Below are 55,905 nucleotides of genomic sequence, written 5' to 3'. Positions count from 1 at the left end.
TCGCTCGCCTTGAACGACAGGCCCTGCCGGCGGAACGACCGGATCGCGGACTCGACCGGATCGAGCAGCCCGACCTCGGCCAGCCAGGCGTCGTCGTAGACCGTGTCCTCGTACTTGCTGGCGTCGTCGGGCATCAGCAGCAGGGGGAACGCCGGAGCCGCCGGCCCGAACAGGTCGGTCACACACGCGGTCAACACGCATCCCGCCGAACCGCCGATGCCGATCATGGTGTCCTCCCGGAGCATCCGGCACATCGCGATCGCGTCGCTGTCGCGGATCTGGTGCCGGCCGTCGACGGAACCCGCCTCGAGGAACGACGACCGGCGGCTGGCACCGATCCCCGGGAGGAGACGGGCGGTCGCCGGCATCTCCGTGGGCGGACCCGGGGAGACCTCGCTCGCCAGCGAGTGGAACACGTCCACGGCGATCACCCGGATTCGTCTGCCCGACCCGCGGACGTGCCGGGCGATCCCGGCGGCGGTGCCACCGGTGGAGACCGCGACGTAGACGGCGTCCAGGTGCTGGCCGCCCTGCTCGATGATCTCCGGCGCGGTGCTCTCCTCGTGGACATCCGGATTCGCCGGGTTCTCGTACTGGTTCGGCCAGCGGTAGTCCGGCCGTGACCGGAGGATCCGCCGTACCGCGTCGAGCCGGGTGAGCAGGTATCCACCCCGACCGTCGTGCTCCTCGACGAGGTGCAGTTCGGCGCCGGCCTCGGTGAGCGCCCGCAGGGAGACGGCCGGGGTCTTCGGGTCGACGACCGCGATGAAGTGACAGCCGATGTCGGCCAACAGACGCGCCATCGCGATGCCCAGGTTGCCCGACGTGGACTCCACCACCACTGTGCCCGCCACCAGTGGTCGCTCCCGGTCGAGGGCACGCAGCAGACCGAGGGCGGTCCGTTCCTTCACTGAGCCGGACGGATGTCGACACTCGTGCTTGAGGAGTACCGTGTGATGGTCGCCGCCACGCGTCACGAGGAGCTCTGAGACCGGGGTCGGTGCGATCCTCCGATTCCTGTCCAGCATTGCCAAAGGATGCAAGGGCCGCTCGGTGGCCGGGAAGAACCTGGCGAGTTGTCGCCAGGAACTCGCCGCGACCTTGATGCGTGGACCCACGAGAAACAAGCATGTGCCCCATGGCGCATCAGGCTGGTCTTGATCCCGTCGCCCGGACGGTTGGACAACCCATCGCGATTATCGGCATGGCGGGTCGATTCCCCGGTGCCCGCTCCGTTGAGGAGTTCCGCGACAACCTTCTCGACGGCGTCGAGTCGATCTCCTTCTTCGACGACGAGGAGTTGCGGGCCGCCGGCGTGACCGACGCCGAGCTGGCCGACCCGGCGTACGTGCGGGCAGCTCCGGTCATCGGCGACGTCGACATGTTCGACGCCGCCCTGTTCGGGCTCAGCAGCCGCGAGGCTCAGCTGGTGGATCCCCAGTTCCGGGTGTTCCTCGAGACGTGCCACTCGGCGCTGGAGAACGGCGGCGTGGTCCCCGGTCAGGGCAGCGACCGGATCGGTGTCTACGCCGGATCGCGGCCCAACAACTACCTCGAGGACAACATCTACCGCAGCACGCAGGCGATGCGGAGCGCGGGAAACCTGCTGGCCTCGATCAGCAACCACACGGACTACCTGGCCACCAGCGTGGCCTACCGACTCGGCCTGACCGGCCCGGCGATCAGCATGGTGACCGCGTGCTCGACCTCACTGGTGGCCGTCCACGTCGCCGTGCGGGCGCTGCGCGCCGGTGAGTGCGAGGTCGCCCTCGCCGGTGGCGTCGAGATCTGCCTGCCGGAGATCGGCGGGTACGTCTACAAGGACGGCGGGATCTTCTCGCCGGACGGTCGGATCCGGCCGTTCGACTCCCAGGCCCAGGGCACCGTCTTCGGCAACGGATGTGGTGCCGTCCTGCTCAAGCCGCTGGCCGCCGCGCTGGCCGACGGCAACCCCGTGCACGCCGTCATCCGCGGCACGGCGATCAACAACGACGGCAGCGACAAGGGTGCCTTCTCGTCACCCAGCGCCTCCGGCCAGGTCGCGGTGGTCCGCGCCGGGTTGCGGGACGCCGACGTGCATCCCGCCACCATCGGCTACGTCGAGGCGCACGGCACGGGCACCCTCGTCGGCGATCCGATCGAGGTCGGCGCGCTCAGCACCGCGTGGCGTGAGCAGACCGACGAGGCCGGCTACTGCGCGATCGCGTCGGTCAAGGCCAACGTGGGTCATCTCGGGGCGGCGGCCGGCGTGGCCGGTCTCGTCAACGCGGTCTGCACCGTCCGGGACGGAGTGCTGGCCCCGGTCATCAACTTCGACGAGCCCAACCCGCGCATCGACTTCGTCAACGGCCCGTTCTACGTCAGCACCGAACTGCGCTCCTGGCCGGCGTCGGACCGTCCCCGGCGGGCCGCCGTGAGCTCGTTCGGCATCGGTGGGACCAACGCCAACGTCATCATCGAGCAGCCGCCGGCCCGCGCGGCGTCCCGCCCCGGGCGGCGGTCCTTCCAGCTCATCCCCGTCTCCGCCCACACGCCGGAGGCGCTCGACGCGCTCACCGGCAGGCTGGCCGACTGGCTGTCCGGCACGGACGAGGAGCTCGCCGACCTCGCGTACACCCTGAGCACGGGCCGTCGGGCGCTGCCGCTGCGCCGCTTCGTGGTGGCCGGCGCCCCGGCGGACGCCGCCGCCCGGCTGACCGTCGACCTGCCCGCCTTCAGGGCCACCGCGGCACGCGGCGCCACCTTCCTCTTCCCCGGTCAGGGGGCGCAGTACCCGGGAATGGCCCTCGAGCTGTACCACTCGGAGCCGGTGTTCCGGGCGGAGTACAACGCCTGCGCGGCGGCGCTGCGCGCCACCCACGACGTGGACCTGCTGCACCTGCTGCTCAAGGCGGACAGCGAGACGCAGAACCAGACGCGCAACACGCAGCCGCTGCTGTTCGCGATCGAGTACGCGCTGGCCAGGACGATGCAGAGCCTCGGCATCCAGCCGACCGCGATGCTCGGGCACAGCATCGGCGAGTACGTGGCCGCGGCCCTGGCCGGCGTGTTCAGCCGGGACGACGCGGTGCGGCTGGTGGCTGAGCGGGGTGCGCTCATGCAGACGGCCGAGAGCGGGTCGATGCTCGTGGTGACCCTGCCCGAGGAGCTGCTCGTCCCGATGCTGGACGACACGCTGGACATCGCGGCCATCAACGCACCCGGGGTGTGCGTGGTCGCCGGCCGGACCGAGGACGTGGAACGGTTCGAGGACGAACTGATGCTGCACGGCGTCTCCAGCCGCCGGGTGCACACCTCGCACGCGTTCCACTCCCGGACGATGGACGGCATCCTCGACCGCTTCGAGGAGGCGGTACGAAAGACCACCCTGCACCCGCCGGCGATTCCCTTCGTGTCGAACCTGACCGGAACCTGGATCGCCGACGACGAGGCGACCGACCCGAGCTACTGGGCCCGGCACCTGCGCGGCTGCGTCCGGTTCGCCGCCGGTGTGGAGCTGCTGACCACCGACGGCGACCGGGCCTTCGTCGAGGTGGGGCCCGGCCGGACCCTCACCGGCTACGTCACCGCCCAGGACCGCTCGGCGGTGGCGGTGGCGACGCTGCGCCACCCGAAGCAGCAGCAGTCCGACGCGGAGACCCTGCTCGGCGCGGTCGGCCGGCTCTGGGCCGAGGGCGTGCCGGTGGACTGGGCCGGGTTCTGGTCGGACGAGCGGCGCAACCTGCTGGCCCTGCCCGAGTACCCCTACCAGCGTCAGCGCTACTGGATCGAACCTGACGAGGAAGAGCCGGCCGCTGTCGGCGGGGCGGCTGTCACGGCCGGACCGGTTGGTGCGTACACGGCACCGGTGTGGCTGGAGACCCCGGCACCGGATCCGGTCGCCGCGGAGGGGACCTGGCTCGTCCTCTCCCCGCCGGACGACACCGTCCTGCCCCGGGTGGCGGAGCGGGCCAGGGCCGCCGGCGCCAGCGTGCTGCTGGCGACGACGGACGAGCAGGCCATGGCGCTCCTGGCCGACCTGCCGGCGGACCTGCCGGCGCCGGTGACGCTGGTGCACGGGCTCTGCGTCGGGACCCGGCCCGAGGGCCTGACCGAGGCCGCCGCCGCCGGGTACTGGCTGGAGAACGGCTTCCACAGCGTGCTGCGGATGCTCCAGGAGGCCGTTCGCCGGCTGCCGGGTACGCCCGTCGAGCTGGTCGTCGTGACGAGCCAGATGCAGGACGTCACCGGCGACGGCCTGGTCGAGCCGGCCAAGGCAGCGGTACTGGGCGTGGTCAAGCTCGCGCCGAAGGAGCTTGAATCGGTCACCAGCCGCAGCATCGACCTCGGCGGGACGTACCGCGAGGACCTGGCGGTGGCGCAGCTCTTCGCGGAGATCGCCGGGAAGGGCACGGAGCAGCAGGTCGCCTACCGTGGTCGCAAGCGCTGGGCCTGGTCGTACGCCGGGATCTCGGTGACGGCGCCGGCGGGTGCGCCGCCGGCGCTCCGTCAGGGTGGTGTCTACCTCCTCACCGGCGGCCTGGGCGGGCTCGGCCTGGTCCTCGCCCGTCAGCTCGTCGACCTGGTGTCGGCGAAGGTGGTGCTGCTCGGTCGCAGCGGGTTGCCCGACCGGGAGGAGTGGCCGGCCGTGCTGGCCGCCACCCCGCAGGCGCCGGTCGCGCACCGGATCCGCGCGGTCCAGGAGATCGAGGAGTCCGGCGGGCAGGTTCTGACGCTGGCGGCGGACGTCACCGATGCCGACAGCATGCGGGCGGTACGCGACCGGGTGCTCGACCACTTCGGACCGGTCGACGGGGTGTTCCACCTGGCGGCCGTGGCGGGTGGCGGCATGCTCGAGACCCGGTCCCACGAGGACGCGCAGGCGGTGCTCGCGCCGAAGGTGCGCGGCACGTACCTGCTCGACGAGATCTTCCAGCCGGACCTGATGGTGCTGTACTCGTCGATCGCGGTGCTCTCCTCCGACTTCGGCCTCGGTGACTACGTCGGCGCCAACGCCGTGCTCGACGCCTTCGCGCAGGCACGGTGGGCGGAGGGCCGGCACACGGTCTCCATCAACTGGCCGCCGTTCGCCGAGGTGGGCATGGCGCAGGAGGTCGAGGCCCCGTCGGTCTTCGCCCAGATCGCCTGGGGGGAGCAGCCCGCCGACGCGGAGGTCCGTCCGGTGGCGCACCCGATGCTCTCCGCACGGACCGACGTCGACGACTCGCTCAGCACCTTCGACGTCGACCTGTCCGCGACGAACTGGGTTCTCGACGAGCACCGGATGACCGGCATCCCGACGATGCCGGGCACGGGAATCATCGAGCTGGTGCGCGCCGCGTTCGCCGATCTGACCGGCGAGCAGCACGGTGAGATCACCGACCTCATGCTCGTCCAGCCACTGGTCGCCCACCCCGGCCTGCGGTGTCAGCTCGATCTGCGCCGGCAGCCCGACGGGTTCGAGGTGGTGCTGCGCAGTCCCGACGGCAACCAGTACGCACAGGGCCGGGTCGGCCCGGGAGGCGCCGTCGACCCGACCAAGCACGACCTGGCGCAACTCCGGGCCGAGGCGACGGAGATCTCCGTCCCCGATCTCGCCAACTTCGAGGGCGTGCTCAAGTTCGGCCCCCGCTGGTCCGGAATCCGGGGCCGCTGGTCCGCGCCGGGCATGGAGCTGGTGACCGTCGAGCTCGATGAGCGGTTCCGCTCCGACCTCGACGAGTACCACCTGCATCCGGCGATCCTGGACTGCAGCATCGGGATCGGCCAGGTCATCCGGGGCGAGGGCTTCTACCTGCCGTTCAGCTACGGTCGCATCCGCGTCCACAGCGCGCTGCCCGGCCGGGTGCACGCCATCATCCGGCACCTCGACGACACCCTCGGTGAGACCGCCAGCACCGACGTGACGCTCGTCGACGATGACGGCAACGAGGTTCTGACGGTGGAGCGGTTCACCATCTTCCGGATGCCGGAGGACCTGCCCGAGCGGACCCAGGGGACGTCGGTCGCCGCACCGGCCGTCGCCGAGCCGCTGGACGAGGTCACCCCCGAGGCCGGGGCGGAGGCACTGCGCCTGATTCTCGGTGGCGCCGTGGGCCCGCAGGTCATCTGGTGCCCGGAGGGCCTCGACGTCCGGTTGCGGCGTACCTCCAAGGTCAACCGGGCGGCGGTCACCGAGCAGTTGACCGCCGGCGGTACCTCCACGGGCACGGCACGGACCCTGTCCACGCCGTATGTGGAACCGAGCAGCGACCTCGAGCGGGCCCTGGCGCAACTCTGGTCGGACACGGTCGGCGTCGAGCAGATCGGGGCCGAGGATGACTTCTTCGACCTCGGCGGCAACTCGTTGTTCGCGGTCCAGCTGGTGTCCCGGATCCGGCAGCGCTTCTCGGTCGACGTCTCGGCCGCGCAGCTGTTCGACTCCCGCCACGTGCGGGGCCTGGGCCAGGTCATCGAGGCCGCCCTGGTGGCGAAGATCTCGGCGATGTCGGAAGAGCAGGTCGCGCAGACGATGGGGCTGACCACCGATGCCGGCTGACAGGCTCGCTGTCGGGGCCGTGGTGGGCGGCCAGGGCATGTCGGCGCAGCACATGTTCAGGCTCACCAGCGACGTGGAACAGCTGGGCATGGACTCGGTGTGGCTGCCGCAGATGCCCAATCAGCTCGAGGTCGGCACGCTGCTCGCCGGGCTGGCCGTCACGACGGACCGGCTGCGACTGGGCACGGCGATCCTGCCGATGTACTCGCGCCCTCCGGTGGTCATGGCGCAGACCGCGGTGACCATCGACGAGATGTCCGGCGGGCGGGTGAACCTCGGGCTGGGACTGGGCCACCGGGGAATCGGCGACTGGATGGTCGGTGGCCGTTCGGTGCCGGCGATCGCGGGGACCCGCGAGTATCTCGGCGTCGTCACGCAGCTGTGCCGTGAGGGCGAGGTGAACGTCGACGGTGAATGGTACGGCGGGCACGCCTCGCTCCCGGCGGGGCAGCGTGACGACCTTCCCGTCCTGCTCGGCGCCTTCGGCCCGCGGATGCTCGAACTGGCCGGGGAGGTCGCTGACGGGGCGATCCTCTGGATGTGCACGCCGCAGTACGTCACCGATGTCGTGCTGCCCGCGCTGCGTCGCGGCTGGGCGAAGCGGGGTGGTCGCCCGGACGGCTTCCGCGTGGTCGCGATGATGCACGTGGCGATCAGCGACGAACCCGACCGCGACCGCGAGCTGTTCGGCCGGCTCCTCGCGTCGTACCTGCGGGTGGCGACCTACCGCACGCTGTTCGGCAACAGCGGGTTCGCCAACTGCGTCGAGACGGGCCGGGCCGACGACCGGATGGTGTCGGCCCTGGTCGCGATCGACCCGGAGGAGGTGTCCCGCGGTCTGGCCGCCTACCGACAGGCCGGCGTCGACGAGGTCGTGATCGCCCCGGCGGGCACCGCCCAGCGCGGCTACGAGACCTGCCTTCAGACGCTTCGCGCCACGTACGGGATCAGCGCTGGCGCATGATCCCCGATCATCTGCTGCCGTTGGGCGACGAGGAGTTCTCGGTCTGGCGTCGGTTCTGCCTGCGTAGCGCCGGCATGCCGTTCGACTGGGTCGCTGATCCGCAGATCGTCCGGCAACCGCTGTTCCTGGAGGCGCTGACCTGGCAACACCTCGAGGTCGCCGAGCTCGCCCAACGCCGGGTCGCCGACGGCAGGCCGATGAAGCGGGATCTGTCGAGGACGCTGGCGAGCTACCGGTCGCGGTACTGCGTGAAGAACGACTCGATCGGGTTCTTCGGACCGACGGCCTGGGGCCGCTGGACCGACGGTGACACGGTCGTTCCCGAGCAGGGGTCGGTAACCAGGGGCCAGGTGTTCTTCGAGATGTGGGCCGTCCAGGCGGTGGGCAGGGCGCTCGCGGAGCGCCACGACCTGCATGACTGGACGGTCCCGCAGGTGGCGTCGGCCGTGGCGCCGGGGCCGGGCGGCGTCCACCTGGGCGACGGCTCGTTCCTGTCCCTGTCGGAGTCGGGCCAACGGGTCCTCGGGGCGGTCGACGGCTTCCGGACCGTCTCGGATGTGGCGGCTGTGCTGGACGACGGGACCGCCGACGCCGCGCGGGTCGTCACCGAGATCCGTAAGTTGCAGGCGATGGGGGTGCTGACCCGGGGGTTCTTCATTCCGCAGGCCCAGCACCCCGAGCGCCGGCTGGCCATGCAGTTGGCCCGGGTGGCCGATCCCGTGCGCCGGCAGGCGGCACAGGACGAACTGACGTCGCTGGTGCGGGCCCGGGACCGGGTCGCGGCCGCGGTGGGCGACCCGGCCGCGGTGGCCTCGGCGCTGGAGGCGCTGCACGAACGGTTCACCGCCATCGCCCTCGAGTCGTCGCGGCGACACGACGGCAGGTACTACGCCGGCCGTACGGTCGTCTACGAGGAATGTCGCGCCGACACCGTCCCGGAGCTTGGGGCGGAGCTGCGGGCTGACGTGGCACCGGCCCTGGGCCTCCTGCTGCAGAGCGCGCGGTGGTTCTCGGTCGAGATCGCCCGGGGATACCGGTCGTTGGTCGGCGAGTTGCTCGCGCGGGAGCCGGACCGGTCCGCCGCCGGCTACCCCCTGCCCAGGCTGCTCGCCCAGCTCGCCCCGACCTTCCAGGACAGTACGACCGGACCGACCGGCGCCGCGACGCGTGAACTGCGTCGACGCTGGACGGAGATTCTGGCCCCGCAGCCGATGACCGGTCCGGTGACGTACTCGTCGCAGGAGCTGCGGGACAAGGTCCTCACGGCCTTCCCCGCCACGGCGCCGGGTTGGCCGACGGCACGGTGGCACAGTCCGGATCTCATGCTCGCGGCGGCCAGCCCGGAGGACCTGCGCGACGGCCGGTGGTTGGCCGTCCTCGGCGAGGTCCACCCCACGATCAACTCGCTCGACCAGTTGTGCTTCTCGTGGTCGCACCCCGACCAGGCGGGGCTGCGGCGGGACATCGACAGCGACATGCCGAAGCGGATCGTCCCGCTCTACTCGATGACCGACGGCCTGGTGAACTCCCGTACCGGCCCGCCCGAGGCGTACCACTCGCCCGGCTACACCTACCTGGGGGTCTCCTCCGAGCAGTCGTACGCGCCACCGCGGGCCGACGTCGTGGCGGCGGGCGCGCTGCGGGTGCACCGGGAGGCTGGACGGCTGATCGTCCGCTCCGTGGTGGACGACTTCGAGGCCGACCTCATCGAGGTGCTGGACGACTACCTCGCCCTGGCCGCGTTCAACCGGTTCGGGCTGCTGGCTCCGTCCCCGTACCAGCCACGGATCCAGATCGACCGGGTCGTCGTGTCGCGTGAGCGATGGCAGCTCCCGTTCACCGAGTTCGCCGAGTTCGCGCAGGCCCGGCTGGCGACGGTGGTGTCGCACGTACGGCAGGTCGCGGCGGGCCGAGGGCTGCCCGACGTCGCGTTCTGGGTCGTCGCGGGCGAGGCCAAGCCGATCTACGTCGACCTGCGCGACGACACCCTGATCGACACGCTCTGGGCGAAGCTGCGCCGTGGCCGGCAACGTGACCCCGGTGGCAGCGTCTCGATCACCGAGATGCTGCCGGGACCCGACCAGCTGTGGCTGCGCGATTCGCAGGGCCGGGGCTACACGGCGGAGTTCAGGCTGACCTGCGTCGACAGTCAGCAGTACCGAGGCGAGAACGGAGAGTGAGCAAGGTGTTCGACGACGACGGGCGCACCTACCAGGTGGTCATGAACGACGAGGAACAGTATTCGATCTGGCCCGACGACCGCCCGATCCCGGCTGGGTGGACGGCGTCCGGCCCCTCCGGCCCCCGGCAGGAGTGCCTCGACCACATCACCACGGTCTGGACCGACATGCGGCCCCGCAGCCTGCGGCTGCTGATGGAGGCGGACTCGGCATGACCGTCCGAGCCCAATCCACCATCGTCCGGATCGGGGCGGTGAACGACCCGCGGGTCCGGCTGCTGTGCTTTCCACAGGCCGGCGGCGGTACGGCGACCTTCCGGCCGCTCAGCACGGTCCTCCCGCCGAGCGTCGACCTCTGCGCCCTGCGACTGCCGGGCCGGGAGTCCCGCCGACGGGAGACCCCGCTCACGGACATGCACGAAACCGTCGCGGAGGTGATCAAGACTCTGGGCGAGTGGGACGGCGTGCCGCTGGCGTTGCTGGGCTACTGCTCGGGGTCGTTCGTCGCCTACCAGGTGGCGCGCGAGCTGGCCCAGGCGGGTCGTCCGCCGGTCCGGCTCATCGTGCTGGCCTCGCCGGGGCCGAGGGCCGTCGCCCCCGAGCGTCGGATCCACACGCTGGCCGAGCCGGACCTGATCACCTACCTGCGGGACTCCCGCATCACCCCCGAGTCGGTGCTGTCGGACCGGAACCTCTTCGGCATGTTCGAACCGGCCATCCGCGCCGACTTCGCCGTCTACGAGAACTGGGACTACCAGCCCGGTGCGCCACTCGGGATGCCGGTCACGGTCGTCGGCGCCCGGGAGGACGCGTCGGTGGACTTCGCGGACCTCGCGATGTGGCAGGACCACACAAGCAAGGACTTCACCCTGCGGATCATGCCGGGCGGGCACGACTTCCTCGGGTCGGCCTCGGCGCGGCTAGGCGAACTGTTGCTGGCCGAGCTCGACCTCTGACATCCACCAAGGACGAGAGGAACGCACATGGCCGAGATGGCCATCCAGGTACGTGACCTGGTCAAGAGCTACCCGCGGGGCGTCCGGGCCCTCGACGGGCTGAGCTTCGTTGTGCCTGAGGGCACCCTGTTCGGGTTGCTGGGACCCAACGGGGCTGGCAAGTCCACGGCGGTGCGGATCCTCTCGACGCTGGCCCGGGCGGACTCGGGGCAGGCACTCGTCGCCGGGTACGACGTCGTTCGGCAGGCGACCGAGGTGCGTAGGCGGATCGGTCTCGTCGGACAGCGCCTCAGTGCCGTACCCACCGCCACCGTGCGCGAGAACGTGCTCCTCCAGGGCCGGATGTTCGGCCTCAAGGGCCGGGCGCTGGCGACCCGGACCGACGAGGTGCTCTCGATGCTGGCGCTCTCGGACGTCGCCGGCCGGCAGGCGGGCTTCTGCTCCGGCGGCATGAAGCGTCGGGTCGACATCGCCATGGGGATCGTGCACCGCCCCCGGGTCCTCTATCTCGACGAGCCGACGACCGGCCTCGACCCGGACATCCGCGTGCAGCTCTGGAGCGACCTCACCGCGTTGGTCCGGCAGGAGGGGATCACGATCCTGCTGACCACCCACTACCTCGAAGAGGCCGACGCCCTGGCGAACGACATCGCCATCATCGACAGCGGCCGGATCGTGACGACGGGCAGCCCGGAGACGCTGAAGCAGAAGCTGCGGGGGGACACCCTGCAGGTCGAGTTCGAGTCGGACCAGTCCGAGGAAGCGATCCGCGGCGCGTTGGCGGGGCTCGACGGTCTGGACGAGATCCGCGTCGACGGACGCCGGCTGCACGCACGGGCGCCGATCGGCGGGGCGGCGGTTCCGGTCGTCCTCGCGCGGCTCGGCCAGGAAGCCATGGCGGTACGGTCGGTCAGCGTGTCCCAGCCGACCCTGGATGACGTGTACCTGGCGTACACGGGACGCAGATTCGCTACCCAGGCGGATGCCGGGGCAAGCGCCGGAGGGCAGTCATCGTGAGTGAGCTCGTCGGACAGTCCGCCTACATCGCGCGTCGGCACATCCTGCACACGTTCCGTCAGCCCTGGCTCATCGCGATCAACCTCGTCCAGCCGTTCCTGTGGTTGCTGCTGTTCAGCGGGACCTTCCGCCGTATCGCCGACATCCCCGGATTTGGCTCCGACAACTACGCCCAGTTCTTCCTGCCGGGGCTCATCGTGATGACGGTCCTGCTCGCGAGTGGCTGGAACGGTCTGTCCCTGCTGGCGGACATGGAGCGGGGGACCCTTGATCGGCTGCTGGCGTCCCCGGTGCGCCCGATCGCCCTGATCATCGGTCCGCTGGTGCAGCAGGTGGTCAACGCGGTGATCCCGACGGCCATCCTGCTCGTGGTGGGCTACGGGCTCGGGGTGCGATTCCACGGGGGCGTGCTCGGAGTTGTCGTCATGATCCTCGCGCTCGCGGGGGTCGCCTGCGCGCTCGCCGCACTGTCGAGCACCGTCGCGCTGATCGTGGGGCGGGAGGAGTCCCTGATCGCGATGGTCAACTTCATCGTGATGCCCCTGACGTTCCTCTCCAGTGCCTTCATGCCCAAGGACCTGGTGCCGGGATGGGTTGCCGCGGCGATCGCCGCGAACCCGGTCAACTGGGCGGTGGAACTGTGTCGCGACTCGTTCAACGACAGTCTGGAGCTGGGGAGGGTCCTGACGGGCCTGGGCCTGCTGGCCGGGTTGGCGGCGGTGTCCATGGCGACGACCGGCGTGGCGTTGGCCCGACATCGTCGGCGTTCCTGAACGGTGCCGGTGCTCTGCCGCTGGGTCTTGGCGGCGGTCACACCGACCGCCGCCCACCTGAAGGAAGGCCTCGGGCGGCAGGGGATGGTTGGGCGAGGCGGGGTGGACCGACCGTGAGGGCGTGTCGCCGAATCGTGCGCGCCGCCGAGTCCGCCCGGGCGCGAACACCACCGAGCTGATGCCGGACAGCAGACCGGGCGAGGCGCGGCGTTGTCGGCGTCTTGCCGCCAGTTCCCGCCGTCGGTGCTCCGGGCCTTGTCCGACTTGATGTTTCGCCTTGGCGGCTGGTCGGTGACCGGGCTGATCATGGTGACAGTTGGTCGATCGATCTTCCTGTCGAGAGAGACGGATGCGGCGAGGGCCAGGCCATCACGGTCCCTGGCTGGCCGTACTCGACGGTCGTGGCGTTGGAGTCGGGCCGTGTCTGGTGGACTGCGCCGCTGATGCGGTGCGGTTGGTGCCTGGTCACGACGCGGCGGCGGTCACCGCCGGGCAGCTGCGGGACATCGTGGGACGGCCGGTCGCGGCCGGCCGGTGGCAGGCCGGCGATCCGAACATCCTGGTGGTGGCTGACGCCCACGACGCGCCCGGTTGGCGTTCCTCCTGCGTGATCTGCCCGTGCAGATCCTCGCGCGGATGCGCTCGGACCGAGTCCGGCACGACGAAAACGACACCGAAGCCGTCCCGCACGCCCCGGCCACGCCGAACGGGTTGAAGATCAAGTTAGGGGATTGGCGATCATCCGCTCGTCGGGGCCGCCCCTGGCCGAACGGGCCGAACGGACCGACGAGTGGACCGCGTAGGTCGGGTGCCTGTCCGAGCCCGCCCCTCCTCGCGCGGCTCGTGGGGTCGCTATCGATCGGCGACAGCCAGGCAAAGACGCCCTAATCAACGCATCGCATCTAGTTGGTAGATAACGACCGCTCCTCTGTCGGATTTGCCCGAGGCTCGACTCCGGTGTCGGCGAGGGTTCCGGAACAAAATGATCATAATCGGACTAGGCCAGTGTTCTGTGTCACGGGCACCCCCGCAAGATGTTCAACATTTCGCTAGTCGTTCGCACTTTGAGTAACCGTGTGGTTGCTTTTTCCGGCAGGTCTTTGCCATTTTGTAACAACGCCTACCTGGTGCCCCTCTGGCAGGATGGGGGTCGCGCGGTCGGCCTCGTTGTTGAAGTCCGCGCCTGCCTCGTGGTGACTGCTGGATAAGGAAGTTGGGATGACAAAGAGTAAGCTTGACGGGGCTATTCGTGATCGCGATGGCGGTGAATCCTTCCCCCTGAAGCCAATCCCTCCGCACCTGAACGTAATTGTCGCGGCCCTGCTCAGCGGGGCAACGGACGTTGCTGCCAGCCATCAGTTGAATTGTTCGCCGAGGACTTTCAGCCGGCGAGTTGGTGAACTGTTGGAATATCTCGGAGTCGAAACCAGGTTCCAGGCAGGCGTCAAGTTGGCTATGCCGGAAAGTGGCCCGCTGGACCGTTGAGTCGCAGTCCGCGGATTCGGCGGTGCGGATCCTGAACTGGAGTCGACCATTACCGGAGTGCTCGGTGCCCGGCGCCGGCGTCAGGCCCACAGCCCGGATCCTGCGTGAAGTCGGGCGACGGCACCACCTTGCCGACACCAGGCCACCTCGCCGCCTACGCCGGCCTCGCAACGGTCACCCCACGATCCGGCGGCGGCATCTGCGACTGGCACCCGCCCCGAGGCGGCAACAAACAGCTCAGCCGCGCGCTCTTCCTCGCCGCATTCGCCGACTCCATCAGGAGGGCCTGCTGCGACCGCAAGAGAGAGCCGAAGGCAAACGGCCACAACGCCGCCCCCGTCCGCCTCGCCCGACGCCGCTGCGACGTCCTCTGCGCCTTGCTCCGGGACAATATTTCCTATTGACCACGCCGAACCATCCTGTCACCGCTTGACGAAATCCATAGGGGCGGCCCGCGCGACGGCGCCGGTCAGACGCGAGCACTACCTGAGGTCGTATGGGCGATTGGCTGGCGGCGGGCGACTGCTGGGAAAGCCCTCTGCGGGGCCCTGCGGGCGTCGGTGGCGACGGTGTCCGAATTGGGTGCGGGACGGGGCCGCGCGGACGTCCCGGCAACAGTATCGGTGCCCCCGAAAAACCCTGTCAAGTTCGACTGCCATTGTCGAGCGTCGATGAATCGAAGATGGGGTCCATGCAATTCAACGGCGGATTTCAGCGACCAATGACAACTCCGGACCGTGACATCCGGTAAGCGTAGGTCGGCGGTTCGGCTCCGTCAGCGGTGAAGAAGCCCAGCTCAACGACCTGGGACTCGCCGTTCCCGAGGTCGATCACCCCGCCGCCGGTGGTGCCAGTCCCCAAGGTGGTCCGCACCCGCGCAGCGACCGCGACGAACCGCGCAGCGCACGGCGCCGATCGCGCCCAGCCCGACGGAGCGTCGAGCCGGGCGCGTCGAGCGGGCTATGCCACGAAGCGGGAACGGCGTCGGCGTCCGATCAGGTAGCCAGCGCCGCCGAGGAGCAGAAGCGCACCGCCGATGCCGGCCACGGTCCCGGTGCCGTCACCGGTGACGGGCAGCCCGCCGCCGTCGCCGCCGCCGGGGGCGCCCAGGCTGGCGGAGGAAGCAGGAGTCGGTGCAATGGTCGTCGCGGGGCTGGGCGTGGTGCTCGGTGCAGGCGTGGGCTGAGACGTTGCCGTCGGCGTGGGCTGAGACGCGCAGTCGAGCGCCCGTGCGGCGTACAGGCCGTTGTTCAGGTAAGCCAGGTACACATCGACGGTCCCCTCATCAAGCGCCTTCTGCGCGGCCGCCTTCACGTTGACACCAGCGCCCGTCAACGTCCGGACCACCGTGACCCTCAGCGCCGTTGACCAGGCCTTCCGCACGTCCGCCTTGAGGAATGCGCGCAGATCATCCGCGGTGCCGTCCAGGCGCTCCTGAATGGCGTCAGGCAGAACGGGCAACGAGTCGGCCTTCGCCGCGGCCAGGATCTGGTTGGCCAACACGCGCACCTCCACATCGGTGGCGGAATCCAGGTCGATGGTGACAAGTTCGCGGATGTCCTTGTACACCTTGCGCTCGACCGTTTGGCAGGCCTCGTTCAGCACGGGCGGTTCGGTTTGAGCCGTCGCCGGCGCCGCCGGAACCAGGAAGGCCAGCGCCATTAGGACGCCGGCCGGTAGCTTCCATCGCATGTGAATCTTCTTCCCCGTTGCAGGTCAAAACGTGGCGATGCTACCCGTCGTCCACGCCAAATCGTTGCCCCGTCCGTGACCGGCCTCGCGTCGAGGCCACGGATCAGGGGTCAGCGGTCCGCATCCGGTCCACAAAAGGCCGGCGGACATTGCGGCTCGCGACCAGGTGGGTCGGGGCGTCGAACCGCTCGGCGGCGGCGAGGGTGTGGCCACGGTCGAGCGACCGCGGGGACAGGACAGCACGGGTGAGTCGGGCGGTGATCCTTGCGAGGGGCCAGGTGCCGTCGATGCCGGGCGACACGAGGCCGCGCATCCCATATTCGCCCTCCACGGGCTTCCCGGCGCGCGCTTCCGGCTGCCGCCGAATTCCTGTCACCATGTCCGGTGAAAGCGATACGACTTCTACGGCGGAATGCGGAGTCCTGATCTTGAGATTGCTGCGATGACCTCGGCCGTCGACGTCCGGCAGGTGACTGTCACCTACGGCTCGACGCTGGTGCTGGACGGTATCGACCTGCGGGTTCCCGAGGGCGCCGCCGTCGCGCTCGTCGGTGAGAACGGCGCCGGCAAGTCCACCCTGCTGCGCTGCATCACCGGCCTTCAGGAGCCGTCCGCCGGCGACATCTCCGTCTTCGAGGCGGTGCCCGGACGCGGCGCGGACTTCTGGCGGCAGGTCGCCACCACGGTGGAGTCGCCCAGTTGGTACCAGGGCCTGACCGTGCGCGAGCATCTCGACCTGGTCCGGGTGGTCAACGGCGGCGACCCTGGCGACGGGCACATCGACGAACTCTGCACCACCCTCGGCCTGACCGGGCTCTGCGACAGCCTGCCCATCACGCTCTCCTCCGGCCAGCGCCAGCGTTTCCTGCTCGCCGCGACCCTCGTACGGCCCAGCCGGCTGCTCGTCCTCGACGAGCCCGAGCAGCGTCTCGACACTCGGATCAAGCGTGCGATCGCGGCGCACCTGCGGTCGTACGTGAGGGCCGGCGGCACGCTGATCATGGCGAGCCACGACGACGGGTTCCGGGTCGGCGTCGGCGCGGACGAGATCGTGCTCACCCGCCCGGAGAGCTGAGGTGACCGCAATCGAGGCCCCGGCCCGGCGGGGCGTCCCCGCCGCCGTCGATGCCCGCCGCTGGATTCGCCGCCGCCGCATCGCCGTCGAGGGCCGCGCCGACATCGGCACGGTCTACGCGGCGACCCTCGCTCTACTGATGGCCGTCGCGCTCCTCGGACAGCCGTTGGTCCGCGTCGTCTGGCCGCCGGACGCGCCCGACGGGGACCCGGCGCTGACTCCGTTCCTCGGGGCCGTGGCCGTCTCCGCCGCGTTCGTCGTCGTACTGCGTCAGCTCGGTCCGCTGTCAGTCAGCCGTAGCGACGCCACCTGGCTGCTGCCGGCTCCGCTTCCCCGGCGCACCCTGCTCGCACCGGCGCTCACTCTGACCACCGTCGCCGCGCTTGTCGTCGGCGCCGTCACCGGTATCGCCGTGACCGGGCACGTCGCCGCCCGCCCGGCCGGGCTCCTGGTGCTGGGGGCCGGCGCCATCACCGGCGCGGCGGCCGCGGTTCTCGCGACGCTGCTCGCGCTTGCCTGCCAGCGACGGCCCTCCCTCGCCCGGCTCGCTGACGGCATCGGCATCGCGATCGGCGCGGGCTGCCTCGTCCTGACCGCCGCGCTGCGCACCACCGGCGACCACCGCCTGCCCTCCCCGCTCATACCGCCCGTGGCAGTGCTCGCCACCGGCGCCGCCGCCCTGGCCGTCGGGCTGATCGCGATCGTGCTGACCTGGCGGGCGCTGGAGAACTGGCCGACCGCGCCGATCGCCGAGGCGTCGATCAACGCGGGCGCGTACGCCGACGTCGTCTACGCGGTCGAACCGTCCTACCTGACCGAGATGAGCGCCCGCCGCTTCTGGCGCAGCCGCACCCGGATACGGACGACGCGCCTCCTGACCGCCCGCCGGGTCCCGCCGCTCATCGCCCAGGATCTGATCATCCTGCGACGCAAGGCCGCGCGGCTCTGGTGGCCGTTGGGTGCGGCCGCCGTCCCGGTCTACCTCGCGAATGGCCCCGCCTGGCTCCTTCTCGGCGTGGTCCTGATCGGCGCGCTCGCCGCCGCCGGCCTCACCGCGGAGTCCACCCACGGCGACGCCTCGAACCCGGCGATGCTGCGGCTGCTCGGCGTCACGGGCCGCCAGATGACCGCTCAGCGGCTCGTGGTCCCCGCTGTCGTCGCCGGCGTGTGGCTCACCGTCACCCTGGCCGCGCTGCAGGCCGCCGGCTCGCTCGCCGGACCGTGGTGGGCGCTCGGTCTGCTGGCCGGCCCGGCCGTCGCGGTGGGCGCCTTCCAACGGGCGAAGGCGAGCGCCGCCTCGATCGGCACCATCCTGGTCGACACGCCGCTCGGGGCGTTCCCAGCCGGCATGCTGCTGTGGCTCCTCAACGGCATCGACGTCCTGGCCGTCCTGACTCTGCCGGTCTCGGCCGGCCTGGTGACGCTGCAGGCGCCAGAGGCGCTCGGCTGGCATTGGCTGCTCGCGCAGGCGGTCGTCTCGGCGCTGGGGTGTGCCCTGCTGGTGCGGACATCCGGCGCCGCCGCTGGTTCACTCTGACCGCTGATATCGGTGCGGGACGTACCGACCGGAGGGCATCCTTGCCCGATACCAGGTCACCGGCTCGATCGCCGGTCATGAGCCGGGCCTTCTGCCTGCCGTCGGCCCACCGGGCGGCAGCCGAAGGCTCGTCGCCGTCTCAGGTGGCGTCGCCTCGGGGCGAACCCACCGCCGTGAGGAGGCACTGCGCCATGCCGATCGCCTGCAGCAGCGACATCACGGGTGCCCTGACGTCCAACGCCAGGTCGGCTGAGCGCATCGACAGCGCGCTGCTCGTGGTCACCAGCGTGGCGACGAGGTTGCCGGAGTCGTCGGCGATGGTGAAGTCCCGGGCGCTCCAGTTGCCTCCGGTCGTGGTGCCCGGCCGTCCGCCAGGGTCACCGCGCCGCGTCTTCGACCCGAGTAGTCGATCATGAAATCCAGGATGAACTCGGACTGCGGCCCGACCAGCCGGTAATGGTCGTTGGCGAAGCTGGTGGCGGCGCCGGTGGCCAGCACGGTGGCGGCGGTGGCGTCGCGGATCTCGAACCGTCGCCGCTTGGAGACGAACCGGCGACGGATGACGGCGACCGGGGTCCCGTCGCGCGAGGTGACGGTGACGGTACGCCTGAGCGGGGACGTCAGGGGCAGCAGGAGCAGGCCGGTGAAGGTGGGGTGCACCGCGCCATTGTCGTCGGCTGTGGAGATTTCGCCTCCCGCCTGCGGAGAAAGTAACCGACCGCGTACGGGCGGCCCTCGGTCGGACCCCGTCACCGCCGGGACGGGCTCGGGCGGCCGCACCAGGCACGGGCCGGCGCCGTACGGACCAGCAGCCCGCTGACCAGCAGCGCCAGCACCGCCAGCACCGCGCCCGCTGTGGCGGCGATGAAGGCCGGGTCGATCGGGGGCGTGACGAGGGAGCCGAGGCGCGGTCCGAAGAGCAGCATGATGCCGAGCCCGACCAGGAACGCGGCGGCGACCGGAGCGGCGAAGCGGTGCACCACCCACCACGCCGTCGGGCTGCCGCGCCAGAGCCCCCGGAGCACGGCTGCTGCCACCACCGTGCAACAGACCATGGTGAGCCAGTTTCCCGTGCCCCCGACGTCGGCGAGCAGCACGGTGTTCACGGCGACCGTGTACGCCAACCAGAACGCGAGCAGCAGGATGCTCGCGACGATGCTGGACGGCCGAGGCGACGGCTCGCGCCCCATGGTCGGCGGGCCGGGGCCCAGCGGCTCGTCGGTCATCGCCGGATCCTACGGGTGCCGTCTCCTTCGCACGGAAGTGCCGCTGGCGGCGTCCGCGAGCCCGGCGCCGGGGCCGTGTCGTACGGTCGGTCCATGTCCGCCCCCGATGACGTCCTGGCCGCCCTCCGCGACTTCGTCGCCCGCGTCGACGCGCTCGATCCGGCCGCCCCGCCGCGGGGTGAGCTGGTCGTCGGCCTGCGCGGCGTCGAGTCGAGACTGGCGCTCAGCGCCCCGGTCGCCCGCGCCCTGGTGGAGGCGCTGCGGGCGTACCACGATCCGCGCGACCGGGGCCGCTGCGACCACTGCGGCGGCGGGCGACTGGACGACAACTTCCTGTGCGGCGACTGCGGCGGGCCCAGCGGGCTGTTCGGGCAGTTGATCTCCGAGCGGGCCGCCCGGCACACGGAGCAGGGTGCGGTCCCGGCGGCACCCGCCGCGGGCGGCCGGCACGCCCGGCACGACGGTCGCTGACGCCTGTCGCACCCGGGCCCGGCAACCTGTTCCGGATCATCCGGGAGCTGACCGCGCAGACCGTGCGTTGACGCGACCCCGCCGCCTGCGGTGCGGAGACCGGAGCCGGGAGCTGCGGGTACGTGGGCGACCCCCGATTTCCTGTCGGTCGTGGTCGCTACCCTCCCGGCGTGACTGATCCGGTGAATGGCACACGGGTGCCGAGCGTGGAGGACGAGGCCAGGTTCTGGGCCCTCGTCGAGGCGGCCTGGGAGCGGCTCGGCGACGAGCCCGCGGCGCTCCGGCGGGCGCTGCTCACGCGGGACCCCGAGGCCGGCGACGAGGGTCTCTACGCCATCGACGCCTGGCTCGACCGGTTCCTCGACAACCTCCGCCAGCTCACGGCCGACCTGTCCAGCCGGGAGCTGACCGACCTGGACCGGGTGGTCGAGCGCAAGCTGCACGACATCGACCGGGCCGACGTGCACGAGGTGACCGACGGCTCCGACGACGGGTTCCTCTACTGCCGGGGGCACGTCGTCGCGCTCGGGCGCGGGTTCTACGAGGCGGTGAGCGCCGATCCCCGGGTCGCCGTGCCCGACGGCGAGTGCGAGGCCATGTGCTACTTCTTCGCCCACCTGCACAGGGAGCGGTTCGGCGGATGGCCGGAGACCGGCTCGGGCATCTCCCGGGAGTCCTGCACCAACGCGGCCGGCTGGCACGCCTGACACCCGCGCCACCCCCGGGCGGGATCCACGACATTCGCCCGGCGGCATACACACTGAACGTACGCAGCCGTCAACTCCGTGGAGGCAGCCTCATGCCGTACGCACCCGTCGTCGTCGCCCTGCCGATCGCCGACCGCCCGACCTCGTTCCGTTTCTACTCCGAGGGGCTCGGCCTGCAGGCCGTCGGCGAGCCGGCCGACGACGGCGTCCCCGAGCCCCTGCAGTACGCGCTCAACGACGGCCTGCGTGTCATGCTGGTGCCCACCGGCGGCTTCGGCTGGGTCATCGGCGACCACGAGGTGGCCCGGCGCGGGCAGAGCGAGTGCGTCGTCAGCCTCCCCGCCGCGACGCCGGCCGAGGTCGACGAGCTGGTCGGGCGGGCGCGGGCGGCCGGCGCGCAGATCGTCGTGGAGCCGGGCCAGCAGCCGTGGGGCTACACGGGCACCTTCGCCGATCCGGACGGTCACCTCTGGACGGTGCTCGCCGAGGCGCACTGACGCCGCCCGCGAGGCGCCGCCCGGCCGGGCCTCGACCCGGACGGCGGCGTGCCTCCGGACGCCACGACCGGACGGCCCGGGTCGTGTGGACCCGGGCCGTCCGGTGACAGGGGGCAGGCTTACGGAGGAGATCAGAGGGGGCGGTGCGGGTAGCCGGCGGTGCCCGGCTCCGGGACGACCTCGACCTCGGTCACCACGTACTCCGTGTCGGTCGTCGTGGTGGTGGCCGGCCGGTCGTCGGTGTCGGCGTCGGAACGGCGCTTCGCCGCCGCGGCGGCTCCGGCCGCTGCCACCCCGGCCACGGCGGCGCCCGCCGCCACGGCCTTGCCGGACACCCCGGCGCTGCCGTTGTCGCCGCGGGTAGCGGCGGCGTGCTCGACGCCCGGGGTGCCGACCCCGACACCGCTGTCGACCGTGCCGCGCCAGGCGCCGGTCTCGACGCCCCGCTCCTCGATGTACGTCTTGAACTTCCGCAGGTCGGATTCGGCCTGTCGTTCGATGACGTTGAGCTTGTCGCCGGCCTTCTCGAGCAGGCCCTCGGGCTCGTACTCCAGGTGCAGCCGCACCATGGTGCGCTCGGCGTCGACGGGCTGGAAGTAGACCGCCCCGGCGTTGGTCACGCCCTCGGTGGCCGCCCAGGCCACCTTCTGGTCGGGCACCTGCTCCAGGACCTTGGCGTCCCACTCGCGCTGGACGCCACCGATCTCGGCGACCCAGTGCATCCGCCGGTCGTCGAGCTGGCGGACCTCACGCACGCCCCCCATGAACCGGGGGAACTCCTCGAACTGCGTCCACTGGTTGTACGCGGTGCTGACCGGAACATCTACTTCGATGGACTTCTCGACCTTCGTGGTCATGGGCAATCCTCCTCGTCAGGTCGAACCGCTCTCGTTCGGTGGGGAGAGCCGTCCTCGTCGAACAAACTCCTACCCCTGCCGAGGACGCTCAACCACCCGACCTGCCGAGACACCACATCGGAAGGTCACGGCGCACCCCCGGCCCGGCCGGTCAGGCGGCCTGTTCGGGGAGCCCGCTCAGTCGGCGGACCGGCGAGAAGGCCACCCACAGCACCCCCGCGAGCGCACCCGTCGTCGCGATCCAGAGGGCCGGCCGTACGCCGAGGGCGGTCCCGAGCGCGCCGCCGAGCAGCGCGCCGATCGGCCGGATGCCGTAGTTGACCGTGCGCCGGGCCCCGGTCACCCGCGCCAGCAGCGCCGGCGGGGTGAGCGCGGTCTGCACCGAGCCGCCCACGATGTCGAGCATCATCACCCCGGCGGCGGAGAGGAACTCAGCGGCGAAGAGCATCCCGAGCACCAGCGGGCCCGGTCCGCTGGCCAGCGGAACGAGCAGCAGGGGAGCGGGGAAGAGGACGAACGAGGCGACCAGCGCCGGGCCGACCCCGAAGCGGCGGGCCAGCCGGCCGGTGGCGGTCGCGCCGACCAGTCCGCCGACCGCGCCCGCGCCGAGCACCGCGCCCAGCAGGCCGGGCGCGAGGTGGAGTTCCTGCGTCGCGTAGAGCACGAAGAGCGCGATGAACATGAAGTTGAACAGGTTGACGGTGGTGGTGCCGAGCAGGATCGCGCGCATCATGGGCGTCCGCGCGATGAACCGCAGCCCGGCGCCGAGGGCCAGGCCGCCGCCGCGCGCGGGCGCCGGCTCCGTCGGCCGGATCCGCCCCAGGAAGTACGCGGACACGACGTACGACAGCGCGTCGGCGACCAGGGCGAACGGGGCGGTGAGCACCTGAACGAGGATGCCGCCGACGCTGGGCCCGGCCACCTGTGACATCGCGCGGCTGCCGTTGACCAGGGTGTTCGCCGCCACGTAGTCGGGTCGGGCCACGATGGACACGAAGAGCGGCCCCCGGGCGACCTCGAAGAACACGGCGAGCGTGCCGACGGCGAAGGCCGCCGCGTAGAGCTGTGCCATCGTGAGTACGCCGAGCAGGTGGGCGACCGGCACCGCGATCAGCAGCAGCGCGCGGCCGAGGTCGGTGAGGATCATGACCCGGCGCTTGTGCGGGAGCCGGTCCACCCAGGCGCCGGCGAGCAGCGGGAAGAGCAGGTTCGGGGCGAGCGCGGCGGCGGTCAGGTAGCCCATCTCGGCCGGGGACGCGCCGAACACCAGCACGGCCAGCAGCGGCAGGGCCAGGGTGGAGATCTCGTCGCCGAAGTACGACACGGTCTGCGCCGACCAGTACCGGCGGAACACCCGCTCGCGCAGCAGCCGGGGCAGCGGGCCGCGCCGCGCGGGACCGCCGGGCGGGGCGGCAACCGGAATGCCGGTTGCCTGACCGCTCACCGGTCGCCCTTCTGCTTGCCGGGGTCGCGGGCAACCGGTCCGCTGACCGGAAGCTCCCCGTCGCAGCCGCTGACGGCGCCGGCGGTGGCCGCGTCGGCGTGGTCGGCGGTCGGACCGGCTCCGGCGCCGGCGGTGGCCGTGTTGGCGTTGGGCGGGCTGGCTCCGGGGGCGGTCGCGTTGGCGCTGGCGGCAGCGGTAGGGGCGGTCGGGCCGGTGGTGTCGGCGAGGGCATCGGTGGGTGGTGGTTCGGTGAGGACGGCCAGCTGCACGAGGGTGACCTTCCGGCTTTCGGCCGGTCGCTTCGTCGGGTCGGTGACCCGGTCGTCGTACTCGGCGAGCAGGGCCTCGATGCGCTGGGTCAGCCGGCCCATCTCGTCGGCGGTCACGTACAGCGGCCGGTCGGTGAACCCGGTGACCGCCCGCCAGGCCACCGGCTCGTCGGCCCGCCGGGCGAGGAACTCCTCGGCGCGGTGGGTGTAGAGGGCGAGCTGCGTCGCGCTCAGGGCGTTGGTGGCGGCAACTACCTGCGGGTCGTCGGAGTCGTCGTCCCAGGAGGTGTTGTGCGCGGTGGCCCGCCAGGGCCGCTCCCGGGCGTCGGCGCCGGGCACCCGCTCGGCGAGCCCGTACTTGGCGAGCTGCCGGAGGTGGAACGAGCAGTTCGGCACGCTTGTGCCGAGCCGCTCGGCGGTCTGGGTGGCGGTCAGCGGGCCGTGCTGGCGCAGCAGCCCGATGATGGCCATCCGCAGCGGATGCGCGTAGCCGCGCAGGGCCTTGGGGTCGGAGAGCTTCACCTCGGGCAGCGACATACGCTAAAGCTATCTTTATAAAGGTAGCTTCAGCAATGCTGCAGGGCGCATCGCGAAGGATGACGCCTGCGCCACCCACCCCGCGCGACGCCGTCCCGAAGGCATCAGCCAGAGGTGATCAGGGCGCCATGGACGTAAAAGGCGTCCGGTAGCGGCAGGCCTCGGGGCGGGGAAGGGGGCGGCGTCAGCTGTAGATGGTGGTGGCGTATCGCGGGCCGTAGTGGCGTTCCAGGTCGGCCAGGCTCTCCGCCGGGTTCTCGACCTCCTTGACCAGCCGGGCCCGGGACGGCAGCGCGTCCGGCTGCCAGCTCTCCGGCTGCCACAGCTCGGAGCGCAGCAACGCCTTCGCGCAGTGGTAGAAGATCTGCTCGATCTCCACCACCAGAGCGAGGACCGGCCGGTGCCCCTCGACCACCATGTCGTCGAACCACGGGGCGTCGCGCACCAACCGGGCCCGGCCGTTGATCCGCAGCGTGTCGGTGCGCCCGGGGATCAGGAAGATCAACCCGACGTGCGGGTTGTCCAGGATGTTGCGGTAACCGTCGGCCCGCCGGTTGCCGGGCCGCTCCGGGACGGCGATGGTCCGCTCGTCCAGCACCAGCGCGAAGCCGGGCGGGTCGCCCTTCGGCGAGACGTCGCAACTGCCGTCCGCGCCCGCCGTCGCCACCAGGCAGAACGGTGACGCGGCCAGCCAGTCCCGGTCCCGTTGGTGCAGGACGGGCCGCTCCTTGGCCAGCGCCCGCGGCGTCGGCGCCCCCAGCAGCTCGCGCAGTTCCTCGTGCGAGGTGATCTCCACCGTCACGTGATCCTCCCCCGTGCGTTGACCCCGGTGGCGGCGTGCCCGCCGTCAGTTCAGCCTAGGAGGGCGCGACGAGCGCCAGGTTTGTCACTCCGAGGTGGGGGTACCGCCTCACCCGACCCGCCCGGAGAGACCGAGCAGTGGAGGCCCGATGGAGAGCCGACTCAAGGTGCTGGGCCACCCCGTCCACCCGATGCTCGTCATGTTCCCCGTCGGCCTGCTGGTCACCGCGGTGCTGTTCGACCTGGTGGACACCGTCGGCGGGCCGGACTTCCTCGGCGAGGTCGCGTACTGGAACATCACCGTCGGCCTGGTCGGCGGCCTGTTGGCCGCGGCGGCCGGGACGTTCGACCTGCTGGCCATCCCGCCGAACACCCGCGCGAAGCGGGTGGCGCTGACCCACGCCGCCGCCAACGTGGCGGTGATCCTGCTCTTCGCCGCGATCTGGGTGGTCCGGCTCAACGCCGACTCCCGGGGCGCCGGCGGCGCGCTGATCGCCATCGAGGTGGTCGCCCTGGCCATCCTCGGCGTCAGCGCCTGGCTCGGCGGCGAACTCGTCGACCGGCTCGGCGTCGGCGTGGACCGGGAGGCCGGCCTGGACGCCCCCAGCTCACTGCGGCCCCCGGCGGCCACCCAGCGGATCGGAGAGGCGCGATGAGCGAGCAGAGCGGAAGGGCTGGCATGAGCGAGCAGAGCGGCGGTTCCGGCCGGGGTTGGCGCGGCCGGCAGCAGGGCTGGGACCCGATGGGCGAACTCCAGTCGCTGCGCTCGGAGCTGCGCCGGCTGGTCGGCGGCCGGACCGGGTCGTCGGACGTCGAGCTGACCGAGACCGCCGACGGCTGGGAGGCCGTGGTGCGGCTGCCCGGGGTGGCGCCGGAGGAGGTGGCGGTCGAGCTGGACGACCGCGAGCTCTGCGTCCGCGCCCGCTCCGAGGCCGAGGTCAACGCCGACCACGGCATCCCCGGCGGCTTCGAGACCCGGGGCTTCGAGTACCGCGTCGACCTGCCGTCCCGGGTGGACCCCGACGCCATCGACGCGGTCATGGACCACGGCCTGCTCCGGGTGCGACTGCCCCGGGCCGCCCGGCCCGCGCCGCGCTCCATCACCGTCGGCCGCACCGGACCCCGCTCCGCCGGCCCCGCCGGGGGTACGCCGAGCGTCGTCGACCCGGCCGCGGACCGGGAGATGCACCGCCCGGACATCGCGCTCGACGAGACCGACCGGCCGTAACGGGCCGCGTGGTCACCCCGGACCTGCTCGGCTCCGCCGCCGGGCGCGTGCCCGACGTCGAGCGGATCGCCGTGCTGCGCGCCAACGCGCTCGGCGACTTCATCTTCGTCCTGCCGGCGCTGGAGGCGTTGCGGGCCGCGTACCCGCGGGCGGAGATCGTGCTGCTCGGCGCGCCGTGGCACGCGAGGCTCTGGCGCGACCGGCCCGGGCCGGTGGACCGCGTGCTGGTGGTGCCGCCCGCGCCGGGGATCCGCGGCCCCGATCCGGGCGAGCCGCGGTGGGCGCCGGAGGACTTCCTCGCCGCGGCCCGTCGGGAACGCTTCGACCTGGCGTTGCAGCTGCACGGCGGCGGCGCCAACTCCAACCCGTTCGTCGGCGCCCTCGGCGCGCGCGTCACCGCCGGGCTGCGCGCCGAGGACGCGCCCCCGCTGGACCGCTGGATCCGGTACGTCTACTACCAGCACGAGGTGATCCGCTACCTGGAGGTGGCCGCGCTGGTCGGCGCCGGCGCCACCACCATGGTCCCCACGCTGGCCGTCACCGACGCCGACCGGGCGGAGGCCGACGAGGTGCTCGGCCCGGCGCGGCGACCGAGGGTGGCGCTGCACCCCGGCGCCACGGACACCCGCCGGCGGTGGCCCGCCGAACGCTTCGCCGAGGTGGCCCGCGAGCTGGTCGGCGACGGGTACGAGGTGCTGGTCACGGGCACCCCCGCCGAGCAGGAGGTGGTGGACCGGGTGGTCGCGGCGGGCGGGGTGCCCCTCCGGCCGCAGGTGGGCACGCTCGGCCTCGGCGGGCTGGCCGGCTGCTACGCCGGCTGCGAGCTGGTGGTCTCCAACGACACCGGGCCGCTGCACCTGGCCGCCGCCGTGGGCACCGCGACGGTCGGCATCTACTGGGTCGGCAACCTGATCACGGTGGCGAACCTGCTGCGCGGGCGGCACCGGCCGATCAGCTCGTGGACGGTGCTCTGCCCGGTCTGCGGCGTCGACTGCACCCCGGGGATCTACCCGCACCGCCCCGGCGACGGCGAGTGCCCGCACCGGGACTCCTTCGTCATCGACGTGCCGGTGGTCGAGGTCCTGGAGGCGGCCCGCGAGCTGCTCCGCCCGGAGCCCGGCGCCCCCTGAACGCCCGCGTCCCCGCCGCCCTCAGGCCCGTTGGGCCGTCTCCTCCTCGGCGAGCACGACCTCCCACGCCTCCACGTCCCGGTCGGTGACCGTCGTCGGCGACTCCAGGTGGTACGCGCCGCTGGGCAGGACGCCGGCGCCGCCGAAGCGCGCCAGCACGGCGAGCTGGGCGGCGACGTCCTCGCCCTGGTGCTTCTCGTGCACCCGCCGCCAGAAGTCGAACCCGCCCGAGTCGACCAGCTTCGCGCGGTCGTAGAGCACGCAGCCGCCGATCCAGGACACCTTGTACGCCCGCCAGGCGCCCGGCGGCAGGTCCAGCCCGCGCGTGACGTGCAGCAGGTTCGCCGCCGAATGGATCGACGCGCGGTCCCACTGCGGGGTGCCCGGCCGGATCCGTTCCGGGGTGGGCGGGCCGGTCCACTCCTCGTAGTGCCGGTGCGTCTGCGGCCGGACGTCATCGGCGTACGACAGCCCGTGCACCGCGTTGCCGACGAAGCCGCAGCCCAGCTCCCCGATGGCGGTGACCAGCCGGCGCAGCGTGCCCGGCTCCAGCCAGACGTCGTCGTCGAGGCAGAGCACGTACCGGGCGGCGGAGGCGGCCAGCAGGTACGCCCGGTGCTCGGCCAGCCCGCGCCGGGGCAGCCGGCGGGTCAGCAGCACGGGGTGCCCCCGGTGGCGCAGCGCCCGCACCATGGTGGCCGCCGCCGGGTGCCGGTACGCGGCGTCGCCGTCGGACTGGTCGCTGACCACCACCCCGAAGCCGGGCGCACCCTCCTGCGCGGCCAGCCCGGAGAGGGTGACCGCCAGTTCGGCGGGGCGGTTGCGGGTCGGGATCAGCACGTCGAGCAGCCGATCCTCGCGGAACGCCCCGGCCGTGCCGAGGTCGAGCGGGCGGTTCACGACGGCTTGCTCGTCAGGGAGGTGTCCTCCTGCGGCTCCTGGCCGTGCGCCCGGATCCGGTCGATGATCGCCGAGGTGGACCGGTCGGGGACGTACCCGAGGGTGCGCACCTGCCCGCCGAGCCGGCGCACCAGCGGCGCCTCCGGCACCATCTCCGGCGGATAGTCGCCGCCCTTGACGTACACGTCGGGGCGGACCGTCTCGATCAGCCCGGCCGGGGAGTCCTCCTCGAAGACCACCACGTGGTCGACGCACGCCAGCGCGGCGAGCAGGGCGATCCGGTCCTCGACCGGGTTCACCGGCCGGTCCGGGCCCTTGAGCCGGCGTACGCTGCCGTCGGAGTTGACCGCCACCACCAGCAGGTCGCCGAGCGCTCGGGCCTGCTCCAGGTAGCGCACGTGACCCCGGTGCAGCACGTCGAAGCAGCCGTTGGTGAAGACGATCGCGCGGCCCGCCCGGCGATGCTCCGCGACGATCGTCGCCAGCTCGTCGGTGCCGACCAGCGCCCGGTGCTCCGCCCGGCCACCCGGTGCGTCGAGGGCGACGAGCAGGTCCTCGCGGCGGCACACGCAGGTGCCGGTGTCCGAGACGGTGATGGTCGCGGCGAGCTGGGCCAGCTGGGCGGCGGTGGGCAGCGGCGCGTCGGCGGCCAGCGCCAGCGTCATCGCCGCCAGGTACGCGTCGCCCGCCCCGACCGCGTGGCTGGCCGGCACCGGGGTGCTGTGGCTGCGCCGGGGCTCGCCGTCCGCCCCGCCCACCACCGCGCCGTCGGTGTCCAGGGTCACCGCCACCACGTCCGCACCGGTGTGCGCGCGCAGCTCGGCGAGGCGGGACTCGGCCAGCACGGCCCGGTCCACGCCCTCGCCGACCGTGGCGTTCACGGTGACGCCGGTGCCGGTCACGGTGAGCCCGTCCCCGGTCATCGCCACCCGCCCCTCGCCGGCCGTCGGCTCGTCGGTCGGGTCCGCCTCCACGGACCGGTGGGCGTCCTGGTGCGGGCCGACGCCGCCCGGGGCGACGCCCACCGTCAGTTCGGAGGGCCCGTCGGTCGGGTCGCCGTCGGGGTGGTCGAGGTGCAGTCCGGCGCCGGGCGCCGGCCGGGCACCGGCGGCCCGGGCGAGCAGTCGGGTCGCCTCGGCGAAGCTGGGGGTCACCACGGTCGGGGCGAGACCGCGCCAGTCGGCCAAATCGTGGGCGTCCAGCGCGACCGTCGCGTACCGCTCCCGGTGGGCCACCAGCCAGGCGCGGACCGCGGCGGGCAGCGCGCCCAGGCCGTAGTCGCAGACCACCAGGGTGGGCGCCTCGCCACCGGCGGCGCGCAGTTCCTCGGTGGCGCAGTCCAGCGCCGTGAGCAGCCGGGCCACCCCGTCGTCGTCGAGCGCGTCGTCGGCGTCGCCGGAGTCCTCCCGGAGCAGGATCTGGTTGCCCGCCAGCATGCGTCGCTTCACCGGCGTCGGCCGGCCGGGCTGGTTGACCGTACGGTCCCAGACGCCGGCCCGGTCCAGACAGTCGTGCAGCTCGTCGCCGGCGACGTCCGCGCCGACCGGGGCCACCAGCACCGCCCGGCCCCCGAGCGTGGCGACGTTGACGGCCGTGTTCGCCGCCCCGCCGGCCGCGGAGATCCGTCGGCGCAGGGTGAGGACCGGGGCGGGGGCCTCCCGGCAGAGCCGGTCGGACTCGGCGAACCGCCAGTCGTCGAGCATCGCGTCGCCGACCACCAGGACGGGACGACCCAGCCAGCCCTGCACCACCGCGGCGAGCCGGCGCTGTTCCGCTGCTCCTCCTGCCATGCCGTCCCGGGTCCCCCGGGGCATCCTGACCAAACCTGCCGCCGCCGGGGAGGGGTTTCGGGCACCGGGCCCCGGGAAGGGACGGACGGTACCCCGGAGAGGAGAGACACCGAGATGGCAGCGACGACACTTCAGGGCAAGCGGATCGCGTTCCTGGCGGCCGACGGCGTCGAGGAGGTCGAGTACGTCCAGCCCCGTGAGGCGGTGGAGCGGGCCGGCGCCACGGTGGAGCTGGTCTCGCTCGAGCCCGGCACGATCCAGTCCTTCAACCACCTGGACCAGTCCAAGACGTACGACGTGGACGTCACCGCGGCCGACGCGGACGCCGGCGGCTACGACGCGCTGGTGCTGCCCGGCGGGGTGGCCAACCCGGACTTCCTGCGGGCCGATCCGGACGCGGTGCGCTTCGTCAGGGCGTTCTTCGACGCCGGCAAGCCGGTCGGGGTGATCTGCCACGGGCCGTGGACGCTCGTCGAGGCGGACGTGGTGCGTGGCCGCCGGATGACCTCCTGGCCCAGTCTGCGCACCGACCTGACCAACGCCGGCGCGACCTGGGTCGACGAGGAGGTCGTCACGGACGGCGGCCTGGTCAGCAGCCGTAAGCCGGACGACCTGCCCGCGTTCTGTGCGAAGATCGTCGAGGAGTTCGCCGGAGGCCCGCACTCGTCCCGTTGACCGGTCGTCGGTCGGGGAGCCGGTGGCCCGCAGCGCCGCCGGCCTCCCGACCGACGAGGTGCACGCCGTTGCGCGTGCATGTCTCGGGTGGGCGGGGAAAGGAGGCGGGATGACCACGCAAGCCCCGGCGCTCGGCGGACGGCAGATCCGGCTGCTGATGTTCGGCCTGATGACCGGCATGTTGCTGGCCGCGCTCGACCAGACCATCGTCGGCACCGCGCTGCCGACCATCGTCGGTGAGCTGGGCGGGATCAACCACTACTCGTGGGTGGTGACCGCGTACCTGCTCGCCTCCACGGCCTCGACGCCGCTCTACGGCAAGATGGCCGACCTGTACGGGCGACGCCCCGTCTTCCTCTTCTCCATCGGCACGTTCCTGCTCGGCTCGTTGCTGGCCGGACTGTCGCAGGACATGACCCAGCTCATCGTCACCCGGGGCATCCAGGGTCTCGGCGCCGGCGGCCTGATGACGCTCGCGTTCACCATCATCTCGGACGTGGTGTCGCCCCGGGAGCGCGGTCGCTACCAGGGGCTCTTCGGGGCGGTCTTCGGTCTCTCCTCGGTCGCCGGCCCGCTGGTCGGCGGCTACTTCGCCGAGACCGACTGGCGGTGGATCTTCTACATCAATTTGCCGTTGGGGATCCTGGCGCTCATCGTGTGCTCCCGGGTGCTGCGGCTGATCCCGTTCACCAAGCGCGACCACTCGATCGACTGGATCGGCGCGGCGCTGCTGGTCGCCGGGGTGAGTTGCCTGCTGCTCGCGCTCAGCTGGGGCGGCAACGAGTACGCCTGGGCCTCCGGGGTGATCGTCGGCCTCTTCGCCGCGGGCGCGGTGCTCGGCGTGCTCTTCGTGCTCCAGGAGGCCCGCGTGGCCGAGCCGATCCTGCCGCTGCGGCTGTTCCGCAGCGCCACGTTCGCGCTGGCCAACTCGGCCGGCTTCGTGCTCGGCCTGGTGATGTTCGGCTCGATCATCTTCATCCCGCTCTATCTCCAGATCGTCCGGGGCGCCTCGCCGACCCGCAGCGGCCTGCTGATGCTGCCGATGATGGCCGGCGTCATCATCACCTCGGTGCTCACCGGCCGGGCGATGAGCCGGATCGGGCGCTACAAGTGGTTCCCGGTGGCTGGCGCGGCGGTGCTGGTGGTCGGCATGCTGCTGTTCACCCGGCTGGAGGTGGCGACCTCCCTCTGGCTGGCCTTCACCTACATGGTCGTGATCGGCGTCGGGCTGGGGCTCTGCATGCAGTCGCTGATCCTGGCCGTGCAGAACGCCGTGTCGATGCGGGACCTGGGCGCCGGCACCTCCTCGGCGACGTTCTTCCGCTCGCTGGGCGGCTCGTTCGGCGTCGCCATCCTCGGCGCGGTGCTGTCGGCGCGGCTCACCTCGGAGCTGGCCGGCCGGCTCCCGGGCGCGATCGCCCAGCTACCGCCGGAGCAGCGGGCCGCGGTGGCGGCGAGCGGCGGAGCGGACATCTCGGTCAACGACCCGGCGACCATCCTGGCGCTCCCCGCCCCGCTGCGCGCGGCCGTCCAGGGGGCGTTCGTCGAGTCGCTGCACCTGGTCTTCCTCACCACCGGCCTGATCGCGATCGTGGCGGTGCTGGTCACCCTGGCGCTGCCGAACGAGAAGCTGCGGGGCGCGGGGCCGGGCGGCGCCACGGGCGGCACGGACGGCCTCGGCGGCGAGGGCCCGGCGCCCGGGGGCAAGCCGCTGGCCAGCGAGTCGAAGCAGGAGGCCGCCGCCGAGATGGAGGCGAAGAGCCAGACGATGCTCTGAGCGGGCCGGCGGGGCACCTGCGTGCGGCTCCGAGCCGGGCGGGGCCCTCGCGGGCGACCGGGCCGGACCCTATTTGAGGATCAGCCGGTTGGTCTGCTCGAAGACGTCCAGGTCGGCGAGGGTCTCGGGGACGCTCGCGGAGAGCGGGGCCGGGAGCTGCGCCCGGTGGAAGAAGCCCGCGTCGGTCGTCTCGTCGGTGATCCGGGCCAGCTCGCCGTCCCACTCGTCGACCCGGAACGCGGTCGTGAAGATCTGGTACGTGTGGCCGTACATGTTGGTGTGGGTGCGGTCCGGGCCGGTGTAGAGGGCGAAGGCGCTGACCCGCAGCGCGCGCAGCCCGGTCTCCTCGCGTACCTCGCGGACGGCGCAGTCGGCGATGGACTCACCCAGCTCCATCGCCCCGGCGGGCAGCGCCCACTGCCCGTTGTCGGAGCGCTGGATCAGCAGCAGGCGCCCCGCCTTGTCGCGCACCACGGCGCGGGCGCCGACGAACATCAGCGTCCGGTCACCGGCGAGCGCGCGGAGCTGTCCCACGTACGAATCGGCCCAGGAGATGCTCACCCGGACAATTTACGGGGTCCATCCGGTCTCGACCGGCTTTCCAGGGTTCCCAACCTGTGACCGCCGACACTACTTTGTTACCCATGCGTAGCACGATGATGGACGCCCCCCTCCAGGTCTCCAGGATCCTTCTCCACGGCGCCACCGTGCACGGCGCTGCGGAGGTGGTCACCTGGACCGGTGGCGAGCCGCGCCGGATGTCGTACGCCGAGGTCGGGCGCACGGCGGCCCGGCTGGCCCACGCGCTGCGCGAGGAGTGCGGGGTCACCGGCGACGAGCGGGTCGCGACCTTCATGTGGAACAACGCCGAGCACCTGGTGGCGTACTTCGCGGTGCCCAGCATGGGCGCGGTGCTGCACACCCTCAACATCCGGCTCTTCCCGGACCAGGTCGCCTACATCGCCAACCACGCCGAGGACCGGGTGGTGCTGGTCGACTCGACGCTCATCCCGCTGCTGGCCCGGGTGATCGGCGAGATGACCACCGTGCGGCACGTGGTGGTGGTCGGCGGCGGCGACCCGGCCCCGCTCTCGGCGGCGGCGGGCGACCGGATCACCGTGCACCACTGGGACGCGCTGCTGGCCGACCGTCCGGACGCCTTCGACTGGCCCGAGGTGGACGAGCGCGACGCCGCCGCCCTCTGCTACACCTCGGGCACCACCGGCAACCCGAAGGGCGTGGCCTACTCGCACCGCTCGATCTACCTGCACTCTCTGCAGGTCTGCATGCCGGAGGGGTTCGGCCTCGGCCCGACCGACCGGGAACTGCCCATCGTGCCGATGTTCCACGCGATGGCCTGGGGGCTGCCGTACGCGGCCTTCCTCTCCGGGGCGTCGCTGATCATGCCGGACCGGTTCCTGCAGGCCGGGCCGATCGCGGAGATGATCGCCGCCGAGCGGCCCACCCTGGCCGGCGCGGTGCCGACGATCTGGAACGACCTGCTGGCGCACCTGGACGCCCACGACGTGGACAGCTCCTCGCTGCGGGAGGTGATCGTGGGAGGTTCGGCCTGCCCGCCGGCGATGATGCACGCGTTCGCCGAGCGGCACGGCATCGACGTCATCCACGCCTGGGGGATGACCGAGATGTCACCGCTGGGCTCGGTCTCCCGGGCGCCGGCTGGCGCGAGCGGCGAGGAGGCCTGGCGCTACCGCTACACGCAGGGCCGGGTGCCGGCCGGGGTCGAGGCCCGCATCGTCGGCCCGCTGGGTGAGCCGTTGCCCGCCGACGGGACGTCGGTCGGTGAGCTGGAAGTCCGCGGGCCCTGGGTGACCGCGCGGTACGTCGGCGACGACGACGGCGACGAGGAGAAGTTCCGCGACGGCTGGCTGCGTACCGGCGACGTCGGCACGCTCTCGCCGGACGGCTACATCACGCTCACGGACCGGGCGAAGGACGTCATCAAGTCCGGTGGCGAGTGGATCTCCTCGGTCGAGCTGGAGAACGCCCTGATGGCGCATCCCGCGGTGCTGGAGGCCTGCGTGGTGGGGGTGCCCGACGAGCGCTGGGGTGAGCGGCCGCTGGCCACCGTGGTGCTCCGCGAGGGGGAGTCGGCGACGGCGGAGGACCTGCGGGAGTTCCTCGCCGGGTCGGTGGCCCGCTGGCAGTTGCCGGAGCGCTGGGCCGTCATCGACGCGGTGCCGAAGACCAGCGTGGGTAAGTTCGACAAGAAGATGGTGCGTTCCCGGTACGCCGGGGGCGAACTGAGTGTCCGGGAGCTGACCGCTCCGTAACGGTTTCAGGCGCACCGTCGCCTGTAGGGGTAGGGACCACTCCTGAAATCCCTCCCCAGGGGCGGCCCCGGCGTTCGCACCGCGCCGGGGCCGCCCGCTCCACGCGGGTTACCCGCCCCGTCATTGTTGCGAAACTTGTTCGCCTCTGTGCCCATGACGGGGAAATCCGCCCAGCTCAGGGGGACTGCCGCTCCTCGGCCCGACCGTCACCCGTCCGCGCTGGTGGTGATGAGCACCTTGCCGACCACCGAGTTCTCCACCGCCTGGTGCGCCGCGACGGCCGCCGAGAGCGGGTGGTGGTGCAGCGGCAGCCCGGCGTCCTCGCCCGCCCGGATGCCGCCCTGCGCCGCCGCGGCGGCCACGTCCACCACCGCCTGGGCCTTGGCCGCCTTCGGTTCCGTGTAGACGAGCACGAACTGGAACCGCGCGTTCGGCGCCATCAGCGGCCGTACCGGCAGGGTCAGCTCGTCCCCGCCGTCGTCGGCGTAGACGCAGACCGCGCCGCCGCGCCGGAGCAGTTGGACGTCGGCGGCGGCGTTGCGGGCCGGGGAGACCTCGACGATCGTGTGCACCCCGTCGGGCGCGATCTTGCGGACCTCCTCGACCACGTCCTGCTCCCGGTAGTCGACCACGAAGGAGGCGCCGGCCGCCGCCGCCAACTGCGCCTTCTCCGGACTGCTGACCGTGGCGACCACGCAGGCGTCCGCCCACCGGGCGAGCTGGATGGCCGCGTTGCCCACCGCGCCCGCCCCGCCCTGCACGAGCACGGTGTGGTCGCTGAGCGCACCGGCGTGCAGCCGGTCCGGCGTGTACTCGCCCGCCGTCAGGCAGCGGTGCGCCGTGAGGAAGGGGATGCCCAGGCAGGCTCCCAGGTCGAAGGAGGCGTCGCCGAGGGGCACCGCCTGCCGGACCGGCACCACCGTGTATTCGGCGGCGGTGCCCCAGGGCCGCTGCCACGCGGCCTCCCACAGCCAGACCCGTTCGCCGATCAGCTCCCGGTCGACGCCCTCGCCGACCGCCTCGATCACCCCCGCGCCGTCCTGCCCGGGCGTCTGCCAGTCGCCCGGCAGCGGCCCCTGCCGGCGCGCCTTCCAGTCCGTCGGGTTCACCCCCGACACGGCCACCCGCACCAGGACCTCGCCGGGGCCGGGCTCCGGCACCGGCCGGTCGACCAGTCGCAGCACCGAGGGATCCCCGGTGCGCTCGTACACGATCGCCTTCATCCCCGTCTCCTCACCCGGCGGCCCCGGCCGGGGCGTCGTCGGGTGCGGTACCCGGCGGATCCGCGCTCATGCCCGCCCCGACCACCGCAAACCGGACAACCCGGGCACCCGCCGTAGGGCGCGGCGCTCGCGCAGGGCCTACCCGAGCCGGTCCACGGCCTCCGGGGTCAGCTCCCCGACCGCGCCCAGCACCAGCGCCGCGAGCCGCTCGGCGTCCGGGTCCAGCGGGTACGCGCCGTGTGGCACCGCCACCACCGTCATCCGGGCGGCGGCGGCCGACCGGATGCCGTTGGACGAGTCCTCCACGGCGACGCAGCGGGCCGGGTCGACGCCCAGCCGCTCGGCGACCGCCAGGTAGACGTCCGGTGCCGGCTTGCCCCGTTCGGTCTCCTCGGTCGACAGCGTGGCGACGAACGCCCCGGTCAGGTCCGTCGCGGTCAGCGCCGCCGCGATCAGGCGGGTCGGCGACGAGCTGGCCAGCCCCAGCGGCCACCGTCCGGCCAGCCGGCGCACGACCTCGTCGGCCCCGTCGATCAGCGGTACGCGGGCCGCGTAGCGCCGGGTCATCTCCTCGACCACCTCGGCGGCGACCTGCTCGGCGCTCCGGTCGACGCCCAGCTCACCGCTCAGGTACCGGGCCCACTCGCCGGTGCTCATGCCCATCAGCCGGCGCTGGGTGTCGGGTTGCCAGGTCCCGCCGTGCGTCGCCACGTACGCCCGCCGGACCTCCTCCCAGACCGGCTCGGAGTCCACGATCACGCCGTCCAGGTCGAAGATCACCGCATCCGCCACGAACCCATCCTGCCCGATCGGCCGACCGTCCGCGCGGCCCCGTCGGGGCGTCCGGCGTGGTCCGGTCGCCCGGCGTCCGGGGCGGTCGGTGTCCGGGGCGGGCGGCCAGGATCCCCGTCGACCGTCGGCCGGCGGGTCAGGTCCGCAGCGCGGGCAGGCCGATCGGGTTGCCCTCCGGGATGACGGTGTGCCCGGCGCGGGCGATCGGTTCGAGCAGCTCGCGCAGCCGTCGCGTGCGTTCGGGGCCCAGCGCCCGCCACGGGTGGGCGGCGGCGGTGTCGGTGGCGTCCTCGATGGCCTGGAAGCGGGACCGACCCTGCTCGGTCGGTTCCCCGTCCGCAGTCAGCCAGCCCCGCTCGGCCAGCCGCGCGCGGGCATCGGCCCACTGCTCCTCCGACCACCCCCGCCCGAGCAGGTTCAGCGGGGAGATGTCGACCGCGACCCGCCAGGCCAGCGTCTCCACCGGGTCGAGGCCGGCCGCGACCAGCGCGGCGATGTGCCCGTCGCCGCGCTGCTCGCGCAGCGTGGTGGCGGCCTGCCAGAGCCGGGCCAGCGGGTACTCGCCGCGCGGCAGGGCCGCGTTGGCGGCGCCCAGCACCCGACCCGCCGGCTCCACCTCGGCGGCGGCGGCCTCCAGCAGGTCGGCGGCCTCGACCAGGTGCGACTCGGGCAGCTCGTAGGTCAGCTCGGCCAGCGCCTGCACCGCGCCCGTGAGCCGCGCCCGCAGCGCCTCCTCGGGGGTGGCCAGCCGCCAGACGGCCGGCAGCGCCCGCGCCACCGTGTGCGGGGCGAAGGTGAAGAACGCGGCGGTCACCGGGGCGGCCTCGACGGCCCCCAGGGGGGCGGCCCGGCCGGCGAAGTAGCCGCGCCAGAAGCCCCGCAGCCCGACCGCCTCGAAGGCGGCCCGGGCGCGGGGATGGAAGTAGGTGACCGCGTGGATCGGCTCGTAGTGCGTCCACAACACCCGGGCAGTACGCCCCGCGTCGTCCTCGTCCAGCGCCGTCAACGTGCACCTCCGCGTCCGGTCCGGTCGTCACCCAGGACGGCCGACCGCCCGGGGTGACGCTGAACCTACTGCGAGTGGGTGAGTGGCCGGAAGCCCCATGTGGGCTACCACATCAACGACGGGCGACATCCCGGGCGAACCGGGCCGCTGTCGCGAGGCAAACGGCCCGTCGTACGGGTCGACCGGCCGCCTCGCGGGTCACTGGGCCGCGAGGACGTCCACCACGAAGCGCAGCGGGCCGGCCGGACGGCCTCCGGCAGGGTTCGTGCCGTACGCCAGCTCGGCCGGGAGGTCGAGCTGCACGCGGCTGCCGACGGTCACCCCGACGAGGCCCTGGTCCCAGCCCGGGATGACCTGGCCGACGCCGATCGCGAACGAGGCCGGCTCGTTGCGGCTCCACGACGAGTCGAACTCCTTGCCGTCCTTGTAGAAGACGCCCACGTAGTTCGTGGTGATCGTCTGGCCCTTCTTCACCGCCGGGCCGGTGCCCTTGATCAGCGGGGTGACGGTGAGCTTCTTCAGCTCGCCCTTGCCGGCCGCGACCGTCGGCTTGCTGCCCAGGGCCGGGTCAGCCCCCTGCGGGAGCTGCGGGGCGGGGGGTGCCTCGGCGGAGGGGGCGCTGGCGGACGGGCCCGCCGACGGGGCACCGGCCGCCTGGTCCTTGTCGCCGTCGCTGTTGCGCCCGATCGTCACGAAGACGGTGATCAGCACCGCGACCACGGCGACGCCGGCGAGCCCGCCGGCCCAGGCCTGCCGGCGGCGCTTCGCCTCGGCCGCCTTCTGGGCGGCCAACTGGGCGGCCAGCCGCCGCTCCGACTTCTGGGACCGGTTCTGCGTACGCTCGCTCACGGCGTCGACTCCCTGCTGCGAAGGTGGTGGCCGGCACCGAGTGCCGGGGGGAAAGCCGACGCACACGGTACCCGCCCGGCCGCCCACCGCGCCGCCTCGACCGTGGCCGCTCCCGCCGCACGGGTCACGCCGGCCCCGGCACCACCATGAAGTCGGTCACGAACGAGGTGACCCGGCCGTCGGCGGTCCGCCCGATCCAGGTGCCGTAGCAGCCGTCGCCCCAGCCGGACCAGACCGTCACCACGTTCGCCCCGGTCGCCTCGTCGAGCACCGCGGCGACGTGCCCCGGCACCGGCCCGCTGGTCGGCTCGTCCGCGACGAAGACGTCCGTCACCGCGTCCTCGTCCCACGCCTCCAGGGCGGCCAGCGCCGTCGGGTCGGCCAGGGTGCCGATGCCGGTGTCCACCCCGTAGCCGAACCAACCGTCGGACTTGAGGGCCGAGACGTCCTGGTCGCCGACCAGCGCCATCTCCCAGAGGACCGTCGGCTCGTCGTGCACCACCAGTTCGAGGGCGGCCACCCGCCGGTCCGCCTCGGTGTCCTCGCCGCGCACGACCGCGACCCAGGCCCGCGCCGGGTAACGGCCGGGGGCCACCCTGACCGTGAACGGTTCGTCCTCGGGGCAGGCCACGGGGTCGCAGCCCACCACCTGCCCCGTCGGCAGCACGACGTCGCCCAGCGGGTGCACCTCCATGACGTACGTGGCGTGCTCGTCGGCGAAGCGGGCGCCGGGCGTCAGCAGCCGGTGCAGGTCGGGGGTGTACGGCATGGGGTTCCTCTCGCGGCGGGGGCCGGCGGAGCGTACCCGCGGCGGCCGGCACCTGCGGCACCGCACCGCACCGGCCGGCGGCTCAGCCCTCGAGATGCCGTGTCAGGGCCTGGCGCAGGTGGTGCTTCGGCCGGGACCCGACGACGGAGCCGACCACCTCCCCACCGCGGAAGACCAGGAGGGTGGGCAGGGACATCACCGAGTAGGCGCGGGTGGTCCCCGGGTTGGCGTCGGTGTCGATCGTGGCGACGAGCATCCGCCCGGCGAACTCCTCGGCGAGCTCGGCGAGGCTGCGGGAGATGGCCCGGCACGGCGGGCACCAGTCCGCCCAGAAGTCGACCACCACGGGCCGGTCGGCGGCGAGCACCACGGTGGCGAAGGTGTCGTCGGTGACGGCGGTCAGCGAGCCGTCCGGCGCAGTCTCGAGCATGTTTCCTCCCGGTGGGTGATGGCGTGGGCGAGCTGGTCGCGCAGCTCCCGGCGGACCGCGTGCAGCCGGTCGATGCCGGCGTCGACCTCGGCCAGCTTCCGCCGCAGCACGGCCACCGAGTCGGGGCAGACGTGACCGGAGGCGTTGCCGGCCCGCAGGCAGGCGACGAACGGGCGGATGTCGTCCAGGCCGAAGCCCACCGCCAGCAGCGCCCGGATCTCGCGTACGACCGGCAGCTCCGCCTCGTCGTAGACCCGGTATCCATTGGCCGAGCGGGCCGCCCGGATGAGGCCGTGCGTCTCGTAGTAGCGCAGGGCCCGGGTGCTCGTGCCGGCGCGTTGCGCCAGTTCACCGATCAGCATCCGACCTCCCTCGTCCGACCCGACCGACGCTAGACCTTGCCACCGGCGTCAAGGCAACCTCGGCACGCGGGAGGGCGTACGGACGCCACGCCGCGATACGCCACGCAGGCGGGCCGTGCGACCGGCCGGAGGGGCTGCGGCCGGCAGGGACGCGCTCCGGCGGGGTCAGGCGGTCTTGCGGGCGGCCTTCTTCGGCGCGGCCTTCTTGGCGGCGGGCTTCTTCTCGCCCTCGGCGGCCTTCTTGGGGGCGGCCTTCCTGGCGGCGGCCTTCTTCGGCGCCGCCTTCTTCTCGGCCGGCTTCTTCTCGGCGGTCTTCCTGGCCGGGGCCTTTGCCGCCTTCTTCTCGGCGGCCTTCTTCTGCGCCGAGCGGGCGGCCGAGATCGGGGTCGGCTCCCCCGCGCCGCCGGCCGGGGCCTCGCCCCGGGCGGAGCGGGCGCGCTCGACGGACGCCTTCAGCGCCGCCATCAGGTCCACCGCCGCGGCCGGGGCCTCCTCGACCTCCTCCGGCTGGACCACCTCGCGGCCCTCGACCTTGGCGTCGATGACCTCCTGCAGGGCGGCCCGGTAGTCGTCGGTGAAGGCGTCCGGCTCGAACTCGCCGGTCATCGAGTCGATCAGGGAGCTGGCCATCGCCAGCTCCGGCGGGCGGACCTTCAGGTCCTCGTCGAGGAAGCCGAAGTCGGGCTTACGGATCTCGTCCGGCCAGAGCATGGTGTTGAGCAGCAGCACTCCCTCGCGGACCCGCAGCGTGGCGAGCTGCTCCCGCTGGCGCAGCGCCACCTTGACGATCGCCACCCGCTCCGAGTCGGTGAGGGCGTCGCGCAGCAGCAGGTACGGCTTGGTGGCGGTGCCCTCCGGTTCCAGGAAGTACGCCTTGTTGTAGAGGATCGGGTCGACCTGGTCGGCGGGGACGAACTCCAGCACGTCGATCGCGCGCGAGCTGGACAGCGGCAGCTCGGCGAAGTCCTCGTCGGTGAGGATGACCATCTCGCCGCCGCCGATGTCGTAGCCCTTGGCGATGTCGTCGTAGGTGACCTCCTCGCCGCAGACCTGGCAGGTGCGCTTGTAGCGGATGCGCCCGCCGTCCTCCCGGTGCACCTGGTGGAAGCGGATGTCCTTCTCCTCGGTGGCCGAGTAGAGCTTGACCCCGATCGAGACGAGGCCGAACGAGACGGCTCCCTTCCAGATGGCCCGCATCCCCGTGCTCCTCTCGCCGGTACTGCCCAGGATCGCAAATGATCGAAGGCCACGCGAGCGCTTCGGTGCGCAAGTACAGTCGGGACGTGCCCGGCGCGCCGCTCAAGCCGATGCTCGCGATGACCGGGCAGCTCCCGGCGGGTGCCGGCTGGGCGTACGAGTTCAAGTGGGACGGCGTCCGCGCGCTGGCCGACGTCTCCGGCGGCCGGCAGCACCTGTACGCCCGCAGCGGCGTGGAGATCACCGCCGCGTACCCCGAGCTGGCCACCCTGCACGAGCAGGCGGGCGACGCGTTGCTCGACGGCGAGGTGGTGCTGCTCGGCGAGACCGGGCAGCCCTCGTTCACCGCCCTGGCGGAGCGGATGCACGTGCGCGACCGGAACAAGGCCGCGCGGCTGGCGGCGGTCGCCCCGGTGACGTACATGATCTTCGACCTGCTCCGGCTCGACGGCGAGGACCTGACCGGCCGGTCGTACGCCCGCCGGCGCGAGGCCCTGGACGGCCTGGCGCTCGGCGGCGCCCGGTGGGCGGTCTCGCCGGTCTTCGGCGACGGCCCGGCCACCTACGAGGCGGCCGGCGAACACGGCCTGGAGGGGGTGATGGCCAAGCGGGTCGACTCGGTCTACCGGCCGGGCGTGCGCTCCCCGGACTGGGTGAAGGTCAAGCTGGAGGTCACCGGCGACTTCGTGGTCGGTGGCTGGCGCCCCGGGGCGCGCCGGATCGGCGGCCTGCTGGTGGGGGTGCCGCGCCCGGACGGGCGGCTCACCTACCGGGGGCGCGTCGGCGGCGGCATCGGGGCGGCCATCGAGCGGGAGCTGCTGCGCGAGCTGGAGCCGCTGCGCGGCGGCGCGTCGCCGTTCGCGGGCGACGTGCCACGCGAGGATGCGCGGGGCGCGATCTGGGTAACACCCCTGGTCGTGGTGGAGGTCAAGTACGGCCAGCGCACCCCGGACGGGCGGCTGCGGTTCCCCCGGGTGCTCCGGCTGCGGCCGGACAAGCCCGCGGAGGAGGTCGACGATGCCGGGTGAGCGGTTACGGGTGGACGTCGAGGGACGCGCGCTGGAGCTGTCCAACCTGGACAAGGTGCTCTATCCCGAGGCCGGGTTCACCAAGGGCGAGGTGATCGACTACTACACCCGCATCGCCCCGGTGCTCCTGCCGCACCTCGCCGAGCGGGCGCTCACCCGGATCCGCTTCCCCAACGGGGTGACGGGCGGCTCCTTCTTCGAGAAGAACGCCCCCGCCGCCACCCCCGGGTGGGTACGCACCGAGACGCTGCCCGCGCCCGGTTCCAGCAAGGGCCGCGAGACCATCGACTACGTGGTCGCCGACGACCTGCCCACCCTGGTCTGGCTGGCCAACCTCGCCGCGCTGGAGCTGCACACGCCGCAGTGGAAGATCGGCGAGCACCCCGACATGATGGTCGTCGACCTCGATCCCGGGCCGCCGGCGGCGCTGCGCCAGTGTTGCCAGGTGGCGCTGCTGATGCGCGACCGGCTCGCCGAGGACGGCATCGACAGCTATCCGAAGACGTCCGGGAAGAAGGGCATGCAGCTCTGCTGCCCGATCGCCGGCACCCAGGACGCCGAGGACGTCTCGGCCTACGCCAAGCGGATCGCGCAGGAGCTGGAGCGGGCGCACCCGAAGCTGGTCGTGTCGAAGATGGCGAAGAACCTGCGGCCGGGCAAGGTCTTCATCGACTGGAGCCAGAACAACGCGGCCAAGACGACGGTGTCGCCGTACTCGCTGCGGGCGCAGTCCGTGCCGTCCGTCTCCACCCCGCTGACCTGGGACGAGGTCGAGGCGGGCGCGGCGGGGAAGCGGCCGTCGACCAAGCCGTACACGGCGGGGGAGGTGCTCAAGCGGGTGGAGAAGCAGGGCGACCTGCTGGCGCCCCTGCTCGACGGCGGCCCCGAACTGCCGGCCGCGTGACCGGCCCGGCCGGCGGGGAGGGCCGGCCGGGCAGTCGGGTCAGCCGGCCGGCCAGGTGGTGTACGAGATCCGCGCGTTCAGGTTGGCCGGCACGCCCAGCCAGGTGTAGCAGTTGACCGAGACGACGGTGTCGGCCCCGGACGCGGACCAGCCGGCCAGTACGCAGTAGCCGCGCGGCGGACGCTGGAGGCTGGTCACGTACGAGTTCACGAAGGCGGTGCCGTAGGCGGTCCCGGTGCCGGTGAAGCGCGCCTGGTAGCGGCCGGTGCCGAGCACGGTGCCCGTCGCGCCGCCGAAGCCGGGGATCGTCGAGTTGTAGCTCTCGCCGCCGATCCAGGTGCCGCTGGCGTTCTCGCCGCGGAACACGCCGCTGGCGAAGCGCGGCCCGAACGCGCGGCCCAGCAGGTCCACCCGGGAGCCGTAGGTGACCACGAAGCGGGCGTCGACCGGGATGCCGGCGGCGTTCGCGCAGTGGACCACCCACCCGTCCGGCGGATCGAGCTGGCAGTGCACGGCGGTGCCGCCCAGCGCGGTCACGTGCGCCATCGGGAAGGTCGCCCCACCCTCGCTGGGCGGGTTCGGGTTCATCAGGAAGCGGTACCGGCCCTTGTCGAGGCGCTCGTAGGAGACCGTCCCGCCGGTCGAGTCGTACCGGTACGCGGCGGGCAGGGTGCGTACGCCGGTCGGCTGCGCCTGGTCGGTGACGAACCACGCCAGCCGGCCCTGGCCGACCTGCCGGACGTTGGTGAAGGTGGCCACGAAGCGGCTGTCCGCCGGGCTGCCGGTCGCGGCGAAGCAGCGCACCTGGATCAGCAGGTCGTCAGCGCCGATCGGGCTGCGGTACCAGCTCGCCACCGTGCAGAGGACCGGGCCGCCCCCGTACGCCACCGCGTGGGCCACCCCGCCGCTGGTCGCCGCCCCCTCCAGCATCACCGTGTACGCCCCGGTGCCGGTGCGCCGCACCACGACGTCGCCGTCGCCGGTGTGGGCGCTGTAGCCGCCGGTGATGCGGTACTCGGTCGTGGTCGGGGCGTGCGCCCAGACCGTGGCGGTCACCGTGGGGTTGGGGTCCGGCAGCGGTTCCGCCGCGGCGGGCGCCGGCCGGGCCAGGGTCGCCCCGGCTAGCAGCACCGCCAGCGCCACGGCGCCGCGCAGTGTCCCGCCTCGCCGGGCCCGGGGTACGAGTTCGTCTGTCTGCATGTCGCAGCCTCTCTGGGCCCTCGGCGGACCGTCCGCGCCACGAGTGTGGCAACGCCGGTCAATGCCCGTACCGGTGCGGCGATGCCGTTCCGGCCCGTCGACGGTTGAGTAGGCTGGCCGCAGCCTGCCGAGGAGTGCGCCATGAACATGACCGATGCCCTCGTCCGGGAGCCGCTGGCCGGTGGCCGGGCGGCGGAGGTGGACCGGCCCCTGCTCACCTATCTCGACGACGCGACCGGCGAGCGGGTCGACCTGACCGCGACGGAGTTGGGCGGCTGGGCGGCGCGGGCCGCCGGGCTGCTGCGCGACGGCTGCGGGCTGGGCGTCGGCGACCGGGCGGCGGTGCTGCTCCCGGCGCACTGGCAGAGCGCCGCCGTGCTGCTGGGCGCCTGGTCGGCCGGGGTGGCGGTGTCCTTCCGGCCCCGGGCCACCGCCGGCCTGCCGCCGATCGAGCCGGGCGCCGACGAGCCGTACGACGCGGTCTTCGTCAGCGCCGAGCGCCTCGACGACTGGCTGGAGGACGTGCCCGGGGCGCGGCACCGCTTCGTCCTCTCCCTCGGCGTCACCCCGCGCGCCGAGGCACCCGAGGACTATCGCGACTGGCTGGCCGAGGTGGGCCGGCACACCGACGCGCTGCCCGCGTCCGCCCCGCTGACCAGTTCGGACGCGGCCAGCCCCGACGGCACCAGCTACCGCGAGTGGGGCAGCGTCGCGTTGGCCGTGGCGGAACGGCTCGACCTGCGGGCCGGCGACCGGCTGCTGGTCGACGTCGCCGAGCACGAGCAGCCCGTGTACTGGCTGCTGGCGCCGCTGGCCGTCGGCGCGTCGGTGGTGCTCTGCGCCAACCTCGACCCGGCCCGGCGCGACGCCCGGATCGCCGCCGAGCAGATCACCCGGGTGCTGTGATGGGCGGGGTCTACACCGAGGCGAGCATGTCGCTGGACGGCTACATCGCCGCCCCGGGCGACACCGGCTTCGACCAGCTCTTCCAGTGGTACGGCAACGGCGACGTCGCCATCGCGACCGCCAAGCCGGAGATGACGTTCCGTATCTCGCAGGCGAGCGCCGGGCACCTGCGACACACCCTGGACGACACCGGTGCCCTGGTCGTCGGCCGGCGGCTGTTCGACCTCGTCGGTGGCTGGGACGGCCGGCACCCGATGGACAAGCCGGTCGTGGTCGTCACCCACCACGTGCCGGAGGGCTGGCCCCGGCCGGGCGCGCCGTTCACCTTCGTCACCGACGGCGTGCCGTTCTTCGACCACGTCCGCGACGCCCCCGTCGAGCTGTCGAACCCGACGGTCGTCGAGGGCGACCGGGTCACCCACCTCTACTACCGGGTGCGCCGCGCGTAACCGTCCACGAGGGACGGATTGCGGCCCGACACCGCCCGCAGAACACCTCGAGCGCCTTGCATCAGCGCTCCCCGGGCCCCTGCCGTTACAGGGAAAATCGGCCCTTTCCGCAGGTCTGTCGCCGATGCCGTCGGCGTGGTCTCATACCGGAAGACGACGTCATCGACCAGGTCGTGACAACCCCGCGTCGACTCCGCACCGCCTCCATTTTCCGAAAGGTGCACCGATGCACAGGAGACCCATCTTTCGACTTGCGGTCCTCACCGCCACCGCCGCGACGTTCCTGGCGTCCGGTGGCGCCTACGGCGCGGCGTCGGCCGCGCCCGTGACCGTCTCCCCGGGCGTCGCCGAGTGCGAGCCGGACGCCCACGTGCACGGCGCGGCCCGGCTCGCCGAGGGCGCCACCGCCCAGGAGCCGGAGCTGTACGCCAAGAACGAGGCGAAGGCCTACGGCGTCATCAAGGACGCCCCGCGCCTGCCCGACGGCAGCGTCACCGTGCCGACGGTCTTCCACATGATCTCCGACCACCCCCTGACCGCGGCCGAGACGACCAGGTGGAACACCCTGATCGCGGCGCAGATGAAGGTGCTCAACGACTCGTTCGCGGGCCGCACCGCCGCGAACGCCTCCGACACGCCGTTCCGGTTCGACCTGGTCGACACGACGTGGACGGTGAACAGCGCCTGGTACACGGTCGTGCCGGGCAAGAACGAGCGCGACATGAAGAAGGCGCTGCACACGGGCGACTCCGAGACCCTCAACGTGTACGCCGCCAACATCGGCGACGGCCTGCTCGGCTGGGCGTACTTCCCGAAGGGCTACAACAACGGCCGCGACCACATCGACGGCGTGGTGATGCTCGACGAGTCGATGCCGGGCGGCACGGCCGGCAAGTACGCCCTCGGCGACACGCTCACGCACGAGGTCGGGCACTGGCTGATGCTGGAGCACACCTTCGCGCACGGCTGCTCCGCCGCCGGCGACTTCGTCGCGGACACCCCCCGCGAGGCGGCGCCGCAGTTCAACTGCCCGGTGGGCGCGGACACCTGCACCGCCCCCGGGCTGGACCCGATCCACAACTTCATGGACTACACGCAGGACTCCTGCATGAACATGTTCACCCCGGGCCAGGCGGACCGGATGAGCGACGCCTGGGTCGCGTTCCGGGCCGGCGGCGCCGGCTGACCCACCCGTCCTCGCCGCTTCGGTGAGGCGAGTCGATCAAGAGGTTTGCGTCACCGACGAGCCCGTCGGAGGACGCAAACCTCTTGGTCATTTTCCAAGGGTCGGTGGTTCAGCGGCGGGGGAGGCGGAGGGCGCGGTGGGCGCAGGGCGCCAGGTGGTCGACTGGGAGGGCACACCGCGCGCCGCCGGGCAGCGGCCGGTCGCAGAAGACCCAGTGGCGTACGCCCTGCTGGTCCTCGGCCGAGACGGTGACCCCGCCGGGCTCCACGCGGGCGCTGAGCCGGGCGAGCACCCGGGCGGCGGTACGGGCGAGGATCCGGGCCCGGAGCAGGTCGGGCGCGGTGACCGGCAGGTGGATCACCCAGCGGTCGGTCATCGGTAGCGGTGGTTCGCCGACTGGGCGCTCTGCCACGCGCGCAGCGCCTTCTTGATCCGTACGTTCTCCTCCTGCACCGCGACCAGGGCGTTCTGCGCGACGGCGAGTTCGTCGGCCACCTGGTGCAGGAAGGCGCGGATCTCGGCGGGGTCGAGGCCGCGCCGGCGGACGTTGAAGCACCGGTCGCGGATCTGCCACGGCCGGAGCCCCCGTGGCGGGCGGACGACGTCCGCCGGGCGTCGTTGCTCGCGTCGGCCCGTCAGCCGACGGATCAGGTTGCGCACGGGTGACCGCCCTTCGTCGGTTCGTGCCTTTGTCGGTTCGTGTCGAAGTGGAGGGGGCGGTCTCCGCCGGTTGCGGGCGACGGAGACCGCCCCGCCCTGCCGCCGCAGCCTCGATCGGCGGTACGGCGACAGGGCCGCGCCGGGGGAGCGCGGGGAGTGGGGTCTCGGCGGCGATGCGAGACCGGTACGAGAGGCGCCAACCGACCGCAGCAGCACCGCATCACCGAGAGCGACGCTATTGCCACCGAGTCACCGATGTCAAGCATGTCTTCGAGTCATCTACCCACCTATGTCATCAGTGCTACGTGTGTTGCCTATGCCGTGAAGGTCGATCGATACTGGGCGGGCCAACCGACTGCAAGGGGCCCGACGTGCCTATCCCGCCCACGATGGACGAGCTGCTCGCCGACCTGCTGAAGAAGATCAAGGACGGGGCGTATCCGCCCGGCTCGCAGCTGCCCTCCGGGCGAGCGCTGGCAGCACAGTACGACGTCTCCCAGTCCACGATCAGCCGAGCGGTGGGGAGGCTGCGCGAGCAGGGCGTGCTGATTGGACGTCCGGGCCGCGGCGTGTTCGTCGCTGAGTCCACCCGGCTCGAACGACGATGATCCTCACGATCAAGATCGCTTGACACGTGCCACGCTGGCGGCAGGTGCGGTGCGGAGAATCCGGGTAGGTAAGCAGGGCGTCGCGCGGGTCGACGGCGACTACGAGGCGCGGGTGACGTACCAGTTGATCGAACCGCGGAACCTTCCCCCGACTGCGGAGCACGACCTGCGTGACCTCCTCGCGGCGGCGGTCGATTCCCTGCCCACCGGGTGACCCACCGAAGCCGTCGAGCCGGTCCGGAGATCGACGCGGGCGGCAGGTGGGAAGAGCGCCAGTGGACCAGCGGTAGGTATTGCGGGCCCCGGGCCGATCGAGGATCATGCACACTCCGACCGGCGGGTGCCGACGGTGCGGGTCGTCCGTTGGCGAGGCCCTGGGGAGGGCCGACGCGGGGTGCGTGCCCGCGCGGTGCCGTATCGACTCGCCCACCTCTGACGGGAGCGACGTCCATGTCCTACGTGGCCCCGGCAGAGTTCGTCGCGAAGATGATCGACGCGGGCGAGTCGAAGGTGTTCATGTCCACGCGGGACACGGTGATTCGTGCGTACATGGCCGGTGCCATCCTCGCGCTCGCTGCGGCTTTCGCGGTCAGCGTCACCGTGGAGACGGGTCAACCCCTCGTCGGAGCCCTTCTCTTCCCCGTCGGATTCTGCTTGTTGCACCTGCTCGGGTTCGACCTTCTGACCGGTGTGTTCACCCTTGTCCCTCTCGCTCTGATCGACCGGCGGCCGGGCGTCAGACTGCGTTCGGTCCTGCGCAACTGGGGCCTGGTCTTCGTCGGCAACTTCGCCGGCGCGCTCACCGTCGCGTTCATGATGGCCGTGGTTCTGACCTTCGGCTTCAGCGTCGACCCGAACGAGGTCGGCCAGCGGCTCGGGGTGATCGGCGAGTCGCGGACGGTCGGGTACGCCGAGCACGGTGCCGCCGGAATGCTGACCCTCTTCATCCGGGGCGTCCTGTGCAACTGGATGGTCTCCACCGGCGTCGTCGCCGCGATGCTCTCGACGTCGGTGTCGGGGAAGGTGATCGGCATGTGGATGCCGATCCTGGTCTTCTTCTACATGGGCTTCGAGCACTCGGTCGTGAACATGTTCCTGTTCCCGGCCGGCCTGATGCTCGGCGGCGACTTCTCGCTCGCCGACTACCTGATGTGGAACGAGATCCCCACCGTGGTCGGCAACCTGGTCGGCGGCCTGGTCTTCGTGGGGCTCGCCCTCTATGCGACGCATGCACGCACCGGTGCGACCCGGAGCCGCCCGGATGCCGAGAAGTCGGCTCCCCGGCCCCGGTGACACGTGCCGGGGTCCGCTCGCCGCCCCGCATGCGGGCGGAGGTCAGCCGTCGGTGGGGCTCAGTCGACCGTCGGCAGCTTCGGGCCGAGGACGTCGTCCGCGTCCACGATCGTGTACGCGTAGCCCTGCTCGGCCAGGAAGCGCTGCCGGTGGGCCGCGTACTCCGTGTCGATGGTGTCGCGGGAGACGACCGTGTAGAAGTGCGCCTGGCGGCCGTCGGCCTTGGGGCGCAGGACCCGGCCGAGCCGCTGTGCCTCCTCCTGCCGTGACCCGAACGTGCCGGAGACCTGGATCGCCACCGCCGCCTCGGGCAGGTCGATGGAGAAGTTGCCGACCTTCGAGATGACCAGGGTGCGCACCTCGCCGGAGCGGAACGCGTCGAAGAGCCGCTCGCGTTCCTTGTTGGTGGTGGAGCCCTGCACGATGGGCGCGCCGAGGTATTCGCCGAGCTGGTGCAGCTGGTCGATGTAGCCGCCGATGACGAGCACCTGCTCGTCCGGGTGCCGGTCGACCAGCGCCTTCACCACGGGCAGCTTCGTGCGGGCGGTGGCCGCCATCCGGTAGCGCTCCTCGGCCTCCGCCGTCGCGTACGACATGCGCTCCGCGTCGGTGAGCGTCACGCGTACCTCGGTGCACTGGGCCGGGGCGATCCAGCCCTGCGACTCGATGTCCTTCCACGGCGCGTCGTACCGCTTCGGGCCGATCAGGCTGAACACGTCGCCCTCGCGGCCGTCCTCGCGTACCAGAGTCGCCGTGAGGCCCAGCCGGCGGCGGGCCTGGAGGTCCGCCGTGAAGCGGAAGATCGGCGCGGGCAGCAGGTGCACCTCGTCGTAGACGACCAGGCCCCAGTCGCGGGCCCCGAACAGGTCCAGGTGGGTGAACGTGCCCTTCTTGCGCGAGGTGAGCACCTGGTAGGTGGCGATGGTGACCGGGCGGATCTCCTTGCGCTCGCCCGAGTACTCGCCGATCTCCTCCTCGGTCAGCGACGTGCGCGCGATCAGCTCGCGCTTCCACTGCCGCCCGGCGACCGTGTTCGTGACCAGGATCAGGGTGGTCGCCTTGGCCTCGGCCATCGCCGCCGCCCCGACCAGCGTCTTGCCGGCGCCGCAGGGCAGCACCACGACGCCCGACCCGCCGGCCCAGAACGCCTCCACGGCCTCCCGCTGGTACGACCGCAGCGTCCACGGCTTGCCGCCGTCCTTGCCGGCCTCGGCCAGTTCGATCGGGTGCGCCTCGCCGTCGACGTAGCCGGCCAGGTCCTCGGCCGGCCAGCCCAGCTTGAGCAGCGCCTGCTTGAGCCGGCCGCGCTCGGACGGGTGCACCGCGATCGTGTCGTCGTCGAGCTTCGCGCCGAGCATCCCGGCGAGCTTCTTGCTCTTGGCGACCTCGATCAGCACCAGCCGGTCCAGGGCCCGCAGGACGAGGCCGTGCGCCGGGTCGTTGGCGAGCTGGAGGCGGCCGTAGCGGTCCATCGTCTCGGCCACGTCGACCAGCAGCGCGTGCGGCACCGGGTAGCGGGAGTACTTGAGCAGGGAGTCCACCACGCCCTCGGCGTCGTGGCCGGCGGCGCGCGCGTTCCACAGCCCCAGCGGCGTCAGCCGGTAGGTGTGCACGTGCTCGGGGGAGCGCTCCAGCTCGGCGAAGGGCGCGATGGCCATCCGGCACGCCTGCGCGTCGGGGTGGTCGATCTCCAGCAGCAGGGTCTTGTCCGACTGCACGATCAGGGGTCCACCGCTCACGCCAGTGCCTCTCCTCCGCCTCGGGTCGTCGGCTGTCCGGGAGGCGACTGACCCGCCCAGGCCGACCCACCAGTGTTGCACGCACGCGGGTGACGGCAGAAAAATCTGCTCACCTGGAGCAACCGGAGCGGTACTCGCAACGTCTATCAAAGGGAACAACTGTCAGGGAGGCAGCATGAAACACGTCCGGATCAGCAGCCGGCTCGTCGCCCTGGCAGTGGTCACCCTGGTCGGGGCCGGTGCGTGCACGTTCGATCCGCGGGCCGACGGCGGCGGGGGCGGGGGACCCGTCGCAGCCGGGGCTGCGGAGCGGGTAACGGGGGCGAGCGGCACGCCCGGGCCGGACCAGCGGGCGCGGCCCAGCACGGCGCCGCCGAAGCGCAAGGTCAAGCCGGCCCGCAGCACGCCGGAACCGACGCGCCCCGCGGTGAGGCCGACGCGCCCGGCGACGAAGCCCACCGCGTCGCCGTCCGCCGCCGGCTGCCCGCAGGGCGAGCACCAGCGCGAGGTGGAGGCGTACCTCGCCCGGCTGGGCGGGTTCGGGCGCGTGACCGTCGACGGCCGGCAGTCCGCCGCCGACTGCGTCGCCATCAAGAAGTTCCAGAAGCGGTACGACATCCGCCCTGCCCACGGTCGCGCCGGGCCCACCACCCACGACGTGGCGAAGCGGCTCGCCACCACCGACACGGCGCGCTGCCGGGCCGGCTCGGGCACCACCTTCTGCATCGACCTGACCCGGCAGACCACCTGGGTCATGCGCAACGGCAGGGTGCTCGTGAAGCCGACCGTCACCCGCACGGGCATGCCCGGCTACCGCACCCCGGCCGGCACGTTCACGATCAACTACCGCAACGTCAAGGAGTGGTCCGACCCGTACGAGGTGTGGCTGCCGTACTGGCAGCACTTCACCCGGGGCATGGGCTTCCACCAGACCACGACCTACCTGCACGAGAAGTCGATCGGCTCGCACGGCTGCGTCAACCTGCTGCGTGCCGACGCCGTGCGCTACTGGGAGCTGGGCAGGGTCGGCAGCAAGGTGGTGCTGGTCGGGCGGCGCCCCGGCACCTGAGCCGCCGGCAGCTGAGCCGTCGGGCTCCTGAGCGGCCCCGACACCGCTCCGAGCCATCGCACAACTCGTCCGATCCGGGTTTTATCCCCTGTCACTCGCGCCACCGCGGTGTCACGCTGGATGCCAGGCGTCGAACCGGACGGGGAGGCTGGAGATGACGGTCGATCGCGAAGTGGCCCGGGAACACATGATCGAGCGCGAGCCCTCCCCCGCCGAGGAGGTCTCCACTGCCACGGTCGTCGCGTACGCGGTAGCCGGGGTGGTGCTCTTCGGCTGGTTCCTCTTCGGCTGGCTGGTGCTTCAGCAGGGCTTCGTCGCCTCGGTCGGCGAGTCGGTCGGCACCGGGTTCGCGCTGCTGCTGATCGTCTCCGTCGTCGGGACGGTACGCCGCAGCCGGCGCTGACCCGGCCCGCTCAGTCCTCCCGCACCGCCGCCGTGATCCGGTGCAGGGCGAAGGTGTGCAGCATCTCCGTCCGGTCGTCCTCGGCGCGCAGGTAGCCCGCGCCGATCGAGACCGGCCGGACGAGCCGGGACGCGGTCGCCCCGTGCGCGTCGACGTACCCGACCCAGACCAGCGCCCGGTCCCGGACCGCCTGCTGGAGCACCGCGAGGGCGTCGCTGTGGGAGGAGACCGGCGCGGGACCGGTGCGCCCGACCCCGCCCCGCACCACGGCCGGCGCCCTTCGGGCGGCCCGCGCCGCCGCGTCGCCGCGCCGGATCTGCTCCACCACGCCCAGCAGGCGGGGCATGGCGAGCTTCGGCGTCGTCAACGGGTCCAGTGTCCTGGTCGCCACCGGCACCCGGGCCGGGGCACGCCGGGTCTTCGGGCGGGCCAGCACCGCGGCCCCGCTCGCGTCCTCCGGCACCGGGGCGTAGCCGGCGTCGCGCAGGGCCATCAGCATCCGGCCCACCTGGTACGGCGTCGACAGCACCGTCGGCGCCAGCCGGCGCAGCGCCAGCGGCTCCAGCCGCCGGTCGGCGAGCACCTCGGTCAGCAGCGCCTCGTCGTCGCTGCGCACGTACGCCCCGGCCGAGCCGACCCGCAGCCCGCCGTGCTTGCGGGCCACGTCGTCCACCAGGTACGTCAGCCCCTGCGGGACGGGGGTGCGCGACCGCCGCCGGAACAGGGTGTGCAGGTCGTCGGCCGAGTAGCCGGCGTCCAGGGCCCGGCGCACGCTGGCCGGGGTGACCCGGTGCACGCTGGCCCCGCCGGCCGACTCGTGCTCCGCCACCACCTCCAGCTCGCCGGCGAGCGCCGGATCGGGCGGGCCGGGCACCACGACGGTCAGGTCCGCCTGGACGAGGAAGTGGTCCACCGGGGCGGGCAGCAGCGCGTCCAGCGCGCGTACGGTGCTGGTCGGGTCGCCGCTCTCCGCGTCTGAGCGCAACCCGAGCGGGTCGTCGCCGTGCTCGTCGGCCGCCGTCACGTCGGCGAGCAGCAGCCGCCCGTACGAGGTGAGCGCCCCCAGCCCCGTCACGCCCAGCGTGGCCGCCTCGGCCAGCACGTCGCGGTGCGCGGCCTCCCGCCCCCGGCTGCGCCGCGGCGCCCGCCAGTCGAGCAGGGCCAGCACCTCCTCGGGGGTGGGCCCGGTCGCGGGCTCCAGGTCGGCGAGGACCTCCAGCACGGCGCGTCGGGCGGCCGGCGCGCCGGCCCGCTCCGCCTCGGCGGAGAGCACCGTGATCGGCCGGTCCCGGTCGTCGCGCTGCCCGACCAGCCCGGCCTGCCGGGTCATCGTCAGCCACGCCCGGGCGACCTGCTCCCAGCGCTGCGCGAGCGTCCCGGCCCGCCACACCTCGTATCCGGCGGTGGGCAGGACCTGCTGGTCGGCGCCGTAGCGGGTGGTGGTGGCCCCGGGCAGGTCGACCTCGCCGATCAGCCCGCCCGCGTACGCCGCCTCCAGCAGCAGGGCCGCCGTCGACTCGTCCACCCCGACGCCCCGGGCGAGGCGGCGCAGGTCGCGCACGCCCAGGCCGCCCGAGCGCAGCACCGGAGCCGGTTCGGCGGCGAGCTGCTCCAGCAGCCCCTCGGTGTGGCGTACCACCTCCATGGTCTGCCCGGCCCCGGCGGAGTCGGCGGCCTTCGGCTCGCGCGGCGCGGTGGCCACCGGCGGCGGGCTGCTGCGCAGCGGGCCGAGCGGGCCGCTGTCGCGGCGCAGCAGCAGGCCGACCTCGCGGGGCAGTTCGACGGTGCCCGTGGCGCCGGCCCTGCCGCCGGGAACCGGCACCAGCAGGTGGTGGTCGACGAGCCAGCGCACCGGCGAACCGGTCGGCGCGCCGCCGTTGGTCGGGTCCGGGGGCAGGTCGGCCTCCGCGCCGAGCGCGGGCGCCTGCAACGCGCCCGCCGGCACGCTGCCCATCGGCGGTCCGGCGGCCAGCCGGTCCAGGATCGCCCGGGCCGACGGCGGCGCGGCCAGCAGCGTCCGCCGCAGCTTCGCCGGGTCCGCGCAGAGCGCCGCCGCCCGCGGGTCCAGCTCCGCCGCCGGTCGACCCAGGCCCGCCGGGTACGGCGAGACCTCGTCGACGCTCGCCACCACGCGCAGGGCGTTCTCGGGGCCGTACAGCAGGAAGAGCGCACGCAGCCGGTTCACGGCGGCGCGGACGGTGGTGGGGGCGGGCGGGTGCGGGCCGGCGGTCGCCATGGCGAGCACGGCGTCGGTGGAGGTGCCCTGGTCGGCCGCGTCCCGGGTCAGCCGGGCGGCGTCCAGCATCAGCAGGGTGAACTGGTCCAGCGCGTCGAGGGCGCGGGCCACCGAGACCCGGGACTGGGCCCGGGTGGCGAGCGCGGAGACGTCGGCCGGCACGGGTACGACGAGGTCCGGCCGCAGCTGGAGGAGAGCGGCGAGCGACTCGTCGGGCAGCGACCGCAGGTGGTCGGCGAGTGAGGTGGTCATCGTCGTTCCACGCTAGCCCGGCAGCGGGTCCTCGCGCCCCTCGGACGTCCGGCTGACCCGGGGATGGGCGGGTACGTTCTCCCGCATGGCAGCGCTGACGGTCGGCTTCGACCTCGACATGACCCTGGTCGACTCCCGTCCCGGGATCGCCGACACCTTCCGGGCGCTGACAGCGCAGACGGGGGTGCACGTGGACGCGGAGGCCGCCGTGTCGCGGCTCGGTCCGCCACTGCGTACGGAGATCGCCCGCTGGTTCCCGCCGGAGCAGGTCGACGAGGCCGTCCGGACGTACCGCGAGCTGTACGCGGCGTACGCGATCACGCCCACGGTCCCGCTGCCCGGGGCCGTCGCCGCGCTCGACGCGGTACGCGCACGCGGCGGTCGCGTGCTGGTGGTGACCGCGAAGCTGGGTCGCCTGGCCCGGCTGCACCTCGACCATCTGGGGCTGGTGGTCGACGAGGTGGCCGGCGACCTGTTCGCAAAGGAGAAGGCGACCGCGCTGCGGCGGCACGGCGCCACCCACTACGTCGGCGACCACGTGGCCGA

At 72.7% G+C, this 55,905-nt stretch carries 54 protein-coding genes and 2 pseudogenes (2 of these 56 running past the window's edge); 31 read left to right on the top strand and 25 right to left on the bottom strand.

Going from position 1 to position 55,905, the window contains the following annotated elements; all coding sequences use genetic code 11:
- A protein-coding gene (locus tag V6U77_RS04885) for a pyridoxal-phosphate dependent enzyme (protein ID WP_089002376.1) crosses the window boundary here: on the bottom strand, positions 1-1,028 show its 5' portion. It extends 19 nt beyond the left edge of the window; only the first 1,028 of its 1,047 coding nucleotides appear in the window; its start codon is at positions 1,026-1,028; its stop codon lies off the left edge, out of view.
- A 101-nt stretch (positions 1,029-1,129) separates the two neighbouring features.
- Between V6U77_RS04885 and V6U77_RS04880 the strand changes: the two genes are divergently transcribed.
- The 9 genes and pseudogenes from V6U77_RS04880 to V6U77_RS04835 all read left to right on the top strand — a co-directional run.
- Positions 1,130-6,517 (top strand): type I polyketide synthase, encoded by a 5,388-nt coding sequence (locus V6U77_RS04880; RefSeq protein WP_334604953.1) that lies wholly within the window; start codon positions 1,130-1,132, stop codon positions 6,515-6,517.
- Complete coding sequence (locus V6U77_RS04875; RefSeq protein ID WP_334604952.1) at positions 6,507-7,481, top strand: LLM class flavin-dependent oxidoreductase; 975 nt, start codon at positions 6,507-6,509, stop codon at positions 7,479-7,481. The genes V6U77_RS04880 and V6U77_RS04875 overlap by 11 nt, the downstream gene beginning before the upstream one ends.
- On the top strand, positions 7,478-9,661 hold the full coding sequence (locus tag V6U77_RS04870; RefSeq protein ID WP_089002373.1) for a lantibiotic dehydratase: 2,184 nt from the start codon (positions 7,478-7,480) through the stop codon (positions 9,659-9,661). The genes V6U77_RS04875 and V6U77_RS04870 overlap by 4 nt, the downstream gene beginning before the upstream one ends.
- A gap of 5 nt (positions 9,662-9,666) precedes the next feature.
- Entirely contained in the window at positions 9,667-9,876 is a 210-nt protein-coding gene (locus tag V6U77_RS04865; protein WP_089003732.1) for an MbtH family protein, read from the top strand.
- The gene (locus V6U77_RS04860) at positions 9,873-10,616 is read left to right on the top strand and encodes a thioesterase II family protein (protein ID WP_089002372.1); all 744 of its coding nucleotides are present in this window, start codon (positions 9,873-9,875) and stop codon (positions 10,614-10,616) included. The genes V6U77_RS04865 and V6U77_RS04860 overlap by 4 nt, the downstream gene beginning before the upstream one ends.
- Before the next feature lie 27 nt (positions 10,617-10,643).
- Positions 10,644-11,633 carry an ATP-binding cassette domain-containing protein gene (locus V6U77_RS04855; protein ID WP_089002371.1) on the top strand — a complete coding sequence of 330 codons (990 nt, stop codon included), beginning with the start codon at positions 10,644-10,646 and terminating at the stop codon, positions 11,631-11,633.
- Positions 11,630-12,406 carry an ABC transporter permease gene (locus tag V6U77_RS04850; protein ID WP_157747231.1) on the top strand — a complete coding sequence of 259 codons (777 nt, stop codon included), beginning with the start codon at positions 11,630-11,632 and terminating at the stop codon, positions 12,404-12,406. The genes V6U77_RS04855 and V6U77_RS04850 overlap by 4 nt, the downstream gene beginning before the upstream one ends.
- Positions 12,407-13,624: 1,218 nt before the next feature.
- Positions 13,625-13,891, top strand: coding sequence for a helix-turn-helix transcriptional regulator (locus V6U77_RS04840; RefSeq protein ID WP_089002369.1), 267 nt, complete (start codon positions 13,625-13,627; stop codon positions 13,889-13,891).
- A 61-nt stretch (positions 13,892-13,952) separates the two neighbouring features.
- A pseudogene (locus V6U77_RS04835) lies at positions 13,953-14,295 on the top strand (transposase); the annotation flags it as partial.
- A 556-nt stretch (positions 14,296-14,851) separates the two neighbouring features.
- On the opposite strand, the gene V6U77_RS04830 reads toward V6U77_RS04835, so the two are convergent.
- Positions 14,852-15,583 (bottom strand): LPXTG cell wall anchor domain-containing protein, encoded by a 732-nt coding sequence (locus V6U77_RS04830; RefSeq protein WP_089002367.1) that lies wholly within the window; start codon positions 15,581-15,583, stop codon positions 14,852-14,854.
- Between the two features lie 442 nt (positions 15,584-16,025).
- Here V6U77_RS04830 and V6U77_RS04825 point away from each other — a divergent pair, with 442 nt between their 5' ends.
- Together V6U77_RS04825 and V6U77_RS04820 are read left to right on the top strand one after the other, a co-directional pair.
- The gene (locus V6U77_RS04825) at positions 16,026-16,658 is read left to right on the top strand and encodes an ABC transporter ATP-binding protein (protein WP_089002365.1); all 633 of its coding nucleotides are present in this window, start codon (positions 16,026-16,028) and stop codon (positions 16,656-16,658) included.
- Position 16,659: 1 nt separating this feature from the next.
- Positions 16,660-18,195, top strand: a complete 1,536-nt coding sequence (locus V6U77_RS04820; protein ID WP_334604951.1) for a DUF6297 family protein — start codon at positions 16,660-16,662, stop codon at positions 18,193-18,195.
- A gap of 139 nt (positions 18,196-18,334) precedes the next feature.
- Here V6U77_RS04820 and V6U77_RS04815 read toward each other — a convergent pair whose 3' ends face one another.
- The 3 genes from V6U77_RS04815 to V6U77_RS04805 form a co-directional block, all read right to left on the bottom strand.
- A complete protein-coding gene (locus tag V6U77_RS04815) occupies positions 18,335-18,478 on the bottom strand; it encodes a hypothetical protein (protein WP_334604950.1) in 144 nt (47 codons plus the stop codon).
- Complete coding sequence (locus V6U77_RS04810) at positions 18,475-18,855, bottom strand: hypothetical protein (RefSeq protein ID WP_334604949.1); 381 nt, start codon at positions 18,853-18,855, stop codon at positions 18,475-18,477. Before V6U77_RS04810 ends, V6U77_RS04815 begins: the two co-directional genes overlap by 4 nt.
- A gap of 89 nt (positions 18,856-18,944) precedes the next feature.
- Positions 18,945-19,421, bottom strand: coding sequence for a hypothetical protein (locus tag V6U77_RS04805; RefSeq protein WP_334604948.1), 477 nt, complete (start codon positions 19,419-19,421; stop codon positions 18,945-18,947).
- Between the two features lie 93 nt (positions 19,422-19,514).
- On the opposite strand from V6U77_RS04805, the gene V6U77_RS04800 reads away from it, so the two are divergent.
- The 3 genes from V6U77_RS04800 to V6U77_RS04790 all read left to right on the top strand — a co-directional run bounded on the left by V6U77_RS04800 (position 19,515) and on the right by V6U77_RS04790 (position 21,096).
- Entirely contained in the window at positions 19,515-19,892 is a 378-nt protein-coding gene (locus tag V6U77_RS04800) for a hypothetical protein (protein WP_089002361.1), read from the top strand.
- Between the two features lie 170 nt (positions 19,893-20,062).
- Entirely contained in the window at positions 20,063-20,599 is a 537-nt protein-coding gene (locus V6U77_RS04795) for a DUF4240 domain-containing protein (RefSeq protein WP_089002360.1), read from the top strand.
- Between the two features lie 92 nt (positions 20,600-20,691).
- Positions 20,692-21,096: a VOC family protein gene (locus tag V6U77_RS04790; RefSeq protein WP_089002359.1), complete on the top strand. Its 405-nt coding sequence runs from the start codon at positions 20,692-20,694 to the stop codon at positions 21,094-21,096.
- 407 nt (positions 21,097-21,503) lie between these two features.
- On the opposite strand, the pseudogene V6U77_RS04785 reads toward V6U77_RS04790, so the two are convergent.
- The 4 genes and pseudogenes from V6U77_RS04785 to V6U77_RS04770 all read right to left on the bottom strand — a co-directional run.
- Positions 21,504-21,953 (bottom strand): annotated as a pseudogene (locus V6U77_RS04785) (SRPBCC family protein); the annotation flags it as partial.
- A 151-nt stretch (positions 21,954-22,104) separates the two neighbouring features.
- On the bottom strand, positions 22,105-23,397 hold the full coding sequence (locus tag V6U77_RS04780) for an MFS transporter (protein ID WP_442934371.1): 1,293 nt from the start codon (positions 23,395-23,397) through the stop codon (positions 22,105-22,107).
- Positions 23,394-24,203: a winged helix-turn-helix domain-containing protein gene (locus V6U77_RS04775; RefSeq protein ID WP_334604947.1), complete on the bottom strand. Its 810-nt coding sequence runs from the start codon at positions 24,201-24,203 to the stop codon at positions 23,394-23,396. Before V6U77_RS04775 ends, V6U77_RS04780 begins: the two co-directional genes overlap by 4 nt.
- Positions 24,204-24,387: 184 nt before the next feature.
- Entirely contained in the window at positions 24,388-25,005 is a 618-nt protein-coding gene (locus tag V6U77_RS04770) for a pyridoxamine 5'-phosphate oxidase family protein (RefSeq protein ID WP_334604946.1), read from the bottom strand.
- Positions 25,006-25,153: 148 nt separating this feature from the next.
- On the opposite strand from V6U77_RS04770, the gene V6U77_RS04765 reads away from it, so the two are divergent.
- The 3 genes from V6U77_RS04765 to V6U77_RS04755 are packed head-to-tail and all read left to right on the top strand — an operon-like array spanning position 25,154 to position 27,362.
- A complete protein-coding gene (locus V6U77_RS04765) occupies positions 25,154-25,660 on the top strand; it encodes a DUF2231 domain-containing protein (RefSeq protein WP_089002355.1) in 507 nt (168 codons plus the stop codon).
- A 23-nt stretch (positions 25,661-25,683) separates the two neighbouring features.
- Positions 25,684-26,232 carry an Hsp20/alpha crystallin family protein gene (locus V6U77_RS04760; protein WP_089002354.1) on the top strand — a complete coding sequence of 183 codons (549 nt, stop codon included), beginning with the start codon at positions 25,684-25,686 and terminating at the stop codon, positions 26,230-26,232.
- Between the two features lie 8 nt (positions 26,233-26,240).
- Positions 26,241-27,362, top strand: a complete 1,122-nt coding sequence (locus tag V6U77_RS04755) for a glycosyltransferase family 9 protein (protein ID WP_334604945.1) — start codon at positions 26,241-26,243, stop codon at positions 27,360-27,362.
- A gap of 21 nt (positions 27,363-27,383) precedes the next feature.
- On the opposite strand, the gene V6U77_RS04750 is transcribed toward V6U77_RS04755, so the two are convergent.
- On the bottom strand, positions 27,384-28,262 hold the full coding sequence (locus V6U77_RS04750) for a glycosyltransferase family 2 protein (RefSeq protein WP_334604944.1): 879 nt from the start codon (positions 28,260-28,262) through the stop codon (positions 27,384-27,386).
- Positions 28,259-30,052, bottom strand: a complete 1,794-nt coding sequence (gene rfaE2, locus V6U77_RS04745) for a D-glycero-beta-D-manno-heptose 1-phosphate adenylyltransferase (protein ID WP_334604943.1) — start codon at positions 30,050-30,052, stop codon at positions 28,259-28,261. The genes V6U77_RS04750 and rfaE2 overlap by 4 nt, the downstream gene beginning before the upstream one ends.
- Positions 30,053-30,166: 114 nt before the next feature.
- Here rfaE2 and V6U77_RS04740 point away from each other — a divergent pair, with 114 nt between their 5' ends.
- Both V6U77_RS04740 and V6U77_RS04735 read left to right on the top strand, forming a co-directional pair.
- Entirely contained in the window at positions 30,167-30,727 is a 561-nt protein-coding gene (locus V6U77_RS04740; RefSeq protein WP_334604942.1) for a type 1 glutamine amidotransferase domain-containing protein, read from the top strand.
- 109 nt (positions 30,728-30,836) lie between these two features.
- Positions 30,837-32,504, top strand: a complete 1,668-nt coding sequence (locus V6U77_RS04735; RefSeq protein WP_334604941.1) for an MDR family MFS transporter — start codon at positions 30,837-30,839, stop codon at positions 32,502-32,504.
- A 69-nt stretch (positions 32,505-32,573) separates the two neighbouring features.
- Here the strand turns inward: V6U77_RS04735 and V6U77_RS04730 are convergent, their stop codons facing one another.
- Positions 32,574-33,065: an NUDIX domain-containing protein gene (locus V6U77_RS04730; RefSeq protein WP_334604940.1), complete on the bottom strand. Its 492-nt coding sequence runs from the start codon at positions 33,063-33,065 to the stop codon at positions 32,574-32,576.
- A 98-nt stretch (positions 33,066-33,163) separates the two neighbouring features.
- Here V6U77_RS04730 and V6U77_RS04725 point away from each other — a divergent pair, with 98 nt between their 5' ends.
- Positions 33,164-34,798 (top strand): fatty acid--CoA ligase, encoded by a 1,635-nt coding sequence (locus V6U77_RS04725; RefSeq protein WP_334604963.1) that lies wholly within the window; start codon positions 33,164-33,166, stop codon positions 34,796-34,798.
- A 206-nt stretch (positions 34,799-35,004) separates the two neighbouring features.
- On the opposite strand, the gene V6U77_RS04720 is transcribed toward V6U77_RS04725, so the two are convergent.
- The 8 genes from V6U77_RS04720 to ku all read right to left on the bottom strand — a co-directional run bounded on the left by V6U77_RS04720 (position 35,005) and on the right by ku (position 41,426).
- Positions 35,005-36,021 carry an NADPH:quinone reductase gene (locus V6U77_RS04720; protein ID WP_334604939.1) on the bottom strand — a complete coding sequence of 339 codons (1,017 nt, stop codon included), beginning with the start codon at positions 36,019-36,021 and terminating at the stop codon, positions 35,005-35,007.
- Positions 36,022-36,159: 138 nt separating this feature from the next.
- Positions 36,160-36,813, bottom strand: coding sequence for an HAD family hydrolase (locus tag V6U77_RS04715; protein ID WP_334604938.1), 654 nt, complete (start codon positions 36,811-36,813; stop codon positions 36,160-36,162).
- Between the two features lie 136 nt (positions 36,814-36,949).
- Positions 36,950-37,810 (bottom strand): SCO6745 family protein, encoded by an 861-nt coding sequence (locus V6U77_RS04710; protein WP_442934374.1) that lies wholly within the window; start codon positions 37,808-37,810, stop codon positions 36,950-36,952.
- Positions 37,811-38,017: 207 nt separating this feature from the next.
- Positions 38,018-38,668, bottom strand: a complete 651-nt coding sequence (locus V6U77_RS04705) for an FKBP-type peptidyl-prolyl cis-trans isomerase (protein WP_334604937.1) — start codon at positions 38,666-38,668, stop codon at positions 38,018-38,020.
- A gap of 124 nt (positions 38,669-38,792) precedes the next feature.
- Complete coding sequence (locus tag V6U77_RS04700; protein WP_334604936.1) at positions 38,793-39,437, bottom strand: DUF4241 domain-containing protein; 645 nt, start codon at positions 39,435-39,437, stop codon at positions 38,793-38,795.
- Between the two features lie 82 nt (positions 39,438-39,519).
- Positions 39,520-39,867 carry a thioredoxin gene (trxA, locus tag V6U77_RS04695; RefSeq protein ID WP_334604935.1) on the bottom strand — a complete coding sequence of 116 codons (348 nt, stop codon included), beginning with the start codon at positions 39,865-39,867 and terminating at the stop codon, positions 39,520-39,522.
- On the bottom strand, positions 39,837-40,229 hold the full coding sequence (locus tag V6U77_RS04690; protein WP_334604934.1) for a MerR family transcriptional regulator: 393 nt from the start codon (positions 40,227-40,229) through the stop codon (positions 39,837-39,839). Before V6U77_RS04690 ends, trxA begins: the two co-directional genes overlap by 31 nt.
- 165 nt (positions 40,230-40,394) lie before the next feature.
- Complete coding sequence (gene ku, locus V6U77_RS04685) at positions 40,395-41,426, bottom strand: non-homologous end joining protein Ku (RefSeq protein ID WP_334604933.1); 1,032 nt, start codon at positions 41,424-41,426, stop codon at positions 40,395-40,397.
- An 86-nt stretch (positions 41,427-41,512) separates the two neighbouring features.
- On the opposite strand from ku, the gene ligD (V6U77_RS04680) reads away from it, so the two are divergent.
- Together ligD (V6U77_RS04680) and ligD (V6U77_RS04675) are read left to right on the top strand one after the other, a co-directional pair.
- Positions 41,513-42,454, top strand: coding sequence for a non-homologous end-joining DNA ligase (gene ligD / locus V6U77_RS04680; RefSeq protein WP_334604932.1), 942 nt, complete (start codon positions 41,513-41,515; stop codon positions 42,452-42,454).
- Positions 42,444-43,358 (top strand): non-homologous end-joining DNA ligase, encoded by a 915-nt coding sequence (gene ligD, locus V6U77_RS04675; protein ID WP_334604931.1) that lies wholly within the window; start codon positions 42,444-42,446, stop codon positions 43,356-43,358. Before ligD (V6U77_RS04680) ends, ligD (V6U77_RS04675) begins: the two co-directional genes overlap by 11 nt.
- A 39-nt stretch (positions 43,359-43,397) precedes the next feature.
- Here ligD (V6U77_RS04675) and V6U77_RS04670 read toward each other — a convergent pair whose 3' ends face one another.
- Positions 43,398-44,558 carry a hypothetical protein gene (locus V6U77_RS04670; RefSeq protein ID WP_334604930.1) on the bottom strand — a complete coding sequence of 387 codons (1,161 nt, stop codon included), beginning with the start codon at positions 44,556-44,558 and terminating at the stop codon, positions 43,398-43,400.
- Between the two features lie 141 nt (positions 44,559-44,699).
- On the opposite strand from V6U77_RS04670, the gene V6U77_RS04665 reads away from it, so the two are divergent.
- From V6U77_RS04665 to V6U77_RS04655, 3 genes are all read left to right on the top strand, one after another.
- Positions 44,700-45,464, top strand: a complete 765-nt coding sequence (locus V6U77_RS04665; RefSeq protein WP_334604929.1) for a TIGR03089 family protein — start codon at positions 44,700-44,702, stop codon at positions 45,462-45,464.
- A complete protein-coding gene (locus tag V6U77_RS04660; protein ID WP_334604928.1) occupies positions 45,464-45,913 on the top strand; it encodes a deaminase in 450 nt (149 codons plus the stop codon). Before V6U77_RS04665 ends, V6U77_RS04660 begins: the two co-directional genes overlap by 1 nt.
- A 226-nt stretch (positions 45,914-46,139) precedes the next feature.
- The gene (locus tag V6U77_RS04655) at positions 46,140-47,099 is read left to right on the top strand and encodes a zinc metalloprotease (RefSeq protein ID WP_334604927.1); all 960 of its coding nucleotides are present in this window, start codon (positions 46,140-46,142) and stop codon (positions 47,097-47,099) included.
- A 109-nt stretch (positions 47,100-47,208) separates the two neighbouring features.
- On the opposite strand, the gene V6U77_RS04650 is transcribed toward V6U77_RS04655, so the two are convergent.
- A complete protein-coding gene (locus V6U77_RS04650) occupies positions 47,209-47,475 on the bottom strand; it encodes a hypothetical protein (RefSeq protein ID WP_334604926.1) in 267 nt (88 codons plus the stop codon).
- Positions 47,472-47,747, bottom strand: a complete 276-nt coding sequence (locus V6U77_RS04645) for a DivIVA domain-containing protein (protein ID WP_442934373.1) — start codon at positions 47,745-47,747, stop codon at positions 47,472-47,474. Before V6U77_RS04645 ends, V6U77_RS04650 begins: the two co-directional genes overlap by 4 nt.
- Positions 47,748-48,148: 401 nt before the next feature.
- Between V6U77_RS04645 and V6U77_RS04640 the strand changes: the two genes are divergently transcribed.
- From V6U77_RS04640 to V6U77_RS04630, 3 genes are all read left to right on the top strand, one after another.
- Complete coding sequence (locus V6U77_RS04640; protein ID WP_334604925.1) at positions 48,149-48,367, top strand: winged helix-turn-helix domain-containing protein; 219 nt, start codon at positions 48,149-48,151, stop codon at positions 48,365-48,367.
- 49 nt (positions 48,368-48,416) lie between these two features.
- Complete coding sequence (locus V6U77_RS04635; RefSeq protein ID WP_334604924.1) at positions 48,417-48,581, top strand: hypothetical protein; 165 nt, start codon at positions 48,417-48,419, stop codon at positions 48,579-48,581.
- Positions 48,582-48,817: 236 nt separating this feature from the next.
- Complete coding sequence (locus tag V6U77_RS04630; protein WP_334604923.1) at positions 48,818-49,660, top strand: formate/nitrite transporter family protein; 843 nt, start codon at positions 48,818-48,820, stop codon at positions 49,658-49,660.
- A gap of 59 nt (positions 49,661-49,719) precedes the next feature.
- On the opposite strand, the gene V6U77_RS04625 is transcribed toward V6U77_RS04630, so the two are convergent.
- The gene (locus tag V6U77_RS04625; protein ID WP_334604922.1) at positions 49,720-51,399 is read right to left on the bottom strand and encodes a DNA repair helicase XPB; all 1,680 of its coding nucleotides are present in this window, start codon (positions 51,397-51,399) and stop codon (positions 49,720-49,722) included.
- Between the two features lie 175 nt (positions 51,400-51,574).
- On the opposite strand from V6U77_RS04625, the gene V6U77_RS04620 reads away from it, so the two are divergent.
- On the top strand, positions 51,575-52,468 hold the full coding sequence (locus V6U77_RS04620; protein WP_334604921.1) for a L,D-transpeptidase family protein: 894 nt from the start codon (positions 51,575-51,577) through the stop codon (positions 52,466-52,468).
- 154 nt (positions 52,469-52,622) lie between these two features.
- Entirely contained in the window at positions 52,623-52,871 is a 249-nt protein-coding gene (locus V6U77_RS04615) for a hypothetical protein (protein WP_334604920.1), read from the top strand.
- Positions 52,872-52,881: 10 nt separating this feature from the next.
- On the opposite strand, the gene V6U77_RS04610 is transcribed toward V6U77_RS04615, so the two are convergent.
- Entirely contained in the window at positions 52,882-55,359 is a 2,478-nt protein-coding gene (locus tag V6U77_RS04610) for a helicase-associated domain-containing protein (protein ID WP_334604919.1), read from the bottom strand.
- Positions 55,360-55,444: 85 nt separating this feature from the next.
- On the opposite strand from V6U77_RS04610, the gene V6U77_RS04605 reads away from it, so the two are divergent.
- Positions 55,445-55,905, top strand: partial view of an HAD family hydrolase gene (locus tag V6U77_RS04605; protein WP_334604918.1) — the 5' portion only. 163 nt of this gene lie beyond the right edge of the window; 461 of the gene's 624 nt are visible here — the first part of the coding sequence; the start codon lies at positions 55,445-55,447; its stop codon lies beyond the right edge, outside the window.

It is taken from the genome of Micromonospora sp. CPCC 205546, from assembly GCF_036902715.1.
Taxonomy (GTDB): Bacteria; Actinomycetota; Actinomycetes; order Mycobacteriales; family Micromonosporaceae; genus Micromonospora.
This window is presented reverse-complemented; position numbering and strand designations above follow the sequence as displayed.

Coding starts and splice junctions, on each gene's coding strand:
- V6U77_RS04765 (WP_089002355.1), top strand. CDS start 25,154: ATGGAGAGCCGACTCAAGGTGCTGGGCCACCCCGTCCACCCGATGCTC.
- rfaE2 (WP_334604943.1), bottom strand. CDS start 30,052: ATGGCAGGAGGAGCAGCGGAACAGCGCCGGCTCGCCGCGGTGGTGCAG.
- V6U77_RS04790 (WP_089002359.1), top strand. CDS start 20,692: ATGCCGTACGCACCCGTCGTCGTCGCCCTGCCGATCGCCGACCGCCCG.
- V6U77_RS04735 (WP_334604941.1), top strand. CDS start 30,837: ATGACCACGCAAGCCCCGGCGCTCGGCGGACGGCAGATCCGGCTGCTG.
- V6U77_RS04800 (WP_089002361.1), top strand. CDS start 19,515: ATGTCCGCCCCCGATGACGTCCTGGCCGCCCTCCGCGACTTCGTCGCC.
- ku (WP_334604933.1), bottom strand. CDS start 41,426: ATGCGGGCCATCTGGAAGGGAGCCGTCTCGTTCGGCCTCGTCTCGATC.
- V6U77_RS04650 (WP_334604926.1), bottom strand. CDS start 47,475: ATGACCGACCGCTGGGTGATCCACCTGCCGGTCACCGCGCCCGACCTG.
- V6U77_RS04860 (WP_089002372.1), top strand. CDS start 9,873: ATGACCGTCCGAGCCCAATCCACCATCGTCCGGATCGGGGCGGTGAAC.
- V6U77_RS04700 (WP_334604936.1), bottom strand. CDS start 39,437: ATGCCGTACACCCCCGACCTGCACCGGCTGCTGACGCCCGGCGCCCGC.
- V6U77_RS04825 (WP_089002365.1), top strand. CDS start 16,026: ATGACCTCGGCCGTCGACGTCCGGCAGGTGACTGTCACCTACGGCTCG.
- V6U77_RS04775 (WP_334604947.1), bottom strand. CDS start 24,203: ATGTCGCTGCCCGAGGTGAAGCTCTCCGACCCCAAGGCCCTGCGCGGC.
- V6U77_RS04720 (WP_334604939.1), bottom strand. CDS start 36,021: ATGAAGGCGATCGTGTACGAGCGCACCGGGGATCCCTCGGTGCTGCGA.
- V6U77_RS04760 (WP_089002354.1), top strand. CDS start 25,684: ATGAGCGAGCAGAGCGGCGGTTCCGGCCGGGGTTGGCGCGGCCGGCAG.
- V6U77_RS04620 (WP_334604921.1), top strand. CDS start 51,575: ATGAAACACGTCCGGATCAGCAGCCGGCTCGTCGCCCTGGCAGTGGTC.
- V6U77_RS04630 (WP_334604923.1), top strand. CDS start 48,818: ATGTCCTACGTGGCCCCGGCAGAGTTCGTCGCGAAGATGATCGACGCG.
- V6U77_RS04805 (WP_334604948.1), bottom strand. CDS start 19,421: ATGACCGACGAGCCGCTGGGCCCCGGCCCGCCGACCATGGGGCGCGAG.
- V6U77_RS04615 (WP_334604920.1), top strand. CDS start 52,623: ATGACGGTCGATCGCGAAGTGGCCCGGGAACACATGATCGAGCGCGAG.
- V6U77_RS04725 (WP_334604963.1), top strand. CDS start 33,164: ATGGACGCCCCCCTCCAGGTCTCCAGGATCCTTCTCCACGGCGCCACC.
- V6U77_RS04880 (WP_334604953.1), top strand. CDS start 1,130: ATGTGCCCCATGGCGCATCAGGCTGGTCTTGATCCCGTCGCCCGGACG.
- V6U77_RS04875 (WP_334604952.1), top strand. CDS start 6,507: ATGCCGGCTGACAGGCTCGCTGTCGGGGCCGTGGTGGGCGGCCAGGGC.
- V6U77_RS04640 (WP_334604925.1), top strand. CDS start 48,149: ATGGACGAGCTGCTCGCCGACCTGCTGAAGAAGATCAAGGACGGGGCG.
- V6U77_RS04870 (WP_089002373.1), top strand. CDS start 7,478: ATGATCCCCGATCATCTGCTGCCGTTGGGCGACGAGGAGTTCTCGGTC.
- V6U77_RS04690 (WP_334604934.1), bottom strand. CDS start 40,229: ATGCTGATCGGTGAACTGGCGCAACGCGCCGGCACGAGCACCCGGGCC.
- V6U77_RS04855 (WP_089002371.1), top strand. CDS start 10,644: ATGGCCGAGATGGCCATCCAGGTACGTGACCTGGTCAAGAGCTACCCG.
- V6U77_RS04655 (WP_334604927.1), top strand. CDS start 46,140: ATGCACAGGAGACCCATCTTTCGACTTGCGGTCCTCACCGCCACCGCC.
- V6U77_RS04660 (WP_334604928.1), top strand. CDS start 45,464: ATGGGCGGGGTCTACACCGAGGCGAGCATGTCGCTGGACGGCTACATC.
- V6U77_RS04665 (WP_334604929.1), top strand. CDS start 44,700: ATGAACATGACCGATGCCCTCGTCCGGGAGCCGCTGGCCGGTGGCCGG.
- V6U77_RS04830 (WP_089002367.1), bottom strand. CDS start 15,583: ATGCGATGGAAGCTACCGGCCGGCGTCCTAATGGCGCTGGCCTTCCTG.
- V6U77_RS04670 (WP_334604930.1), bottom strand. CDS start 44,558: ATGCAGACAGACGAACTCGTACCCCGGGCCCGGCGAGGCGGGACACTG.
- trxA (WP_334604935.1), bottom strand. CDS start 39,867: ATGCTCGAGACTGCGCCGGACGGCTCGCTGACCGCCGTCACCGACGAC.
- ligD (WP_334604931.1), top strand. CDS start 42,444: ATGCCGGGTGAGCGGTTACGGGTGGACGTCGAGGGACGCGCGCTGGAG.
- V6U77_RS04610 (WP_334604919.1), bottom strand. CDS start 55,359: ATGACCACCTCACTCGCCGACCACCTGCGGTCGCTGCCCGACGAGTCG.
- V6U77_RS04840 (WP_089002369.1), top strand. CDS start 13,625: ATGACAAAGAGTAAGCTTGACGGGGCTATTCGTGATCGCGATGGCGGT.
- V6U77_RS04740 (WP_334604942.1), top strand. CDS start 30,167: ATGGCAGCGACGACACTTCAGGGCAAGCGGATCGCGTTCCTGGCGGCC.